The 50,429-nt window shown below is 70.5% G+C and carries 53 protein-coding genes (1 of these 53 cut by a window edge); 15 read left to right on the top strand and 38 right to left on the bottom strand.

What is annotated here, in order from left to right; genetic code table 11:
- Window positions 1-152: 152 nt before the first annotated feature.
- The 7 genes from H036_RS0115205 to H036_RS0115175 all read right to left on the bottom strand — a co-directional run bounded on the left by H036_RS0115205 (window position 153) and on the right by H036_RS0115175 (window position 7,717).
- A complete protein-coding gene (locus H036_RS0115205) occupies window positions 153-950 on the bottom strand; it encodes a carbon-nitrogen hydrolase family protein (RefSeq protein WP_017935659.1) in 798 nt (265 codons plus the stop codon).
- Entirely contained in the window at window positions 950-1,864 is a 915-nt protein-coding gene (locus tag H036_RS0115200) for a 2-hydroxyacid dehydrogenase (protein WP_017935658.1), read from the bottom strand. The genes H036_RS0115205 and H036_RS0115200 overlap by 1 nt, the downstream gene beginning before the upstream one ends.
- Complete coding sequence (locus H036_RS0115195; RefSeq protein ID WP_017935657.1) at window positions 1,861-3,102, bottom strand: deoxyguanosinetriphosphate triphosphohydrolase; 1,242 nt, start codon at window positions 3,100-3,102, stop codon at window positions 1,861-1,863. The genes H036_RS0115200 and H036_RS0115195 overlap by 4 nt, the downstream gene beginning before the upstream one ends.
- 142 nt (window positions 3,103-3,244) lie before the next feature.
- The gene (locus H036_RS24955) at window positions 3,245-4,132 is read right to left on the bottom strand and encodes a hypothetical protein (protein ID WP_017935656.1); all 888 of its coding nucleotides are present in this window, start codon (window positions 4,130-4,132) and stop codon (window positions 3,245-3,247) included.
- A 194-nt stretch (window positions 4,133-4,326) separates the two neighbouring features.
- Window positions 4,327-5,451, bottom strand: coding sequence for a tRNA dihydrouridine synthase DusB (dusB, locus tag H036_RS0115185; protein ID WP_017935655.1), 1,125 nt, complete (start codon window positions 5,449-5,451; stop codon window positions 4,327-4,329).
- Window positions 5,452-5,508: 57 nt separating this feature from the next.
- On the bottom strand, window positions 5,509-6,291 hold the full coding sequence (locus H036_RS0115180; protein WP_017935654.1) for a hypothetical protein: 783 nt from the start codon (window positions 6,289-6,291) through the stop codon (window positions 5,509-5,511).
- Window positions 6,292-6,322: 31 nt separating this feature from the next.
- On the bottom strand, window positions 6,323-7,717 hold the full coding sequence (locus tag H036_RS0115175) for a glycine--tRNA ligase (RefSeq protein ID WP_017935653.1): 1,395 nt from the start codon (window positions 7,715-7,717) through the stop codon (window positions 6,323-6,325).
- A gap of 138 nt (window positions 7,718-7,855) precedes the next feature.
- On the opposite strand from H036_RS0115175, the gene H036_RS0115170 reads away from it, so the two are divergent.
- On the top strand, window positions 7,856-8,269 hold the full coding sequence (locus tag H036_RS0115170) for a Fur family transcriptional regulator (RefSeq protein ID WP_017935652.1): 414 nt from the start codon (window positions 7,856-7,858) through the stop codon (window positions 8,267-8,269).
- 114 nt (window positions 8,270-8,383) lie between these two features.
- On the opposite strand, the gene H036_RS0115165 is transcribed toward H036_RS0115170, so the two are convergent.
- The 5 genes from H036_RS0115165 to recO are packed head-to-tail and all read right to left on the bottom strand — an operon-like array spanning window position 8,384 to window position 12,483.
- The gene (locus tag H036_RS0115165) at window positions 8,384-9,217 is read right to left on the bottom strand and encodes a metal ABC transporter permease (protein ID WP_036488570.1); all 834 of its coding nucleotides are present in this window, start codon (window positions 9,215-9,217) and stop codon (window positions 8,384-8,386) included.
- Window positions 9,202-10,029 (bottom strand): metal ABC transporter ATP-binding protein, encoded by an 828-nt coding sequence (locus H036_RS23045; protein ID WP_017935650.1) that lies wholly within the window; start codon window positions 10,027-10,029, stop codon window positions 9,202-9,204. The genes H036_RS0115165 and H036_RS23045 overlap by 16 nt, the downstream gene beginning before the upstream one ends.
- Window positions 10,026-10,931, bottom strand: a complete 906-nt coding sequence (locus H036_RS0115155) for a metal ABC transporter solute-binding protein, Zn/Mn family (RefSeq protein ID WP_017935649.1) — start codon at window positions 10,929-10,931, stop codon at window positions 10,026-10,028. Before H036_RS0115155 ends, H036_RS23045 begins: the two co-directional genes overlap by 4 nt.
- A 31-nt stretch (window positions 10,932-10,962) precedes the next feature.
- A complete protein-coding gene (locus tag H036_RS0115150) occupies window positions 10,963-11,745 on the bottom strand; it encodes an isoprenyl transferase (RefSeq protein ID WP_017935648.1) in 783 nt (260 codons plus the stop codon).
- Between the two features lie 6 nt (window positions 11,746-11,751).
- Complete coding sequence (gene recO / locus H036_RS0115145; RefSeq protein WP_017935647.1) at window positions 11,752-12,483, bottom strand: DNA repair protein RecO; 732 nt, start codon at window positions 12,481-12,483, stop codon at window positions 11,752-11,754.
- An 18-nt stretch (window positions 12,484-12,501) separates the two neighbouring features.
- Between recO and H036_RS23040 the strand changes: the two genes are divergently transcribed.
- Both H036_RS23040 and H036_RS0115135 read left to right on the top strand, forming a co-directional pair.
- Window positions 12,502-13,245, top strand: a complete 744-nt coding sequence (locus H036_RS23040; protein WP_017935646.1) for a hypothetical protein — start codon at window positions 12,502-12,504, stop codon at window positions 13,243-13,245.
- 47 nt (window positions 13,246-13,292) lie between these two features.
- A complete protein-coding gene (locus tag H036_RS0115135; RefSeq protein ID WP_017935645.1) occupies window positions 13,293-14,141 on the top strand; it encodes an endonuclease/exonuclease/phosphatase family protein in 849 nt (282 codons plus the stop codon).
- Between the two features lie 79 nt (window positions 14,142-14,220).
- On the opposite strand, the gene leuA is transcribed toward H036_RS0115135, so the two are convergent.
- Window positions 14,221-15,957 carry a 2-isopropylmalate synthase gene (leuA, locus tag H036_RS0115130; RefSeq protein ID WP_017935644.1) on the bottom strand — a complete coding sequence of 579 codons (1,737 nt, stop codon included), beginning with the start codon at window positions 15,955-15,957 and terminating at the stop codon, window positions 14,221-14,223.
- Between the two features lie 155 nt (window positions 15,958-16,112).
- Here leuA and H036_RS0115125 point away from each other — a divergent pair, with 155 nt between their 5' ends.
- The 7 genes from H036_RS0115125 to H036_RS0115095 all read left to right on the top strand — a co-directional run bounded on the left by H036_RS0115125 (window position 16,113) and on the right by H036_RS0115095 (window position 21,829).
- The gene (locus H036_RS0115125) at window positions 16,113-17,288 is read left to right on the top strand and encodes a GNAT family N-acetyltransferase (RefSeq protein ID WP_017935643.1); all 1,176 of its coding nucleotides are present in this window, start codon (window positions 16,113-16,115) and stop codon (window positions 17,286-17,288) included.
- Window positions 17,289-17,362: 74 nt separating this feature from the next.
- Window positions 17,363-17,761: a pyridoxamine 5'-phosphate oxidase family protein gene (locus tag H036_RS0115120; protein ID WP_017935642.1), complete on the top strand. Its 399-nt coding sequence runs from the start codon at window positions 17,363-17,365 to the stop codon at window positions 17,759-17,761.
- Window positions 17,762-17,765: 4 nt separating this feature from the next.
- On the top strand, window positions 17,766-18,251 hold the full coding sequence (locus H036_RS0115115; protein WP_017935641.1) for a flavodoxin family protein: 486 nt from the start codon (window positions 17,766-17,768) through the stop codon (window positions 18,249-18,251).
- Between the two features lie 29 nt (window positions 18,252-18,280).
- Window positions 18,281-19,138 carry an aldo/keto reductase gene (locus tag H036_RS0115110; RefSeq protein ID WP_017935640.1) on the top strand — a complete coding sequence of 286 codons (858 nt, stop codon included), beginning with the start codon at window positions 18,281-18,283 and terminating at the stop codon, window positions 19,136-19,138.
- 129 nt (window positions 19,139-19,267) lie between these two features.
- Window positions 19,268-20,113, top strand: a complete 846-nt coding sequence (locus H036_RS0115105) for a sigma-70 family RNA polymerase sigma factor (RefSeq protein WP_017935639.1) — start codon at window positions 19,268-19,270, stop codon at window positions 20,111-20,113.
- A gap of 67 nt (window positions 20,114-20,180) precedes the next feature.
- Complete coding sequence (locus H036_RS0115100) at window positions 20,181-20,951, top strand: septum formation family protein (protein WP_232421882.1); 771 nt, start codon at window positions 20,181-20,183, stop codon at window positions 20,949-20,951.
- Window positions 20,948-21,829: a septum formation family protein gene (locus H036_RS0115095; protein WP_232421878.1), complete on the top strand. Its 882-nt coding sequence runs from the start codon at window positions 20,948-20,950 to the stop codon at window positions 21,827-21,829. The genes H036_RS0115100 and H036_RS0115095 overlap by 4 nt, the downstream gene beginning before the upstream one ends.
- A gap of 120 nt (window positions 21,830-21,949) precedes the next feature.
- Here the strand turns inward: H036_RS0115095 and era are convergent, their stop codons facing one another.
- The 4 genes from era to H036_RS0115075 form a co-directional block, all read right to left on the bottom strand.
- The gene (gene era / locus H036_RS0115090) at window positions 21,950-22,870 is read right to left on the bottom strand and encodes a GTPase Era (protein ID WP_017935636.1); all 921 of its coding nucleotides are present in this window, start codon (window positions 22,868-22,870) and stop codon (window positions 21,950-21,952) included.
- A gap of 2 nt (window positions 22,871-22,872) precedes the next feature.
- Window positions 22,873-23,682 (bottom strand): siderophore-interacting protein, encoded by an 810-nt coding sequence (locus H036_RS0115085; RefSeq protein WP_017935635.1) that lies wholly within the window; start codon window positions 23,680-23,682, stop codon window positions 22,873-22,875.
- Window positions 23,683-23,816: 134 nt separating this feature from the next.
- On the bottom strand, window positions 23,817-25,118 hold the full coding sequence (locus H036_RS0115080; RefSeq protein ID WP_017935634.1) for a class I SAM-dependent methyltransferase: 1,302 nt from the start codon (window positions 25,116-25,118) through the stop codon (window positions 23,817-23,819).
- A complete protein-coding gene (locus tag H036_RS0115075) occupies window positions 25,115-26,470 on the bottom strand; it encodes an FAD-binding oxidoreductase (protein WP_017935633.1) in 1,356 nt (451 codons plus the stop codon). Before H036_RS0115075 ends, H036_RS0115080 begins: the two co-directional genes overlap by 4 nt.
- Window positions 26,471-26,584: 114 nt before the next feature.
- Here H036_RS0115075 and H036_RS0115070 point away from each other — a divergent pair, with 114 nt between their 5' ends.
- Window positions 26,585-26,836 carry a hypothetical protein gene (locus H036_RS0115070; RefSeq protein WP_017935632.1) on the top strand — a complete coding sequence of 84 codons (252 nt, stop codon included), beginning with the start codon at window positions 26,585-26,587 and terminating at the stop codon, window positions 26,834-26,836.
- Window positions 26,837-26,878: 42 nt separating this feature from the next.
- Here H036_RS0115070 and H036_RS0115065 read toward each other — a convergent pair whose 3' ends face one another.
- The 6 genes from H036_RS0115065 to H036_RS0115040 form a co-directional block, all read right to left on the bottom strand.
- Window positions 26,879-27,175 (bottom strand): transcriptional regulator, encoded by a 297-nt coding sequence (locus H036_RS0115065; protein WP_017935631.1) that lies wholly within the window; start codon window positions 27,173-27,175, stop codon window positions 26,879-26,881.
- Window positions 27,172-27,639 carry a hypothetical protein gene (locus H036_RS0115060; RefSeq protein WP_017935630.1) on the bottom strand — a complete coding sequence of 156 codons (468 nt, stop codon included), beginning with the start codon at window positions 27,637-27,639 and terminating at the stop codon, window positions 27,172-27,174. The genes H036_RS0115065 and H036_RS0115060 overlap by 4 nt, the downstream gene beginning before the upstream one ends.
- A gap of 62 nt (window positions 27,640-27,701) precedes the next feature.
- Window positions 27,702-28,064 (bottom strand): hypothetical protein, encoded by a 363-nt coding sequence (locus H036_RS0115055; protein WP_017935629.1) that lies wholly within the window; start codon window positions 28,062-28,064, stop codon window positions 27,702-27,704.
- Window positions 28,045-29,334: a hemolysin family protein gene (locus tag H036_RS0115050; RefSeq protein ID WP_017935628.1), complete on the bottom strand. Its 1,290-nt coding sequence runs from the start codon at window positions 29,332-29,334 to the stop codon at window positions 28,045-28,047. The genes H036_RS0115055 and H036_RS0115050 overlap by 20 nt, the downstream gene beginning before the upstream one ends.
- A gap of 16 nt (window positions 29,335-29,350) precedes the next feature.
- Window positions 29,351-29,845: an rRNA maturation RNase YbeY gene (gene ybeY / locus H036_RS0115045; RefSeq protein WP_017935627.1), complete on the bottom strand. Its 495-nt coding sequence runs from the start codon at window positions 29,843-29,845 to the stop codon at window positions 29,351-29,353.
- The gene (locus tag H036_RS0115040) at window positions 29,842-30,876 is read right to left on the bottom strand and encodes a PhoH family protein (RefSeq protein WP_017935626.1); all 1,035 of its coding nucleotides are present in this window, start codon (window positions 30,874-30,876) and stop codon (window positions 29,842-29,844) included. The genes ybeY and H036_RS0115040 overlap by 4 nt, the downstream gene beginning before the upstream one ends.
- 158 nt (window positions 30,877-31,034) lie before the next feature.
- Here H036_RS0115040 and H036_RS23035 point away from each other — a divergent pair, with 158 nt between their 5' ends.
- The gene (locus tag H036_RS23035) at window positions 31,035-31,568 is read left to right on the top strand and encodes a Gmad2 immunoglobulin-like domain-containing protein (protein ID WP_017935625.1); all 534 of its coding nucleotides are present in this window, start codon (window positions 31,035-31,037) and stop codon (window positions 31,566-31,568) included.
- 15 nt (window positions 31,569-31,583) lie between these two features.
- Here H036_RS23035 and H036_RS0115030 read toward each other — a convergent pair whose 3' ends face one another.
- The 3 genes from H036_RS0115030 to hrcA are packed head-to-tail and all read right to left on the bottom strand — an operon-like array spanning window position 31,584 to window position 34,553.
- The gene (locus H036_RS0115030; RefSeq protein ID WP_017935624.1) at window positions 31,584-32,324 is read right to left on the bottom strand and encodes a 16S rRNA (uracil(1498)-N(3))-methyltransferase; all 741 of its coding nucleotides are present in this window, start codon (window positions 32,322-32,324) and stop codon (window positions 31,584-31,586) included.
- A 12-nt stretch (window positions 32,325-32,336) separates the two neighbouring features.
- On the bottom strand, window positions 32,337-33,491 hold the full coding sequence (gene dnaJ, locus H036_RS0115025; RefSeq protein WP_017935623.1) for a molecular chaperone DnaJ: 1,155 nt from the start codon (window positions 33,489-33,491) through the stop codon (window positions 32,337-32,339).
- Window positions 33,492-33,527: 36 nt separating this feature from the next.
- Entirely contained in the window at window positions 33,528-34,553 is a 1,026-nt protein-coding gene (hrcA, locus tag H036_RS0115020; protein WP_017935622.1) for a heat-inducible transcriptional repressor HrcA, read from the bottom strand.
- Between the two features lie 145 nt (window positions 34,554-34,698).
- On the opposite strand from hrcA, the gene H036_RS0115015 reads away from it, so the two are divergent.
- A complete protein-coding gene (locus tag H036_RS0115015) occupies window positions 34,699-35,394 on the top strand; it encodes a hypothetical protein (protein WP_017935621.1) in 696 nt (231 codons plus the stop codon).
- A 17-nt stretch (window positions 35,395-35,411) separates the two neighbouring features.
- On the opposite strand, the gene H036_RS0115010 is transcribed toward H036_RS0115015, so the two are convergent.
- The 11 genes from H036_RS0115010 to H036_RS0114960 all read right to left on the bottom strand — a co-directional run bounded on the left by H036_RS0115010 (window position 35,412) and on the right by H036_RS0114960 (window position 48,515).
- Complete coding sequence (locus H036_RS0115010; protein ID WP_017935620.1) at window positions 35,412-36,260, bottom strand: DUF3097 domain-containing protein; 849 nt, start codon at window positions 36,258-36,260, stop codon at window positions 35,412-35,414.
- A gap of 19 nt (window positions 36,261-36,279) precedes the next feature.
- Entirely contained in the window at window positions 36,280-37,560 is a 1,281-nt protein-coding gene (gene hemW, locus H036_RS0115005; RefSeq protein WP_017935619.1) for a radical SAM family heme chaperone HemW, read from the bottom strand.
- Between the two features lie 20 nt (window positions 37,561-37,580).
- Window positions 37,581-37,763 carry a PspC domain-containing protein gene (locus H036_RS0115000; protein WP_017935618.1) on the bottom strand — a complete coding sequence of 61 codons (183 nt, stop codon included), beginning with the start codon at window positions 37,761-37,763 and terminating at the stop codon, window positions 37,581-37,583.
- Between the two features lie 152 nt (window positions 37,764-37,915).
- Window positions 37,916-41,347: an error-prone DNA polymerase gene (locus H036_RS0114995; protein WP_017935617.1), complete on the bottom strand. Its 3,432-nt coding sequence runs from the start codon at window positions 41,345-41,347 to the stop codon at window positions 37,916-37,918.
- A gap of 42 nt (window positions 41,348-41,389) precedes the next feature.
- Complete coding sequence (locus H036_RS0114990) at window positions 41,390-42,907, bottom strand: DNA polymerase Y family protein (protein WP_017935616.1); 1,518 nt, start codon at window positions 42,905-42,907, stop codon at window positions 41,390-41,392.
- Window positions 42,907-43,629, bottom strand: a complete 723-nt coding sequence (locus tag H036_RS23030; RefSeq protein ID WP_017935615.1) for a hypothetical protein — start codon at window positions 43,627-43,629, stop codon at window positions 42,907-42,909. Before H036_RS23030 ends, H036_RS0114990 begins: the two co-directional genes overlap by 1 nt.
- A 75-nt stretch (window positions 43,630-43,704) precedes the next feature.
- Window positions 43,705-44,361, bottom strand: coding sequence for an MOSC domain-containing protein (locus H036_RS0114980; protein WP_017935614.1), 657 nt, complete (start codon window positions 44,359-44,361; stop codon window positions 43,705-43,707).
- A 77-nt stretch (window positions 44,362-44,438) separates the two neighbouring features.
- Window positions 44,439-45,335 carry an aminoglycoside phosphotransferase family protein gene (locus tag H036_RS0114975; RefSeq protein ID WP_017935613.1) on the bottom strand — a complete coding sequence of 299 codons (897 nt, stop codon included), beginning with the start codon at window positions 45,333-45,335 and terminating at the stop codon, window positions 44,439-44,441.
- Window positions 45,336-45,380: 45 nt separating this feature from the next.
- On the bottom strand, window positions 45,381-45,626 hold the full coding sequence (locus tag H036_RS0114970) for a hypothetical protein (RefSeq protein ID WP_017935612.1): 246 nt from the start codon (window positions 45,624-45,626) through the stop codon (window positions 45,381-45,383).
- Between the two features lie 10 nt (window positions 45,627-45,636).
- Window positions 45,637-47,505, bottom strand: coding sequence for a translation elongation factor 4 (gene lepA / locus H036_RS0114965; RefSeq protein ID WP_017935611.1), 1,869 nt, complete (start codon window positions 47,503-47,505; stop codon window positions 45,637-45,639).
- 20 nt (window positions 47,506-47,525) lie between these two features.
- The gene (locus H036_RS0114960; protein WP_017935610.1) at window positions 47,526-48,515 is read right to left on the bottom strand and encodes a hypothetical protein; all 990 of its coding nucleotides are present in this window, start codon (window positions 48,513-48,515) and stop codon (window positions 47,526-47,528) included.
- Between the two features lie 67 nt (window positions 48,516-48,582).
- Here H036_RS0114960 and H036_RS0114955 point away from each other — a divergent pair, with 67 nt between their 5' ends.
- Both H036_RS0114955 and rpsT read left to right on the top strand, forming a co-directional pair.
- Window positions 48,583-49,521 carry a hypothetical protein gene (locus tag H036_RS0114955; protein WP_017935609.1) on the top strand — a complete coding sequence of 313 codons (939 nt, stop codon included), beginning with the start codon at window positions 48,583-48,585 and terminating at the stop codon, window positions 49,519-49,521.
- A gap of 131 nt (window positions 49,522-49,652) precedes the next feature.
- On the top strand, window positions 49,653-49,913 hold the full coding sequence (gene rpsT / locus H036_RS0114950) for a 30S ribosomal protein S20 (RefSeq protein WP_017935608.1): 261 nt from the start codon (window positions 49,653-49,655) through the stop codon (window positions 49,911-49,913).
- Window positions 49,914-50,021: 108 nt separating this feature from the next.
- Here rpsT and holA read toward each other — a convergent pair whose 3' ends face one another.
- A protein-coding gene (holA, locus tag H036_RS0114945; RefSeq protein ID WP_036488652.1) for a DNA polymerase III subunit delta crosses the window boundary here: on the bottom strand, window positions 50,022-50,429 show its final stretch. The gene runs 561 nt beyond the window's last position; only the last 408 of its 969 coding nucleotides appear in the window; its start codon lies off the right edge, out of view — the gene reads right to left on this strand; its stop codon occupies window positions 50,022-50,024.

Genomic DNA, 50,429 nt, shown 5'->3' with positions numbered 1-50,429 from the left:
GAGCGAGCCCCGAGCGCGGAGCGCGCGGCGATGCGAGTGAGCGAGCCCCGAGCGCGGAGCGCGCGGCGATGCGAGTGAGCGGGCGTCGTCCAAGCGAGGTACGAGCTTGGTGACGGGGTCCGCGAGCCCCGAGCCCCGAGCGCGGAGCGCGGTTACGGTCTCGTCGAGGTCAGGTGGGTGCGGTGCCCGAGTGAGACCCGCCGGTCGGCCCACATCCGCTGCGCGGCCCGCACCTCGGCGATCCGGTCCGGATCGACGTCGGCGACGGCGAGCCCCTCGGTGCCGGGCGCGACCCGGTCGAGGACCCGGCCTTCCGGATCGAGGACGGCGGATCCGCCGATGAAGCCGTACGGCGCCCCGAGCAGGCCGGCGAAGACCACGTAGACGCCGTTGTCGAGCGCCCGGGCCGCGTAGTGGAGGTCGCGACGGTGCTCGCCGCCGGGGAAGTAGGCACCGCTGTTGAGGTAGACATCGGCGCCTCTGGCGGCGGCCGCGTGCTCGGGGAAGTTGGCGTCGTAGCAGACCGAGAGCGCCAGCTCCTGCTCCCCGATCGACAGACTCGCGCCGCCGTCTCCCGGCGTGAAGAACGCCCGCTCGGAGGCGTACAGATGCTGCTTGGCGTACGCCGCGACAGCCCGCTCGCCGGGTCGCAGCACCACGCTGCTCAGCGTGCGGTGGGTCCCGTGGTCGAGCGGGGAGTTGAGCACCGCGATGACTCCCGTCGCCTCGACCGCGGCCTGGACCGGAGTCGCCCATGCCAGGTCCGCGGCGGGCACCCTGGCCGGGTCAGCGAAGACTTCCTCGTCGTACCCGGTGGTGAAGGCCTCGGGGAAGACGACCAGGTCGGCGCCGCGCCCCGCCGCTCGCTCGATCCAGCCGACCGCCGCGGTGAGGTTGCGCACCACCTGACCGGGCGTCGCCTCGGCCTGCACCGCCGCGACCCGCAGCATCAGTAGTCTCCGCTCATCACGTTGGCCAGCGGCTCCCCCGCGGCGAAGCGCTCGAGCTGCTGCCGAACCAGCCGGTAGGCACGCGGCCACATCGCGCTGCTGGCACCGCCGACGTGCGGGCTGATCAGCAGGCCGGGCGCGGACCACAACGGGTGGTCGGCCGGCAGCGGCTCGGGGTCGGCGACGTCGAGCGCCGCCCTGATCCGGCCTGCGTGGAGGGCCTCGACCAGCGCGGTCGTGTCGACCACCGCTCCGCGGGCGACGTTGACCAGCAGCGCTCCGGGCCTCATCCGTCCCAGGAAGTCGGCGTCCACCAGGCCGCGGGTCTCCTCGGTCAGCGGCACGATCAGCACGACCACGTCGGCATCGGGCAGCAGGTCGGGCAGCTCGCCGATGGCATGGACGCCGTCGCGCCCGGAGCGGGCGACCCTCACGACCTCGCACTCGAAGGGAAGGAGGCGGGATTCGATCGCGGCCCCGATGGCGCCGTACCCGATGATCAGGACGCGCTTGTCGGCCAGCGACTCGGTGAAGCCGTCCCGCCGCCACTCGGCGCGGTCCTGGCGACGCACGAAGGTCGGGATCTCGCGTAGCGAGGACAGGATCAGGGTCAGCGCCAGCTCGGCGGTCGAGGTGTCGTGGATGCCACGGCCGTTGCACAGCGTGACACCGTCAGGGATGCGGGCACGGATGTTATCGACCCCGGCCGACAGGGTCTGCACCACCTTGAGCGAGGCCATCGACCCGAGCACTTCGGCCACCGCAGGCCCCATGTTGTAGGGCGTGACGTAGAACTCCACCTCCCCCACCGACGCCGGCACCGCCTGGGTCGGATCGACCACCTCGTAGCGCAGACCCGACGGCACCTCGCCCAGCTCACTCGGGTCGAAGGGCAGCCACACCAGCGGATTCATCGGGTCCCCCTCAGTCGGTCGTGCCAGGCCACGGCGCTGGCATCGGTCAGCGAGGCGACCTGGTCCACCACGACCCGCAGTCGAGCATCGTCGTCGGACGCCTGCGCCCAGTCCTCGGCGTACTGCCGGTCCAGGGTCGTGCCCTCCCGGTCGAGCAGCGCGGCGACCAGCTCGGCCAACAGCTCGCGCTGGCGGGCCATCAGCGCGCGCCGGACGTCGGTCTGCATGACGTAGTGCGCCGCGATCCCCTTGAGCACCGCCATCTCGCGCAGGGTCTCCTCGGGCACGACCAGATCGGCCCGGTAGCGGGTGAACGGCCCCTCGGCCGCGTCGAAGGTGGCCTGCTGGACAGCGCCGCAGAAGCGGCCGATCAGGTCGCTGGTGAGGTTCTTCAACGCGGCCAGGCTGCGCCGCGTGCCGTCGTAGCCGCTGACCGGCCACGAGCCCACCGCAGTCAGCTCCTTGACCGTGGCTGCGACATCCGCATCGCTCAGGTCCGGCCGATAGGCCGCCCGTACGGCGACGCCCACGGCCGCCACGTCCAGCCTGGTCAGGTCGACCCGGTCCGCCACGACGCCGTCCTCCACGTCGTGCACCGAGTAGGCGACGTCGTCGGCCAGATCCATGATCTGGGCCTCCACGCAGCGCTGCTGGGCGGGCGCACCCGTGCGCAGCCAATCGAAGACCGACCGGTCATCGTCGTAGACGCCGAACTTGGGCCCGGGCCGCTCGCCCCGCGCCCACGGGTACTTGGTGCAGGCGTCCAGCGTCGCGCGCGTCAGGTTGAGGCCGACCGATTCGCCGGCCGCATCGAACGTCTTGGCCTCGAGCCGGGTCAGGATCCGCAGCGTCTGGGCGTTCCCCTCGAAGCCGCCCGCCCCCTCGGTCAGTACGGCGAGGATCTCCTCGCCGTTGTGTCCGAACGGCGGATGCCCCAGGTCGTGGGCCAAGGCCGCGGTCTCCGCCAGGTCGGCCAGCTCGGGCTGACCTCCGTTGAGCGCCCGCGAGACGTCCCGGGCGACCTGGGCGACCTCGAGGCTGTGGGTGAGCCGGTTGCGGACGAAGTCATCGGACTGTGGCCCCACCACCTGCGTCTTGGCGGCCAGGCGGCGCGACGAGGCGGCGTGCACCACCCGGGCACGGTCCCGCTCGAAGGCGGTGCGCTCGGGGGCGAGCACCCGCTTCGGCGGCTCGGGGACGAGGCGCTCGCGGGCGTGGTCGTCATAGAGAGCATCCATCGCGGATGACTCTAGAGCCCGTGGCCGACAGGCGGATCGTCGCGTGACGAGCGCGGCGCCAAGGCGGAGGAGCGACGGCGGCCTTCAAGCGGAGCGGGCCGTCGAGCGACGACAACGCCGGCGACGCTCCGTCACGCGACGATCAGTTGGTGCCGAGGTGGACGTGGTCCATATGGTTCGCGGTCGCCGAGCCACGATCGGCGAAGGTCCGCCAGCCCTCGGAGGCCCGCACGGGCGTCCAGATCCGGTGGTACCAGAGGATGTCGTAGAGATCGAGCTCGCTGGCGTGGGCCTGGGCCCAGGCGGCGATCCGGTCACCGAGCGCCTTGTCGCCGTAGACCATCGCGTCGATGGCGTTGCCGGTGTCGTGCTCGGAGCGCGCACCCCAGCCGAGGAACGAGGTGACCTCGGGGAACGCGTGGCACAGCGCCCGGTAGACCCGCACGGTCTGCGGCTTCAGGCCCTTCTCCACGCTGCCGTCGGGGCACGGTGCGTCCGAGAGCGCCCCGTCGGCCGGGTCCGGCTTGTCGCCGGAGAGATGTCCCGAGGTGACCCAGCGGGTCTCGCCGTCGACGACCACCTGCTGGCGGCCGCTACGGACGATCCCGGTGTACATCGCGCTGTCGCCCTCGGTGAGCTCGCCGTCGAGCGTGGCGGCGTCGCCGGCGCCGGTCCACAGGTTGAGGTCGACCTCGGCGTACATCCTGGTGCGGGACTGCGAACGGGAGGCGACGGCCGGGCGGGACGGCGTGGCACTCGCCGTGGCACTCGCGCTGGCACTCGCGCTGGCGCTCGCCGAAGGCGTGACCGGCGCCGCCGAGGCGCTGGCCGAAGCGCTCGACGCCACCCGCGAGAGGCTGTCGGAGGCGTCGGTCGCGACGAAGCTCGTGGCACCCTGGGTGGTCACACCCAGGGCGACGGCGCCCCCGGTCACGGCAAGCGCGATGGGTGCGGCGATGAGGGGAAGACGGGTCCGTCGCAGGCGCGACGGGCGGGCATCGGTGTCCCGCTTGTGGCGGCCAGTGGCCACAGCGCTGATCCTTTGCTGTTGCTGACAGAGGCACGCCGTTCCGACCCCGAGGCGGTTCGGCTTCGGTCGAGTAGAACATACGGCGCAAGGGGGCACCGAATCCCCCGGTGGGTTGCGAGACTCGCTACCGTGCGCACCTCGACCGCCGATCGGCGCGCTCGTCGCCGGCCCCGGCAGCCGCGGAAAAGCCCGGCTCAGCCGCCGGAGACGGTGTCCTCGGGGATCGCACAGCCGATCCCGTCGGTGTCGTCGAGCCACCCCTCGGGCATGACGACCTTGTGCCGCGGTGCGCCCTGGCGACCGCGCGGAGCGCCCAGCTCGGACGCCGGGAAGGGCTCGTTCGGGTCCAGCCTGTCGAGGAGCTCGTCCAGGTCCGCCAGCGTCTTGACCAGGCCGAGGTCGCGGCGGGTGTCGCCACCAGCGCCGAAGCCCTTGAGGTACCACGCGACGTGCTTGCGGATCTCCTTGCACCCGCGCTCCTCGCCCATGTGCTCGCAGAGCAGCTCGGCGTGCCGGCGCATCATCGCGGCCACCTCACCGAGGTTCGGCAGGGTCTCCACCGTCTCGCCGGCGAACGCCGAGGCGAGGTCGCGGAACAGCCAGGGGCGACCGAGGCAGCCGCGGCCGATGACGACGCCGTCCACGCCGGTCTGGTCCATCATCCGGAGCGCGTCAGCGGCCTCCCAGATGTCGCCGTTGCCGAGCACCGGGATCTCGGGGACCGCCGTCTTGAGCTCGGCGATGGCGTCCCAGTCCGCGACACCGGAGTAGGCCTGCGAGACCGTCCGCCCGTGCAGCGCGATCGCGGCGACACCGCTCTCGGCGGCGATCCGGCCGGCATCGAGGAAGGTGAGGCGCTCCTCGTCGATGCCCTTTCGGGTCTTCATCGTCACAGGTACGCCGAAGGGCTCGGCGGCCTTGACCGCGTGACGCAGGATCTCGCCCAGGAGGTTGCGCTTCCACGGCAGCACACCCCCGCCGCCCTTGCGGGTGACCTTGGGCACCGGGCAGCCGAAGTTGAGGTCGACGTGCGCCACGCCGTACTCGGCGCAGAGGATCTCGGTGGCCTTGCCGACGTAGACCGGGTCGGTGCCGTAGAGCTGGACGCTGCGCACCGTCTCCAGCTCATCGAAGACGAGCATGTCCTTGGTGTGCTGGTCGCCCTCCACCAGGCCGCGGGAGGTGATCATCTCGCAGACGTAGAGACCGGCGCCCTGCTCGGCGCACAGCCGCCGGAACGCCGCGTTGGTGACACCGGCCATCGGCGCGAGCACGACGGGGGTCGCGATCTCGAGGTTGCCGAGGCGCAGGGATGTCATGGAGCCATTGTCGGGGCGGGCCTGCGCCGTACCCAAACTCTCGGGATCTCCGATCGCTCAGTGCAGCGGCGAGCCCGACATGTGCACGTCCGGGCTGCCGCCCGCTGTCGGCGACGAGGTTGGCAGCCCGCTGGGGGCTCCGCTCGAGGGCGTGCCCGACGAGGCGCCCGCCTTGCCGAGTGGCGTCACCTCGCCCGACCAGGTGATCGGATCGAACGCCTCCGTCGGCCGGAAGCTGACCCCGTCGAGGCTGCCGGCATGCGGCACCAGGTAGACGAGGCAGACCTTCGCGCTGGCGCCGGCCGGGAACGGCGTCGGCAGGACGCTCGGGCCGCACGGCTTGAAGTCGGTTGCGAACGTGGACGCCTCCACCAGGGCACCCGTGGCCGCCGAGCCGTAGAGCGGGACGGGCTGGCCGGCCAGATCGCTCTGACCGGCGTTGCGGACGGTCGCGGTGACGAAGTAGGGCGCGTTCGCCTTGGTCGCGTCGTCCAGCTCCCAGCCCTTGAAGGACTTCGCGAACGTGGTGCTGTGCATGGCGGTGACGGTCAGGTCGAGCACGCCGACCAGCTGCTGGCTCGGCTGCCAGGCCACCGTCGCGCTCTGCCCGACCTGCAACGCCTTGCCCGGCGAGGTCAGGCTGACCCCGCTGGGCACTCCGGTCGGGTAGGAGCCGGCGGTGGTGGCGGTGCCGCTCGCCGAGGCCGCGCCGGACCCGGTCGCGCCGTCACCGTTGTCGTTCGAGGAGCCGCCGCAGGCGGTCAGCGTCGCACCGGCCAGGAGGAGTGCTCCCACGGCGAGGCCGAGGGAGCGACGGGGCGAGCGTCCGTGACGAGCCATGGCGGACATCATGCACCCCCGGCCCAGCGCCTCAGTCCAGGAACTTCTCGGCGAAGTAGGCGCCGATCCGGTCCAGCGAAACCCGCTCCTGGGCCATCGTGTCGCGCTCGCGCACGGTGACGGCGTGGTCCTCGAGGGTGTCGAAGTCGACGGTCACGCAGAACGGCGTGCCGATCTCGTCCTGACGGCGGTAGCGGCGGCCGATGGCTCCGGAGTCGTCGAAGTCGACGGTCCAGTTGCGGCGCAGCTCCGCCGCCAGGTCCTTCGCCTTCGGCGACAGGTCGGCGTTGCGGCTCAGCGGCAGCACCGCGACCTTGACCGGCGCGAGCCGCTTGTCCAGGCGCAGCACGACGCGCTTGTCCACGCCGCCCTTGGTGTTGGGCGCCTCGTCCTCGGTGTAGGCGTCGACGAGGAAGGTCATCAGGCTGCGCGAAAGGCCCGCCGCCGGCTCGATGACGTACGGCGTGTAGCGCTCGTTGCTGGCTTGGTCGAAGTAGGACAGGTCGACACCGGAGTGCTTCGAGTGCGTCGAGAGGTCGAAGTCGGTGCGGTTGGCGACGCCCTCGAGCTCGCCCCACTCCGAGCCGGCGAAGTTGAACCTGTACTCGATGTCGACGGTGCGCTTGGAGTAGTGGGACAGCTTCTCCTTGGCGTGCTCGTAGTGGCGCAGGTTCTCCGGACGGATGCCGAGGTCGTAGTACCAGGCGGTCCGGGTGTCGATCCAGTACTGGTGCCACTCCTCGTCCTCACCCGGCTTGACGAAGAACTCCATCTCCATCTGCTCGAACTCGCGGGTGCGGAAGATGAAGTTGCCCGGCGTGATCTCGTTGCGGAAGGACTTGCCGATCTGCGCGATGCCGAACGGAGGCTTCATCCGCTGCGAGGTCACCACGTTGGCGAAGTTGAGGAAGATGCCCTGGGCGGTCTCCGGCCGCAGGTAGTGCAGGCCGGACTCGTCCTCGACCACGCCGAGGTAGGTCTTGAGCAGGCCGGAGAACTGGCGCGGCTCGGTCCAGGCGCCACGGGTGCCGCAGTTGGGGCAGGCGATGTCGGCCGGGTTGACGGTGTCGGGGTCAGCGATCCCCTTCTTCTCCGCGTACGCCTCCTGCAGGTGATCGAAGCGGAACCGCTTGTGACAGCTCTGGCACTCGGTCAGCGGGTCGCTGAAGGTCGCGACGTGACCCGAGGCCTCCCACGTCTGCCGCGGCAGGATCACGCTGGAGTCGAGACCGACGACGTCCTCCCGCATCTGCACCATGGACTTCCACCACTGGCGCTTGATGTTCTCCTTGAGCTCCACGCCGAGCGGGCCGTAGTCCCACGCGCTGCGGGTGCCTCCGTAGATCTCACCGCACGGGTAGACGAAGCCCCGACGCTTGGCGAGGGAGACGACGTGGTCGACGGTGGATGCGGGCGGCTTTGCCACGGGAGGTCCTATCGATAGCGGTGCGTGCGCCACCGGCTGTGACGCGTCCCTACCCTATCCAGCCGCCGCCGCGGCCGCGCACCGCATTGTCGTTCGCATCGCCGGTACGCGATAACGATTACCAGTTACGCTGGTGGCATGGCCCGACCTCAGCGTGTGACCAAGCAGGGCGGAGCGGTTCGCGACGCGCTGCGCACCCTGGACGGCTTCCACAGCGCCCAGGACGTCTACGCGACCCTGCGCACCGGCGGCGACTCCGTCGGCCTGGCCACCGTCTACCGCCACCTGCAGAGCCTGGTCGAGACCGGCGAGGCAGACGTCATCCGTACGGCGAGCGGCGAGACCACCTACCGGCTGTGCGGCGAGTCGGCCGCCGAGGGCCCGGACCACCACCATCACCACCTGGTCTGCCGCCGCTGCGGCAAGGCTGTCGACGTCGAGGGCAAGGCCGTCGAGGCGTGGGCCGCGCAGGTGGCGAAGGATGCCGGGTACGTCGACGTCGACCACACCGTGGAGATCTTCGGCACCTGCGCGGAGTGCGCCGCCAAGTAGCCGACCTTGCAGAAATGGGCGCCGAGTCGGTACATGCGGCGTGCCCGCTCGGCCCCGTGCGCGACGGATGCGCCACATCTGCAAACACAGGCGCCATTTCTGCAGACTCGGCGGCTAGACCCTCCGCACCACGGCGGCCACGCGAGCCACGACGTAGAGGCCGAAGCTGATGAAGGTGATGAACACGCTCGCCTTCACCCCGGAGTCGACGAAGGCCAGCGAGAGCAGGAACCCACCGTCCGCGGCCAGCAGCGCGAAGAGCACCGAGAGGCCGGTCACCAATAACGGCGCCGCCGTCCAGCATCGTGCTGCCGCCGCCGGCGTGATCGCCAGGCTAAGCACCAGCAGGGTGCCGACGACCTGCGCCACCTCGGTGACGGTGACGGTGAGCATGAGCACGAAGAGGAGCCCCAGGATGCGGACCGGGACGCCGCGGGCCTCGGCGACCTCGGGGTCCACCGAGGAGAAGAACAGCGGCCGGTAGACCACCAGCACGAGCAGGCTCACCACGGCGGCAACCACGCCGAGCACGGCCAGGTCGCGACCCGTGACGGCGACGATCGAGCCGAAGAGGATGTTCGTCGCCTGGCTGGCGTACCCGTGGTAGAAGCTCAGCAGGAACACGCCGAGGCCCAGGCCGAAGGCGAGGATGACGCCGATCGCGGTGTTGCCGTCACCGCGTCTGCTGCCGAGCAGGGCGATGGCGATCGCGACGAGCACGGAGCCGAGCAGCGCACCGGTGAGCGCGTCGTCGAAGAGCAGGAGGCCCGCGACCGCCGTCGGGAACGCCAGCTCCGCGCTGCCGTGCACGGCGAAGGCCATGTCCCGGGCAGCGACGAACGGAGCGATCAGGCCGCTGACCAGCGCCACGAGGGTCGCCGCGATCAGGGCGTGCTGGGCGAACGGATAGTGCAGGTAGGTCCAGATGTCGTTCACTGCGCGTGCCACTCCCCCGCGTCGCTGTCATGGAAGTGGTCGTGGTCGTGGTGTGGCTCGGTCTCCGCGCCGAGGACCACGATCCGGTCACGCACGCGCAGTACGTCGACCCGGGTGCCGTAGAGGCTGGAGAGCCGGGCGCTGGTGAGCACCTCGTCGGGCTTGCCGACGGCGACGCGGCCGTCGACGAGGTAGATGACGCGGTTGACGTAGGGCAGCACCGGGTTGATCTCGTGGGTCACCATCAGCACCGCCGTACCGGCCTCGCGACGGCGCCTGTCGAGCAGCTCGACCACGCCGCGCTGGTGATTGAGGTCGAGGGAGAGCAGGGGCTCGTCGCACAGCAGCACCGACGGGTCGCCGACGAGCGCCTGGGCGATCCGCAGCCGCTGCTGCTCGCCGCCCGAGAGCCGACCGATGGGCCGGTCGGCGTAGGCCTTCGCCCCGACCGCCGTGATGGCCGCCTCCACCCGCGCCGCCCGGCCCGCTGCCCCTAGCGGACCGAAGCGGTGACCGTCGACACCGAGCGTGACGAGGTCACGACCGCGGGCACCGAGGTCGGTGTCGAAGCCCTTCTGCTGCGGCACGTAGCCCACCTCCGCACTACCGCGACGCGGCGCCTTGCCGGCGACCAGGGCATGCCCCTCACTCAGCGGGAGCAGACCGAGCAGCACCTTGAGCAGCGTCGACTTGCCGGCGCCGTTGGGCCCGAGGATGGCGACGAACTCCCCCGCCTCGATGTCGAGCGTCAGGTCCCGCCACAGGAGGCGGTCGCCACGGCGCAGGGCCGCGTGATCGAGCTGGATCGCCGGTCGTTGACTCATCGACTCGCCTTCTGGAGCGCCTCGAGCAGGGCCTTGGCCTGGGCGAGCTGCCAGTCCTGCAGGTGGTGGTAGGACGGCGGCATCGTCTCGGTCACCCCGACGATCGGTACGCCGGAATCGGTGGCCAGCCGCTTGATCTCGGTCGTCTGCGCATCGGTCACCTGCGCGTTGTAGAGCAGCACCTTGACCGTACCGTTCTTGATCGCGTCGTTGAACGCCACCGTGTCGTGCGGGCTGGGGTCGCTCCCGTCCTCGACCGACTGCGCGAAGCTGGCGGGGATCCCGAGGGTCAGGCCGGCTGCCTGGACGAGGTAGCCGGGGACGCGCTCGGTGTAGGCGATCGGGGTGCCGGCGTACTGGCTCCTGATCTGGCCGATGACGCCCAGCAGGGGCGCGAGGCTCTGCGTGAACGTCTTCGCGTTGGCCTCGAACTCGGCCTTGTTGGCCGGGTCGAGCTCGCCCAGCTCGGTCGCGACGGCCTCGGCGACCTCGGGCAGCCACGGCGCGTCGTACCACAGGTGCGGGTTGGCGTCGGCGCCCGTGACGCCGAGAACGTCGGCCACCGTCAGCACCTTCGGGTGCGCGCCGGATGCTGAGACCAGCTTGGTCAGGAAGTCGTCGTAGCCGAGGCCGTTGCGCACCACCAGCCGCGCGGTGGCGATCGCGATGGCGTTGCGGTCCGAGGACTCGTACTCGTGCGGGTCGTCGTCGGGGTTGCTGATGATCGAGGTGACCTTGACGTGCGAGCCACCGACCTGGCTGACCACGTCGCCCCAGAAGTTCTCGCCGGCAACGACCTCGACGACGTCCTTGCTGCTCGTCGGCCCCGAGCCGCACGCCGTGAGACCGGCGAGGGAGATCAGGGCGACGGAGAGGACGGCGACGAGGCGAAGCGGCTGCACACTCCAATAATGAGAATGATTCTCACTTCTGTCAAACAGGAGGCGCGTCGTTGGGCAGGGCCCCGCCGTACCGTCGATCGCGGCGGGCGTAGGTCTCGCAGGCCGCCCAGAGATGGCGCCTGTCCACGTCGGGCCAGAGCACATCGGTGAAGACGAGCTCGCTGTAGGCCGCCTGCCAGAGCATGAAGTTGGAGAGCCGCTGCTCACCGCTGGTGCGCCAGATCAGGTCAGCCTCGGCCAGCTCGGGTACGTAGAGATAGCGGGCGAAGACCTTCTCATCGACCTTGTCCGCCTTGAGGCGACCGGCCGCGACGTCGGCGGCGATGCGTCGGGTGGCATCGATCAACTCAGAGCGCCCGCCGTAGTTGACGCACATCGTCAGCGTGCACACGTCGTTATTCTTGGTCATCTCCTCGGCGACCTGCAGCTCCTTGATCACCGACCGCCACAACCGCGGTGCGCGGCCCGCCCATCGCACCCGCACGCCCAGCTCGTTCATCTCGTCGCGCCGTCGCCGGATCACGTCGCGGTTGAAGCCCATCAGGAACCTCACCTCGTCGGGGCTGCGCGACCAGTTCTCGGTGGAGAACGCATAGGCGCTGATCGCCTTCACGCCGAGCTCGATCGCGCCCTCGACCACGTCGAAGAGACTCGACTCACCCGCTTCGTGACCGCGGGTGCGCGGCAGCCCGCGCTCCTTGGCCCAGCGGCCGTTGCCGTCCATGATCACCGCGACGTGCCGCGGGACCAGGTCCCGCGGGATCGGGGGCGGGGTGGCGCCGGAGGGATGCGGGGTCGGCTGGCGGTGACTCACAGCGACCTAGCGTTCCACATACTCCAGCGAACGCAGGCCCCGCTCCAGGTGCCAGGCCAGATAGGCGGCCACCAGGCCGCTGGCCTCGCGCCGGTGCCGCTCGTCGCTGGCGGCCACGACCTCCCAGTCACCGGACAGCAGCGCGCCGAGCAGGCTGAGCGTCTCCGCAGCGGGTGAGGCCGAGCCGGGCACTCGGCAGGTGGTGCACACGGCGCCACCCATCGACGGGCTGAACCAGCGGTGCGGACCCTCCACGCCGCAGCGGGCACAGTGCTCGAAGGAGGGTGCGTAGCCGGCGACGGCGAGCGAGCGCAGCAGGTAGGAGTCCAGCACCTGGCCGGGGAGCCTGCCGTCGCCTGCCGCCAGGGCGCGCAGCGCCCCGACCAGCAGCAGGTACTGCTGCACCGACGGCTCCCGCTCCTCGGTGGCCAGGCGCTCCGCGGTCTCCAGCATCACCGTGCCGGCGGTGTAGCGGTCGTAGTCGAGCCCGATGCCGGCATGGAAGAGATCGACCGTCTCGGCCTGGGTGATCGTGTCGAGGTTGCGGCCCTCGGCGATCTGCAGGTCGACATGGGTGAACGGCTCCAGTCGCGAGCCGAACTTCGACGTCGTACGCCGAACGCCCTTGGCGACCGCACGCACGCGACCGTGCTGACGGGTCAGCAGGGTGATGATGCGGTCGGCCTCACCCAGCTTGTGGGTGCGCAACACGATCGCATCGTCGCGGTAGAGGGGCACGTCTCCTATTGTGCGGCCATGACAGCCGCACGGCCGAGTGCCACCCCGGTCTCCGCCAACGCACCGGAGTACCGCCGCCCTGCGAGCCCGATCGACTGGGCGCTGGTGATCGTCTCGTGGATCTCGCTCGCCACCGGCATCCTGCTGCTGGCGTGGCGTCCCTCCTGGCTCCGCTACACCGACGCGATCATCTGCGCACTGTTCCTCCTGGCCATCTCCTGGCGGTGGCTGCGCTTCCGGATCGGCTGGCGCTACCTGCGCAGGCACTGGTGGGAGGCGATCGCCCTGGTGCCGCTGCTGGTCGGCGCGCCGCTGTGGTTCGGCATCCTGATCGCCCTGGCCAGGTTCGCCCGCGCCGCCGACCGCACCGACAACGTCTTCGGCGACCGGATCACGGTGCAGACGATCAACCACTTCTCCGGGCCGATCATCGACACCATCAAGCGACCGATCACCGTGGCGGTCCTCGACGAGGTCATCGACGTCCTTCAGGAGGGCACCTACGCGGCCAACGTCAAGGCGGCCCTCGACGAGAACAGGGACGAGCTCGAGGCCATGGTGCTCGACCTCGTCCGCAACGACCCGACCACCGGCAAGCTGCGCTATGTCCCGTTCCACGACGAGATCGTGCAGATGATCGCCAACACCGTGCTCCGCATCGTCGACGGCGCCTTGGACGACCCGCGCACGACCGAGCTGATCCGCGACGTGATCCGCAACTCTGCCACCCAGCTGCGGCAAGCGGTTCGCTCGAAAGACTGAGAGCCGCCACCCTCAGGTCACCCGGTCCGTGTTCGATCTAGAGCACCATGGACCTCCGGCGTACGACGATCCGCACCGCCGTGCTCACGGCGTTCCTCGCCGTCATCCCGCTCACCGCGGCCGCCGAGCCCGCACCCGTCGACGACAGCGTGCCGCCTCCTCCGCCCGCCGTCGCGCCGGCACAGCCCGCAACCATCCAGCGCCAGGTGCGGGAGTTCTTCTGGATGAACGCGCTGCGCTCCAACCACGACCGGCGGGCGCGTGCCACCGCCGACTCCCGGATGCGGACGAACATCGCGCACCTGCGCCGCGCCCACGTCGACCTCGGCGTGCTCGCCGAGACGGCACCCGACCAGCGCCGCGACTTCCGCCACCTCGGTGGCAGTACCTGGGCGCTGGTTGACGGCGGCAACACCATCGACAACGTGGTCTTCTACCGGCGTACGGCGTTCCGCCTCCTCGACCAGGAGTCACTCACCATCCGCTACGTGCACGGCCAGCGCATCCGCCTGCCCATCCCGGTCCTGGCCGATCGGACCACCGGTGCCATCGTCGCCGTCATCCCGGTGCACAACCCTCGACTCACGGTCGGGCCCTGGCGCCGGATCTCGCTGGGTCTCGAGGTCGCCCGGGTCAAGCGGCTGCGCCGCGAGCACCCGGACTGGCAGGTCGTCGTCGCCGGCGACTTCAACGCCGAGTGGACCCCGGCCTGTGCCTTCACCCATGCCGGGATGACCAGCCTGGTGGCGACGCAGCAGCAGTGCCACCGCATCCTGCCGATCGACCAGATGTATGCCACCCCCGGGCTGCGGCCGCACGGCTACCGGGTCGTGCACACCACCGCGACCGACCACCACCGCGAGTATCACGCCAAGCTGGTCCTCGCCGATTCGTGACTTTCGCAGCAATGAGTCCGGGATCGTGCAGGCATTCCTACCTGCACGATCCCGGACTGAAGCCTGCGAAATCCCCGACTCAGCCGGCGCGGTTGACGGCGCTGATAACAGCCTTGAGCGAGGCGGTGACGATGTTGGCGTCGATGCCGACGCCCCAGTAGATGGCGCCGTCGATCGAGCATTCCACGTAGGCGGCCGCGACCGCGTCGCCGCCCGAGGAGAGCGCGTGCTCGGCATAGTCGAGGACGCGGATGTCCCAGTCGTCCCGGACGCTGTTGAGCGCGTCCACGAACGCCGCGATCGGGCCGTTGCCCGAGCCCTCGAGCGTGCGCAGCTGGTCCTCGACGTAGACGTTGACCGTCAGCGCGTCCTTCTCTCCGGCCGCGGAGGAGGTGTGCACCGAGTTGAGCTTGAGCGGGGCGTCCTTCTCGAGGTACTCGGCGCGGAAGATGTCCCAGATCTTGTCCGAGCTGACCTCGCCGCCCTCGGCGTCGGTGTGCTGCTGGATGACCCGGCTGAACTCGATCTGCGCGCGACGCGGCAGCTCCAGCTTGTGCTCGGCCTTCAGCACGTAGGCCACGCCGCCCTTGCCGGACTGGCTGTTGACCCGGATGACCGCCTCGTAGGTGCGGCCCACGTCCTTCGGGTCGATCGGCAGGTACGGCGCCTCCCACGGGATCTCGCCCACCGGCTTGCCCTGCTCCCCGGCGATCCGGTCGAGGTCCTCCAGGCCCTTCTTGATGGCGTCCTGGTGGGAGCCGGAGAACGCCGTGTAGACCAGGTCGCCCGCGTAGGGGTGGCGCGGGTGGACCGGCAGGTTGGTGGCGTACTCGACCGAGCGACGGATCTCGTCGATGTCGGAGAAGTCGATCTGCGGGTCGATGCCCTGGCTGAACAGGTTCATCCCGAGGGTGACCAGGTCCACGTTGCCGGTGCGCTCGCCGTGCCCGAACAGACAGCCCTCGACCCGGTCGGCGCCGGCCATCAGGCCCAGCTCGGTCGCGGCGACAGCGGTGCCGCGGTCGTTGTGGGGGTGGAGCGAGATCGCCGAGACGTCGCGACGGGTGAGACCGCGGGAGAAGTACTCGATCTGGTCGGCGTAGGTGTTGGGCGTCGACATCTCGACGGTCGCCGGCAGGTTGAGGATGATCTCGCGGCCGGGCTCCGGCTGCCACACGTCCGAGACCCGCTCGCAGACCTCGAGCGCGTAGTCGGTGTCGGTCTGGGTGAAGATCTCCGGGCTGTACTGATAGCCGAAGTCCCCGGTGCCGACGATGTCGCCGACGTACTTCTCGGCGTACTTCATCACGAGCTCGGTGCCGCGCGTGGCGATCCCGATGCACTCGGCGGCGCTGACGCCGAAGACGACCCGGCGGAAGAGCTCGGCGGTCGCGTTGTAGAGGTGGATGCTCGCGCGCGGCGCACCCGCCAGCGACTCGGCGGTGCGCTCGATCAGGTCCTCGCGGGCCTGGGTCAGCACCGAGATCTGGACGTCATCGGGGATGCGGTCCTCCTCGATGAGCTTGCGCACGAAGTCGAAGTCGGTCTGGCTGGCGCTCGGGAAGCCGACCTCGATCTCCTTGTAGCCCATCTTGACCAGCAGCTCGAACATGGTCAGCTTGCGGGCCGGCGTCATCGGGTCGATCAGCGCCTGGTTGCCGTCGCGCAGATCGGTGGAGAGCCAACGCGGGGCGTGGGTGATCTTCTTGGTCGGCCAGGTCCGGTCAGGTACGTCGACGGGCACGAACGCGGTGTAGCGGCCGAACGGCATCGGCGACGACTTCTGGAAGTTGTGGGCGTTGCTCAGGTTGGTCATGGTCTCTCGCTCAGCTGGAATCGGGTGCCGGCGCACGCACGAACCTCCGCGGCGAGGGGTCCGGCTCTCAGACCTCGCCGCGGCAGCTAAGAAGAAGCAGCGCGCTCATCATGACGAAACCTACGTTACCCCACAGATCGTGGTCACATCGGCCGATGCCCCGCATCGTGAACTTCTTCGCGCGTGCGTCGAGCCGGCTCCGTGCCCGCAGCAACGCCCCCGTCGCCCTGATCGACCACGTCCCCGAGGAGGAGGCCGACGCCGGCGCTGAGGCTGGAGGGTTCACCGAGGGTGCTGGAGGGACGAGCGCCGTGGACGGCGCCGCCGAGCCGATCGAGGAGCCTGCCGAGGACCCCTACGAGATCGTCGAGGTCGATCTCGCCGCGCTCACCCCCGACCTGGCGAACCGGCTGGCGATGCTGGACCGGGCCGAGCTGATCGCAGCCGGCCGCGACGTCGCCGCGGTCTCCGGACCGGCCCTGCTCACCAAGCTCCGCACGCTCAGCAGCGGGCTGTGGGTCGCCGGGCCGCGTGGTCGTGCCCTCGCTCGCCCCGTCGGCTGGGTCACCCTCACCGGCGGTTCGGGCGAGGAACCGACACCCGAGTCGGGCGCAGATGCCCCCGCCGACGCCGAGGACCCCGAGTACGCCGAGGACGCGGCGGCCGCCGGGGACGGCGTGGACGGGGCGACCCTCGAGCCTGGCGACGTCGTCGCCGTGGTGCACGGATCGGTGGCGACCGAGCAGCGGGCCACCGGCCTCGGTCGCGAACTGCTCTCCCTGGCCATCGCCAGGGCGGCGGAGCGCGGACACCGTGTCGTCGCGGCGACGGTCTGGGAGGCGTCCGAGGCCGAGGAGTTCTTGTGGCGACGCGGGTTCGGTGAGCGCGCCGCCCCCAGCACCGTACGTCGCATCGAGCTGGGCGCGACCGCCCAGCGACGACGTCGCATCACCGAGGACGCGCTCTCCTACGGCGCCTCCTACCAACTGCTGCGCGAGAGCGAGGACGTCGAGGGGACGACCGTCTTCCGGATCCGCGCGCGCCATCTGATCAACGGCGCGCCAGCGGGTACCGCCCAGCTCTCCGTCGCCGATGCCGCGCCGGAGCACGCCGTGAACGGCGACGTACTCGTCGAGCCGGCGCACCGAGGCAACCGGCTCGGCCTGCTGATGCTCAGCGACCTGCTGAGCTGGATCGAGGTCGACCGTCCGCGCGTACGGGTCGCCCAGTCCTCGGTCCCGGTCAGCGCCACCCACGTGGTCGGCATCCTCGATCGGCTGGGCAGCCGGATCGCGGGCGTACAGGTGGAGCTGCGTCGCCGGCTGCACTGACCCGACGCCGGGGCTGACCGAGCGCCCGACCCAGGACCCTGGGATCGCGGTGCCCGCTCTGCCACACTGGCCGCATGGGACGACACCTCGCGGACCTGACCGAAGACGAGTGCTGGGGACGGCTGCAGAGCCGCGACCTGGCTCGGATCGCCTGGAACACCAGCACCGGGCCCGAGCTCCTGCCGGTCAACTACGTGACCTACGACGGCGCCCTGTGGATGCGCACGACCGCGCACTCCTCGATCGCCGAGCAGACCGACGAGAGCCAGGTCGCTATCGAGATCGACGATCTCGACCCCGGCACGCACGTGGGCTGGAGCGTCGTCGTCCACGGCCGCGCCACGGCGTTCTACCACGACGAGGACGTCCCCGCCGAGGTGAAGGCGCTGCGTTCCTGGGCCGCCGGCGTACGGCCCCTGTGGCTGCAGATCAAGGCCGACGTCATCACCGGCAAGAGTCTGTCGGAGGACTGAGCGGGTGGCGCGCCTGCTCGTCGTGCATCACTCCCCCACACCGACGACGCAGGCGCTCGCCGAAGCTGTCGTCGCCGGCGCCCGCGACGACGCCATCTCCGGCGTCGAGGTGGTGGTCCGCCCCGCCCTGGAGGCGAGCGCGGAGGACGTCCTGACTGCGGACGGCTACCTGCTCGGCACGTCGGCCAACTTCGGATACATGTCCGGCGCCCTCAAGCACTTCTTCGACACCATCTTCCTCCAGGCTGGCGGCGCGCTCAGCGACGACGGCAGCGCCCGAGAGGCCAGCGGCGGGCGCAAGCCCTACGGCCTGTGGGTACATGGTCGCTACGACACCACCGGGGCGGTCCGGTCCGTGCAGAGCATCGTCCAGGCGCTGGCATGGAAACAGGCCGCGCCGGTGTTGGAGATCCTCGGAGACCTCGACGACACCCACCGCGAGGCCGCCTACGAGCTCGGTGGCACCCTGTCCGCCCTGCTCTGCGACTGACCACGACCACCCTTCGAAGGAGCAGCGTGATGACCACCACTCCCATCGCCGCAAGCGGCACATTCACCATCGGCGACCTCACCGTCCACCGGCTCGGATTCGGCTCGATGCAGCTCACCGGTCCAGGTGTCTGGGGCGACCCCAAGGATCCCGACGAGGCGGTGCGGGTGCTGCGGCGGGCCGTCGAGCTCGGGGTGAACTTCATCGACACCGCTGACTCCTACGGCCCGGTGGTCGCCGAGCAGTTGATCAAGAAGGCGCTCGCGCCGTACGCCGACGACATCGTGATCGCGACCAAGGCCGGCCTCACCCGGCAGGGCCCCAACATCTGGACGCCCGTCGGCCGCCCCGCCTACCTGCGCCAGCAGGCCGAGCTCTCGCTGCGCAACCTCGGTCTCGAGCAGATCGGCCTCTTCCAGCTGCACCGGATCGACCCCGAGGTCCCGCTCGAGGACCAGGTCGGCGAGCTGGCCAAGCTGCAGGAGGAGGGCAAGATCCGCCACATCGGCCTCTCCGAGGTCTCCGTCGAGGAGGTCGAGACCGCCTCGAAGGTCGCCACCATCGCGACGGTGCAGAACCTCTACAACCTTGCCAACCGCTCGGCGGAGAGTCTGCTCGACCACGCGGAGGAGAACGGGATCGGCTTCATCCCGTGGTTCCCGCTGGCCACCGGCGAGCTGTCCAAGGAAGGCAGCCCGCTCACCGAGATCGCCGCGGACAAGGGCGCCACGCCGTCCCAGCTCGCGCTGGCCTGGCTGCTGCGCCGCTCGCCGGTGATGCTGCCGATCCCCGGCACGTCCAGCGTCGCCCACCTCGAGGACAACCTGGCCGCCGCCGAGGTGAAGCTCACCGACGAGGAGTTCGCCGCGCTCGAGGCAGCGGTCTGATCCGGTAGCCCGTGCGACCCCGCCCGCCACGACACCCCGCCTCCGTGCGGGGGTCGTGTGCCGGGTGGGGTATCGGCTAGGTTCGAAGGGAACTGCACGACCACCGCCTACTCGGGATGGAGGCTGGACATGGCAGCACCGTTGACAGATGGCCGCAGATCGGACGAGGAAGCACCCCTACGGCTCGACGGCGACCGCGGCATCACGCGCGCCGAGCGGGCGAGCAGCACCGACGCACTGCTCCAGGGCGTGCAGACCGCCGTGACCGATGACGAGCGCCAGCGGCTGCTCGACCAGATCATCCTGATCAACCGCGGCGTGGCCGAGGCGGTCGCCTCGCGCTATCGCCGCCGCGGCGTCCCGATGGAGGACCTGCAGCAGGCCGCCTACGAAGGCCTGGTCAAGGCGGTCTACCGGTTCGACCCGACGATGGGCAAGGACCTGCTGACCTACGCGGTGCCCACCATTCGCGGTGAGCTGCAGCGCCACTTCCGCGACCACAGCTGGACGGTGCGCCCGCCGCGCCGCGTCCAGGAGCTGCAGTGGCGGGTCAACCGCTGCATCGAGGACCTCACCCAGGAGCTGGGCCACGAGCCGAGCGACGGTCAGATCCGGGACACGATGCACATCTCCCCGGCCGAGTACGACGAGGCCATCGTCGCCTTCGGCTGTTTCACCCCGACGTCGCTCGACCAGCCGGTCTCCCATGACGGGGCCGCTACTGTGGGCGACCTGCTCCCCGACGAGGCCGCCGACGTACGCGACCTCGATGCCGCCGAGGCGCGCACCGCGCTCGCTCCTGTGATCAAGGAGTTGCCCGAGCGCGACAAGCGGATCATCTACCTGCGCTTCTTCGAGGACCAGACCCAGGAGGAGATCGGCGCGGAGCTCGGCGTGACCCAGATGCAGGTCTCCCGGCTCCTCAGTCGCATCCTGCGCGACCTGCGCAGCGCACTCGGCGCCGCAGCCGCCTGAGCGGTCCTCGACCTCGCCCTTTTCCGGGCTCTTCGCCCGACCATTAGCCTTGGGCCCCGTGATCCGCATGCTCGCCCTCGCCGTGGCTGTCCTGATGACCGCCACCGCGTGCGGGGGCGGTCGGGCGCAGGGTGCCGCGGTCTCCACCACCCCGCCGGCGACCGGCGTGTGCCGGATGCTGAGCGACGCCCAGGTCGCCGGGAAGAGCAACGGCAACGCTCCGATCGCCTGCAGCGAGACCCACGATGCCGAGACGTTCGCGGTGGGTGCGCTGCCGAGCCGGTTCGCGAAGTCCGGCTACGACGATCCCGCTCTCGACTCCTGGGCCTACGCCACCTGCGCGAAGGCCTTCCCGACCTACCTCGGCACCGACGAGAGCACCGCGATGCGCTCGCTGCTGACCTGGGTCTGGTTCCGCCCGACCCAGGACGCGTGGGCAGCCGGCGCCCGCTGGTACCGCTGCGACGTGCTCGGCGGATCCGCCAGCCAGCACTCCTACGTCGACCTGCCGACCAGCACCAAGGGCCTGCTCCAGGGCCGCGGCGACGACCACTGGATGGCCTGCGCGAAGGGCAGGTCGGTCGACACCGGGACCAAGGTGCCGTGCTCGATGTCGCACGACTGGCGCGCTGCCACCACGATCAAGCTCGGCGAAGCCGACGCCAAGTACCCCGGCGACACCGCCGCGAAGGCCAAGACCAAGTCCTACTGCGCGGAGTCGATCGACGCCTGGCTCGGCTACCCCGCCAGCTACGACTTCGGCTACACCTGGTTCGGCGAGCAGGAGTGGCAGGCCGGCAACCGGCGCTCGGTGTGCTGGGCGAGGACGACGACGTGACCCGCGACCGCAGGGCCGAGGTGCCCGGCGTCGTCGTTGGCGTCCACCGCCGCCTCCACCGCCTCCACCGGATGCTGGTGCTCGTCGTGATCGCCGGCCTGGCGACGGCTCTGGCGGCCTGCGGCGGCAACGACGCACCGAAGGCGCCCGTCTCCTCGGCACCGCCGCCGGTCGCCTCGGCCGCCCCTCGGCCCGCCGCCTCCGGCTGCGACAACCTCACCTACCAGCAGGCCGTCGCACCGACGCTGCCCGACGGCGACACCTCGGTGCCGTGCAGCGGCCCCCACACCGCCCAGACGTACGCCGTCGGCATGCTCGCAACAGCAGTCGACGGTCACCTCGCGGCGGTGGACTCCACACGGGTGCAGGCGCAGGTCGCCAAGAAGTGCCCGGCGGCGCTTCCGGCGTACCTGGGCGGGGATCAGGAGAAGCTGCGGTTGAGCATGCTGCGCGGGGTGTGGTTCACCCCGACCGTCGCGCAGGCGGCGACCGGCGCGGACTGGTACCGCTGTGACGTCATCGCACTCGACGGCGACCAGCAGCTGGCGACGATGACGGGCTCGCTGAACGGCGTGCTCGGCTCTGACCACGCGGGCGACTGGGCGATGTGCGGCACCGCGCAGCCCGGCACCAGCGGCTTCACCCGCGTGCCATGCCGGGCCAAGCACTCCTGGAAGGCGCTGAAGACCGTCGACCTGCCCGCCGGCAAGTATCCCGGCGAGGCAGCGGTCAAGGAGGCCGGCCAGAAGCCGTGCCAGGCGGCCGGCCAGAACGTTGCCTCGGACGCGCTCAACTACCGCTGGGGCTACGAGTGGCCGACGGCCGAGCAGTGGGCTACCGGCCAGACCTACGGCATCTGCTGGGCGCCTGAGGGCTAGGCGGAGCGTCCGCTGCGTTGCACGCCTACACCTCAGGCAAGCAACGGTTGAGAGGTCACTTTCCGCGGGTCGAGTGTCCACGTCCGTGGACACTCGACCCGCGGAAAGTGACTCCTCGGGCTAGAAGCCGAGCTTGCGCAGCTGTCGCGGGTCCCGCTGCCAGTCCTTGGCGATCTTCACGTGCAGGTCGAGGTAGACCGGGACGCCGAGCAGCTCGGAGATCTGCAGGCGCGCCCGCTTGCCGACGTCCTTGAGCCGACTGCCCTTGTGCCCGATCACGATGCCCTTCTGGGAGTCGCGCTCGACGTAGAGGTTGGCGTGGACGTCCAGCAGAGGCTTGTCCTCGGGCCGACCCTCGCGCATCCCCATCTCCTCGACCACCACGGCGATCGAGTGCGGCAGCTCGTCACGTACGCCGTCGAGCGCCGCCTCGCGGATCAGCTCTGCGACCAGGATCTCGTCCGGGCTGTCCGTGAGCTCGCCCTCGGGGTAGAGCGGCGGGCCCTCCGGCAGCCGAGCCAGCAGCAGGTCGGCCAGCAGGGCGACCTGGTCTCCGCTGACGCTGGAGACCGGCACGATCTCGGCCCACTCGATCCCGAGCTCGTGGCCCACCGCGGCGATGTCGAGCAGGTGCTCGGCGATCCGGTCAGGGCTGGCCAGGTCGGTCTTGGTCACGACGGCGACCCTGGTGATGCCCTTCTTCAGCTTGGCCAGGTTGGCGGCGATGTGCTTGTCACCGGGACCGACCTTCTCGTTGGCCGGGAAGCACATCGCGACGACGTCGACCTCGGTCCAGGTGGCCTCGACCAGGTCGTTGAGCCGCTCGCCGAGGAGGGTCCGCGGCCGGTGCAGACCGGGGGTGTCGACCAGGATGAGCTGACCGTCCTCGCGGTGCACGATGCCGCGCACCACCGTCCGGGTGGTCTGCGGCTTGTCGGAGGTGATCGCCACCTTGCGCCCCACCAACGCGTTGGTCAGCGTCGACTTGCCGGCGTTGGGACGGCCCACGAAGGATGCGAACCCACTGCGATACGTGCTCACTACTACTGCTCCCCAGCCTGGTCGCTTGCTGCCTGGTCGAAGTCCGCCCAGATCTCCGCGTCGGACTTGCCCGCCGCCTTGCCGGCCCGGTAGATCGGGCCCGGGTCCACCGCGCGTGGCTGCCGGACGGCACCGCCGCGCCAATATCCCATCACGTCGTACGCCGTCGAGGGCAGCCGCACCTCGCGCATCAGGTGCTTGCGGATGGCGCGCATCTGCGAGGACTCGCCGGCCATCCAGAAATAGCCGTCGCCCTCGGGCCAGTCGATGCCCTCGACCACCTGGGCCAGCGATGAGGCGCCGTCGCCTGGCGGGGTCGACCAACGCACGTCGGTCCCCTCGGGCAGGTAGCCCTCCACCGGGTCGGGAGCCTCCACCCACAGCCGCGTGGGCAGGGCGCTGGTCTCGGCGATCCGCGCCATCGCGGGCAGCGCCGTCAGGTCGCCGACCAGCAGCAGCCAGCCGGCATCCTGCGGCAGCGCGAAGGAGCCCTTGGGCTCGCTGACCGTCACGGTCTGGCCAACGATGCTGTCGCCGGCCAGTCGCGCCCACTCGGTGACCAGGCCGACCTCGTGCACGACGATGTCGAGCGTCAGCTCCCCCGCGCCACCGGCTGCCGGGTCCCAGGAGCGCACCGTGTAGTAGCGGCTCTGGAACTGTCCGGGCACCACCAGCCCGACCCACTCGTCGGGGATCCCGGTCGAGGCGAAGCCTGCCGGCCCGTCCCCACCGAGGACGACCCGCACGAAGTGATCGCTCAGCTGCTCACGGCGCAGAACCTGCGCATCGTACGTTCGGGCCCGCGTGCTCATCGGGTCAAGCCTAGGGCCTGGCGGCGCTGCGGCTTCATCCGTCAGCACCGCTGGGGCTGCGAGGCCTCATCGAACCCGACGAGTTGTGAGTGTCAGCGCGGCGCCGGGGCCTCGCTGACGCTCACACCATCGGCTCAGACACCGAAGTCGTGGCGCATCGGGTAGGTCGTGCGGCCATCCACCGTCTTGGTCAGGAGGGTGTGGTGCAGCTGGATCTCGTTGTGCTCGAAGCCGACCCGCGAGCCAGCCATGTAGAGGCCCCACACCTTGGCGGTTCCGAGGTCGGTCTCGGCGACGCAGGCGTCCCAGTTATCCACGAGGTTCTTGTTCCAGCCCGCGAGCGTCCGCGCGTAGTGGCGACGGAAGTTCTCGTGGTGCTGCAGCTCGAACCCCGCGTCCTCGGCGGCCGCGACGATCGTGCCGGAGCCGGCGAGCTCGCCGTCGGGGAAGACATAGCGGTCGATGAACGCGCCGGCACCGCCGTTGTTGGTGTTGTCGTTGCGCGTGATCGTGTGGTTGAGCAGGCGGCCGTCATCCTTGAGCAGTCCATGCAGGAAGCCGAAGTAGGACGGGTAGTTCTTCACGCCGATGTGCTCGGTCATCCCGATCGAGCTGATCGCGTCGAAGTCCCGCTCGACCACGTCGCGGTAGTCGGAGAAACGCACCTCGGCGAGGTCGTCGAGCCCGTCGCGCTTGATCGCTTCGCCGGCCCAGTCAGCCTGCTCGCGCGAGAGCGTGACGCCGAGCGCCTTGACGCCGTAGTGCTTCGCGGCGTGCCGGACCATCGAACCCCAGCCGCAGCCCACGTCGAGCAGCCGGTCGCCCGCCTTGAGGCCGAGCTTGCGGCAGATCAGGTCGAACTTCTCGGCCTGTGCGTCCTCGAGGGTGGCGTCGTCGGAGGGGTAGACGGCGCAGGTGTAGGCCATCGAGGGCCCCAGGACGTACTCGTAGAAGGTGTTCGAGACGTCGTAGTGGTGGTGGATCGCGTCGGCGTCCCGCTCGGGCGTGTGACGCTTGAGCGCCCTGAGACCGGCGGAACGGACACCCTCCACGGCGTTGCGCCAGGCCGGCAGGTGCTCGTGGGGAGGCGGCTTCGGCGGCACGAAGTTGGCGATGCCGAGGGTGTTCACGATCGTCGCGAGCTCGGCGACGCTCGGACGCGCGAAGTCGGTGCCGCCGACGATGAGCTTCAGGAGCGGGTAGGGGTCGCCCTGATGCGTACCCTCGATCTCGAGGTCACCGCTGACGTAGGCGCGAGCCAGACCGAGGTCGCCCGAGGCCGTCAGGATGTAGGAGAGTCCCCGCTTGTTGAGGATGCGCATGCCGTAGCTCGACGTCGTGTCCCCTGCGACCGAGCCGTCGTACGCCGAGAGCTTGATCGGAAGGCCGCCATCGAAGAAGCCATTGATGATCTCCGCGATTCCGCGCTTGCTCATCGCCGCCTCACCACCTTGTCGTAGAGATTCGTCATTCGATTGCCCGGGTCGAAGATCGCCTTCACCCGGGCGAGGTTCACGCCGTCGTAGAGCTCGTTGAACGTCGCTTCGTCGTAGAAGGCCTCGGAGTAGAGGCTCTTGTGGCCGTCGAGGTCGTGCACCTTGGCCTCGATGGCACGGTTCTTGGGGGCATCGACCGCCTCGGGGCCGACGTGCACCGTGCCCCAGAAGCCGGCGTTGACGTAGACCTTGCCCGGACGCAGCGGGTAGGACGGCCACGCCCGACCGGCGACCAGCGGGCACAGCCACACCGGCCGCATCCCGATCTCGGCGTCGAACCACTCCAGGAACGCACCGATGTTCTCCACCGGCACCTCAATGTCCTGGACAACCCGCTCACGCAGCGGGCGGCCGGCACGCCGGTCCAGCCGGTCGGCGATGTCGAAGCGGCGGTCGAGGCCGAGCAGCTTCATGTAGACATCGCTGCGACGGAAGCGCTCGGGCCAGAACCGGCGGATCCGCGGGTTCTGCGCACCGAAGGCACCCGAGCACCAGAACCAGTCGGTGTCCCAGCGCCACAGGTAGTCGTACGTCGTCAGCATGTCGGTGGTGCGCTGCTGGATCGACTTGAAGAAGACGGCCTGTCCCGAGTGGTAGTCACTGGTCGGACCGGCCTGGTCGGTGAACCTGGCCAGCGTCAGGTAATACTCCCCCGGCGCGAAGGCGACGCCGTCCAGGCCGTGCACCTGCTGGCCGTCGTACTCCTGGGACTCGGCGATCGCGCTGATCGTCTTGGCCATCACCTCGGCGTCGTCGAAGCGGACGTGGCGCAGCGCGACATAGCCCGGCACCTTCTCCAGCTTGATCTTGAGCCGGGTGGCGTAGCCGAGCGAGCCGTATGAGTTGGGGAAGGTGTCGAACAGATCCTCGCCGGGCTTGGTCGTGACGACCTCGCCGGCACCGGTGAAGACGTCCATCTCGAGCACCGACTCGTGCGGCAGGCCGTTGCGGAAGCTGGTCGACTCGATGCCCAGGCCGGTGACGGCGCCGCCGAGGGTGATCGTGCGCAGCTGCGGCACCACGTAGGGAATGAGGCCGTGCGGCAGGGTCGCGTCGACGAGGTCCTCGTAGGTGCACATGCCCTGCACGTCGGCGGTCCGCGCCTCGGGGTCGACCGCGATGACGCCGGTCAGACCGCTCACGTCGAGCCCCGGGGCATCGCTCGCCGAGCGTGCCCGGAACAGGTTCGTGGTGCGCTTCGCCAGCCGCACCGGCGCGCCCAGGGGGATGGCGGCGTAGGAGGCCTTGAGTCGCTCGACGGCCGCCTCGTGCTGGCCCCAGGGAGTGCTCACGGACGTAAACTTACTCCTGCGTTCGCCTCTGGCCGACGGGGGTCGGATCTAGGACATGTCCCAGATAAACTTCCGCGAACCCCACCCATCGCACCGATCCTTCGAAGGACCCCTATGTCCACTGCCGCCGAGCGCGACGCCATCGCCAACCTCGCCGAGAAGGCAGCCCCCTACTTCGAGGCCAACCAGATCAAGTGGCGTAGCAAGCCCGTCACCCAGGCCCGCCTCGCCCTCGGGCTCGCCCAGCTCCTCCAGCACATGCGCGAGAAGAAGGTCGACATGGCCACCATGACCGGGCTGACTGCCTACCGCGACGAGGATGGGATCCACCTCACCATCGAGCTGGGTACGCTGCCGCTCGACTGAGGCGGACCCGGCTACGGCCTCGACCCCTGGGGTTCGAAACCGTCAACCACCCACCTCCGGTCCCACGATCGCTCGCAGCGCGGCGACATGCCCCTCGAACGCCTTGCGCCCGACATCGGTCAGCCTCGCCCTGAGCCGGTGCCGCTTGCCGTCGAGGCGACGTTCGGTGGCGACGTAACCCGCCTCCTCCAGGGTGGCGAGCTGCTTGGACAGTGCCGAGTCGGAGAGGCCGAGCCGTTCGCGCAAGAACGCGAACTCCGCCCAGTCGGTCGCCGCGAGGGTGGCGACCAGGGTCAACCGGGTGCTCGGATGGATGAGCTCGTCGAAGCGACCGGTCATGCGTGCGCCCAGCGCCGCAGGACGCGGAGGATCTCCGGGCCCCCGAAGCCCACGATGACGCCGACCAGCACGCCGGCCCAGATCGCCGGGTGGCCGGTGCCGTCGGCGTCCAGCGCCAGCGCGGCCGCCACGGTGAGAGCAACGAGCATCAGCAACATGCCGATCACCACCACCTGGGTACGACCACCCGCCACGGCGGCACTGACCTGCACGCCGCTGGTGGGGCGCCGACCGTCGAGGTAGCGCGTGGCGAAGACGGAGTGGCCTGCACCGACCAGGAACGTCACCACCACACCGATCCCCCGCGGGCCCACCTCGTTCAGCACGCCGAGAACCACCCAGGCCGCCGCCATCGCCCACCAGTAGACCCGCGGCAGGCCCACCTCGCCCGCGATCTGCCGTTGCGCCCGCGCTACTGCGGCAAGGGCCTCCTGCGCCTCGGCCGGCGTCAGCTGCTCACCCATCGCACACCTCACTTTCCTATCGGGAAAGAGAATTCTCTTTCCCGGCAGGAAAGTCAAGGATGTCAGGAGACGGAGGCACGCCCGATCGTCCCGCGCACATCCCCGACCAGCACCGGCACGCCCTCGCCCGCGAAGTCGCGGACCGCTGCCAGGTCCGAGTCACCGGCCGCGCCGGCATCGGTCAGCAGCACCACCGCCTCGAGTCCTCGGGAGCCGGACGCGACAGCCATCGCCACACAGACACCGACGGCGGAGACCTGCAGCGACGGCAGCGCCACGGTGGCCGCGGCGTACGTGCGACCGTCGGTGTCGCGGACCGCGGCACCCTCGGCGGCGCCGGTCCGGGCACGGGTGGCGCGCGCCAGCGTCACCAGCTTGCGGTCCTCGGTGCTGAGCTCCGTCGGCTCAGACGTCGACTCGGTCATGGGGATCCTCCTCCACGGGGGTGATCCGCACGGTGCCGAGCTTGTTGCGGCGACCGGCGGTCTGTTCGGCGGTGAACCGCAGGCCATGGGCCTCGACCTGCGATCCGGGGATGGGCACCACGCCCAGGTGCTTGGCGAGCAGGCCGCCGACGGAGTCGACGTCCTCCTCCTCGACGTCGAAGCCGAAGAGCTCTTCCAGGTCGTCGACCAGGAACCGTGCCGGCACGCTCCACGAGCCGTCGTCGAGACGGACGGGCTCGTGCACGTCGACGTCGTACTCGTCGGTGATCTCGCCGACGATCTCCTCCAGGATGTCCTCGATCGTGATGACACCGGCGGTGCCGCCGTACTCGTCGACGACGACCGCCACGTGCTGGCGGCGCTGCTGCATCTCGGCGAGGAGGTCGTCGACCGGCTTGGACTCCGGCACCCACATCACCGGCCGCATCAGCTCGTCGACGCGCTCGGTGAACTCCGCCTCAGGGGCGTCGAAGTCGCGCTTGACGATGTCCTTGAGGTAGGCCATCCCGACGATGTGGTCCAGGCTCTCGTCGATGACCGGCATCCGGGAGAAGCCGCTGCGCAGGAAGAGCGAGAGGGTCTGGCGGATGTTCTTGTGACGCTCGACGAAGAGAACGTCTCCGCGCGGCACCATCACCTCGCGCGCCACCGTGTCGCCCAGCTCCAGCACCGAGTGGATCATGCTGCGCTCGTCGCCCTCGATGACGTTCGACGCCTCGGCGAGGTCGACCAGCTCGCGCAGCTCGGTCTCGGTGGAGAACGGCCCCTCGCGGAACCCCCGACCCGGCGTCAGCGCGTTGCCGACCAGGATCAGCAGCTGCGGGATCGGGCCGAGCACGGTGGTCACCGCGAAGACCGGCGCGGCGGCGAGCAGCGCGACCCGTTCGTTGTGCTGGCGCCCGATGGTGCGCGGGGCGACCCCGATCGCGACGAAGGAGATCACCAGCATCACCGCGATCGCCGTCGCGTACGTCGCCGGCCCGGCGTCGCCGTACCAGTCCCGCACCAGCAGTGCCACGATCACGATCGCGGAGATCTCGCACAGCAGCCGCAGCAGCAGCACCGTGTTGAGGTAGCGGGGCGGGTCGGCGACCAGCGCCAGCAGCCGCCTGGCGCCCGCACGCCGCTCGTCGACCAGCTCCTCGGCGCGCGCATGCGAGAACGACGCCAACGCGGCGTCGGCCGCCGAGAACAGACCTGCCAGCACGACCAGCACGATGGCCGCGACGACCAGCCAGACCTCGCCCATGGAGTCGGTAGCGGCGTCAGTGACCGGGGTTGCCGACGGCGAAGTCCGCCGACGGCGCGTGGGCCTGCGAGCCGAACTCGCGCAGCAGCTGAGCCTGGAGGGTGAACATCTCGCGATGCTCGTCCGGCTCGGCGTGGTCGTAGCCCAGCAGGTGCAAGATGCCGTGCGTGGTGAGTAGCTCGAGTTCGGCACCCAGACCGTGACCGGATGCTTCGCCCTGTCGCTCGGCGATGCTCGGAGCGATCATCAGGTCGCCCAGCACGCCCTCCTCGGGCTCCTCGTCGACCAGGCCGGGCCGCAGCTCGTCCATCGGGAAGGCGAGCACGTCCGTCGGCCCTTCCTTCTCCATCCACTGCTCGTTGAGCTCTGCGATGGTGGCCTCGTCGACCGCCTTGATGCACAGCTCCGCCTGCGGATGCACGCGCATGCTGTCCATCACGAAGCGGGCCAGCTTCTGCAGGTGGTCCAGGTCCAGGTCGTAGCCGGACTCGTTGAGGACCTCGATGGTCACTTCTCACCCTTCTTGGCAGCCGCGGCCGCGGGCCGCTCGTTGCGAGCATCGTAGTCGTCGTAGGCGGCCACGATCTTGCCGACGAGGCGGTGACGCACGACATCGTGACTGGTCAGCCGGTTGAAGCTGAGGTCTTCGACCTCGGAGAGGATCTCCTCGACCACCCGCAGGCCCGAGCGCTGCCCCGTGGGCAGGTCGACCTGGGAGACGTCGCCGGTGACCACGATCCGCGAGCCGAAGCCCAGCCGGGTCAGGAACATCTTCATCTGCTCGGGCGTGGTGTTCTGCGCCTCGTCGAGAATGATGAACGCGTCGTTGAGCGTGCGGCCGCGCATGTAGGCCAGCGGCGCGATCTCGATCGTCCCGGCCGCCATCAGCTTCGGGATCAGGTCGGGATCGAGCATGTCGTGCAGCGCGTCGTAGAGCGGCCGCATGTAGGGGTCGATCTTCTCGGTGAGCGTGCCGGGCAGGAAGCCGAGCTTCTCCCCCGACTCCACGGCCGGCCGGGTCAGGATGATCCGGTTGACCTGCTTGGCCTGCAGCGACTGCACCGCCTTGGCCATCGCCAGGTAGGTCTTGCCGGTGCCGGCGGGGCCGATGCCGAAGGTGACGGTGTGCTTGTCGATGGCGTCGACGTAGCGCTTCTGGTTCAGCGTCTTGGGACGGATCGACCGACCCCTGTTGCTGAGGATGTTCAGCGAGAGTACGTCGGCAGGCTTCTCGGTCGTCTCGGCCCGCAGCATCGCGATGACGCGCTCGACGGTCTCGCCGCTGACGCCTTGGCCGGTGCGGATGATCTGCACGACCTCCTCCAGGACGCGCTCGATCAGCGCGATCTCGTGGGGCTCGCCGTGCAGGGTGATGCGGTTGCCGCGGACGTGGACATCGGCGTCGAAGTGGCTCTCGATGATCCCCAGATGCTCGTCGGCCGGGCCGAGCACGCTGACCATGTCGACACTGTTGGGCACCACGACGGTGTGCTTGGTGGTGGGGCGGCGCTCGTCCGCCTGGATGTGTTGCTGATCAGTCATGGATGCCCTACGCGGGCCCTCTCCTTCGGTTCGCGCACGATCGGGTCGCGCGCGATCGGCGCTGTTCATGCTACGCAGTTCAACCACGCGACACACCTGCAATGTTCCCAGCCGCGTTCCGCGCTCCCACATCAGGGAACATCGCTACCCTCATATCCATGACAGTGCTGCCGTTCCGTCGCCGTACCGCCGCCGCGCTCGCTGTGGGCGCCCTCCTGCTCACCGGAGTGGCCGCCTGCGGCTCGGGCTCCGACGCGACGGCGGACGACCCCGACACCTCGGCCGTCTCGGGTGCCGCGACCGACACCGCCACCGGCCCGGCCAGCGACTCGGCCGCTCCGAGCGCCGCAGCCACCGCCTCGGCCGCCAGCGACGGCGCCGCACCCGCCTCGGTCAGCATCGAATCCCCCGCCAACGGCACCAAGGTCGGCGAGACGCTGAGCGTGCGGGGCACCGCGAACTCGCCCGAGGCGAACGTGCCCTGGGAGGTCGACTCCCCCATCGACGGCGTGGTCGTCTCCGGCAGTGCGACCGCCGACGGCTGGCTGGACAAGGCCTACCCGTGGAAGGCCGAGATCAACGTCTCGGCGCTGCAGCCGGGCACCTACACCTTCACCGCGCGGGTGGACGACGACTCGAACAAGGAAGGGTCGAAGCCGCCGGAGGCGACGATCACGTTCACCAAGAACTGAGCCTCGACGGGCGGGTCAGCGCCAGCGCGGAGTCCGCGCCAACAGGGCGCTGACGGCGGCCAGACCGGCCGTGGACGTGCGCAGCACCTCGGCGCCGAGGCGCACCGTGACGGCACCCGCCGTCTCGAACGCCTCGATCTCGGCCGGGTCGAGGCCGCCCTCGGGGCCGACCACGAGCAGCAGACCGCCCGTTTCGTGGACGTCGATGTCGCCGAGGCGTGCACCGCCATCCTCGTGCAGCACCACCGCCGTGGCGGCGGCGCCGATCAGGTCGACGACCTCCGCGGTGGTGGCCAGCGGACCGACCTCGGGGAACCATGAGCGCCGGGCCTGCTTGGCCGCCTCGCGCGCGGTGGCGCGCCACTTCGCCAGCGACTTCTCTGCCCGCTCGCCCTTCCACACCGCGACCGAGCGTGAGGCCGCCCAGGGCACGATCCGGGCGGCGCCGACCTCGGTGAGCACCTCGACGGCCAGCTCGCCGCGCTCGCCCTTCGGCAGCGCCTGCACCACCGTGACGGCGGGGGCGGGCGGCTCGCTGTGGGCGACCTCGTCGACACCGACCACGAAGACACGCTTGCCGGTGGAGGCCACCGCGCCGGTCACCGCGACCCCGCGGCCGTCGGTGAGGACCACCCGCTCGCCGACCCGCAGGCGGCGTACGGCGACGGCGTGGTGGGCCTCGTCGCCGTCCACGGTCACCTCATCGCCCACGGCGATGCCGGACAGCTCGGGAACGAGGTGGACCGGAAGGCTCATCGAGGGACCCGCTCAGCGGCCGTTGAAGGCGTCGCGGAAACGGCCGAAGACGCCCTTCCCCGACGCACGCAGGTGACCTTCCGGCTGCTCCTCGTCACGGGCCACGGCGAGCTGTCGGAGCAGCTCCTCCTGGGCGCTGTCGAGCCGCGTCGGAGTCTCCACGTGGATGGTGACCACGAGGCTGCCGCGGCCGCCGCGGAGGCCCGGGACACCGCGCTCGCGCAGCACCTGCTCGGTCCCGGACTGGGTGCCGGGCTTGATCTCCAGCTCGAAGGTCGAGTCCTCCGGGTCGGCATCGGGCAGGTCTGCCTCGAGCGTGGGCAACGACATGGTCGTGCCGAGCGCCGCGGCCGTCATCGGGATGGTCACGGTGCAGTGCAGGTCGTTGCCGTGCCGGGTGAAGGTCTCGTGCCGCGCGACGTTGATCTCGACGTAGAGATCGCCGGCGGGGCCGCCGCCGGGGCCGACCTCGCCCTGCTCGGCGAGCTGGACGCGGGTGCCGGTGTCCACGCCCGCGGGGATCTTGACGGTGAGGGTCCGCCGCGAGCGCACCCTGCCGTCGCCACCGCAGTCGCGGCACGGGTCGGCGATGATCGTGCCGAAGCCGCGGCAGGCCGCGCACGGGCGCAGGGTGCGGATCTCGCCGAGGAACGAGCGCTGCACGTGCGCCACCTCGCCCGCACCGCGGCAGGTCTCGCAGATCTTCGGCTGGGTGCCGGCCGCCGCGCCGGCACCGTGGCAGGTGTCGCAGACGACCGCCGTGTCGACCTTCAGCTCATGGGTGACGCCGAACGCAGCCTCGGCAAGCTCGATGTCGAGGCGGATCAGCGCATCCTGCCCGCGGCGTACGCGTGGGCGGGGGCCACGACCATTGGCCGCACCGCCCTGCCCGGCGCCGCCGAAGAAGGCGTCCATGATGTCGGTGAAGGAGAAGCCCTGTCCCGCACCGAAACCGCCGGCGAACGGGTCACCGCCGCGGTCGAAGGCGGCCCGCTTCTGCGGGTCGGAGAGGATCTCGTAGGCGTGCGAGACCTCCTTGAACTTCTCCTGTGCCACCGGGTCGGGGTTGACGTCCGGGTGGTACTGCCGCGCAAGCTTGCGGTAGGCCTTCTTGATGGCGGCGTCGTCCGCGTCGCGGTCGACGCCGAGGAGCTCGTAGGGATCCACGTGTTCTCTTCCCGATTTTCCAGATGCTGACGAGGCTCAGGCCTCGTCGAGGATGCGACTGAGGTAGCGGGCGACGGCACGCACGGCCGCCATCGTCCCGGGGTAGTCCATGCGCGTGGGGCCGACGATGCCCAGCGAGGCGAGCGCATCGTCGCTGGGGCCGTAGCCGGTGGTGACCACGCTGGTGCGCGAAAGCTCTTCGTACGGCCCTTCGGCGCCGATCCGGACGGTGACCAGCCCGCCGGCGGTGGCCTCGCCCATCAGCTTGAGCAGCACGACGTGCTCCTCGAGCGCCTCCAGCAGCGGCCGGACGGCGGTGTCGAAGCTGTCGCCGAAGCGCGCCAGGTTGCGGGTGCCGCCGACCGCGACACGCTGGTCGGAGCGATGGTCGCTCATCGCCTCGAGGAGGGTGTTGACCACCGCAGCGGTGGTGCTTGCGTCGGGCAGGTCGCTGGCCCGCTCGGCGGCCTCACGCAGCCTGATCGCGGCGTCCGCGATGACCTCACCGCCCGCCGCAGCGTTGACCGAACCTCGCAGCCGGACCAGCATCTCGTCGTCGATCGCGACCGACAGCTCGACCACACGTTGCTCGACCCGCCCGGTCGAGAGGATCAGGACGACGAGGAGCCGGGTCGGGGCAAGGGCGACCAGCTCGACGTGCCGCACGGTGCTGCGGCTGAGGGTGGGGTACTGGACCACCGCAACGTGTCGGGTCAGCTGGCTGAGCAGCCGCACCGAGCGCTGCACCACGTCGTCGAGATCGACCGCGCCCTCCATGAAGCTGGAGATCGCGCGCTTCTCGGCGGTGCTCATCGGCTTCACCGTCGTCAGCCTGTCGACGAAGAGCCGATAGCCCTTGTCAGTGGGCACCCGGCCGGCGCTGGTGTGGGGCTGGGCGATGTAGCCCTCCTCCTCCAGCGCGGCCATGTCGTTGCGCACCGTGGCGGGGCTGACGCCCAGCCCGTGCCGCTCGACCAGCGCCTTGGAGCCGACCGGCTCCTCGGTGGCGACGTAGTCCTCGACGATCGCCCGGAGCACGGCGAGGCGTCGTTCGTTCTGCATCGCCTGCCCCTTCCTCGCGTTGGCACTCCGCTTTCGTGAGTGCCAATGCTAGCGCGTCGCCGAAGCAGACCCGGGCAGCGACGACGCCCTTGTGCAGGTGTTAGGCCTGTGGTTAGGTAAGCCTTACCTCATTGAAGGAGTAGCCATGGCAGCCACCCGATCGGTCAGCGTCGCCGAGACCGCTCGCAGCATCCTGTCCTGCCCGGCGGGCATCGACCTGGTCGTCGAGCAGGTCGAGGACCCGACCGTCGACGACCCACGCCTCGGGATGAGCGAGGCGGAGGGCGTGCCCACGTTCTCGTGCCGGGACGGCGGCACCCTCTCCCGGGCTGCGGCCCAGGGGCGCGGCTGCGTGCTCACGCTGGCGAGCGGGCTCGGCCCCGCCGGGTCACGGGAGCGTTCGGCCAGCGTCGCCCTGGCCGGACGGCTGCGGCGTACGGGCGCCGAGCGGTGCAACTGCTGCGGCGAGGTGCGCGACGTGGTCGTGGTGGACGTCGAGGCGATCCGGCTCACCTTCGAGAGCCAGCGGATCACGGTGCCGATCTCGGCCTTCGCCGCCGACGACCTGGCGCTCAACCGCGGCTTCCTGCAGCGCTGGTGCGAGCACGCGACCAGTTCACACCAGGAGCAGCTGCGTCAGGCCGTGGCCACCCGACTCGACCGGCGCGGGGCCGACATCGTCGCGGCCTCACTCGCCTCGTTGAGCCCGGCCGGCGTCGAGGTCGACTGGATCGAGGCCGACGGTGGTCACCGGATGGCGCTCACCTTCGCCCGCCCGGCCCGCTCGGCGGCCGAGCTGGGTGTGCTGCTGAGGGAGCAGCTCCACCCGCAGCTCTGCTGACGCGCCGCCTCGTGGCCTCAGCCGACGGTCACGAAGTCGATCAGCTCCTCCACCCGGCCCAGCAGCGCCGGCTCGAGGTCGTCGTACGTCCTGACCTTGGAGAGGATGTGCTTCCAGGCCCGCGCGATGTCGGCCTGGTCGCGGTGCGGCCAGCCCAGGTGCTGGCAGATGCCCTTTTTCCACTCGATGCTGCGCGGGATCTGCGGCCATGCCTTGAGGCCGAGGCGGTCGGGCTTGACCGCCTGCCAGATGTCGATGAACGGGTGGCCGAGGATCTTGACGTTCTTGCCGTTCGGTCCGCGCACGATCGCATCGGCGATGCGGGACTCCTTGGAGCCGCGGACCAGGTGGTCGACCAGGACTCCGACGCGCCGCTCCGGCCCTGGCTTGAAGTCCTTGAGGTGGTCGGCGAGGTCGTCGACGCCGCCCAGGTACTCGACCACGACACCCTCGATGCGCAGGTCGTCGCCCCAGACCTTCTCCACCAGCTCTGCGTCGTGCCGGCCCTCGACGAAGATGCGGCTCTGCCGCGCCACCCGTGCCTTCGCGCCCTCGACGGCGATGGAGCCGGACGCGGTGCGCTTGGGCCCGCACGCAGCCGCCGCTCGGGGCACCGGCGCGGTGAGGATGACCGGTTTGCCGTCGAGGAGGAAGCCGGGTCCGAGCTCGAAGACGCGGCGCTTCATCCGGCGGTCCTCGAGGGTGACCGTGTTCAGCTGTCGGTCGACGGCGACGATCTCGCCGACGAAGTCGCTCTGAGCGTCCTCGACCACGGCGCCGAGCTCGGCGGGCGCAGGTACGGCGCGGCCGTTCTTCGGCGCGCGCCAATCGGTGGAGAGGACATCGGCGGCATAGCGGTCGACCATGCCGAGATCATCCCAATCTTCACACCAGCAACTCGCGCACCACGCCGTCGGCGAGCAGTCTGCCGGGGTCGGTGAGGACGAGGCGGCCCGCGCCCTTGCCGTCGACGTCGCCCTTCTCGTCGACGTCGCCCTCGGCGCGATCCTGCTCGACGGTGACGAGTCCGCGCTCGACCTGCTCGGGAACCGCCGCCCGACCGGCATCGTCGAGCACGTCGATTGGCAGCCCCTCGCGCAGCCTCAGCTCGAGCAGCACCCGCTCGACGCGGCGGTCCTCGGCCGCCAGCACCTCACGGCCGTGCGCCGGGCTGAGGCCGGCGTGGATGCGATCGGCGTACGCGGCGGGATGCTTGACGTTCCACCAACGCACCCCGCCGACGTGGCTGTGCGCGCCCGGGCCGACGCCCCACCAGTCGCCGCCGCGCCAGTAGAGCAGGTTGTGCCGACAGCGGTGCGCCTCCGTGGTGGCCCAGTTCGAGACCTCGTACCAGCCCAGGCCGTGCGCGCGCAGCCGCTCGTCGGCCACAACGTACTTGTCGGCGAAGTCGTCCTCGTCCGGCATCGGCAGCTCCCCGCGCCGGACCCTGCGGGCGAGCGCGGTGCCGTCCTCGACGATCAGGCTGTAGGCCGAGACATGGTCGGGCTCGCAGGCCAGCGCGTCCTCGAGCGAGCGCTCCCAGTCGGCCATGGTCTCGCCGGGCGTGCCGTAGATCAGGTCCAGACTGACGCCACCGGAGTCGGCCGAGGTGAAGCCGGCGGCACGGGCCCACTCCACCACCGCCGGAACCCGCTTGGGGTCATGCGTCCGATCCAGTACGGCGAGCACGTGCGACACCGAGCTCTGCATCCCGAAGCTGAGCCGATTGAAGCCGCCGGCCCGCAGCTCGTCGAGGTCCTCGAGCGTGACGCTGTCCGGATTGGCCTCGGTGGTGACCTCGACGTCGTCGGCCAGCCCGAACTCGTCGCGGATGGCCGCCACGATCCGGGTCAGGTCGGCGGCGGGCAGCAGGGTCGGCGTCCCGCCACCGAAGAAGATGGTGTCGACCCTGCGGTCGGCATCGCCCAGCACCGTGCGGGCCTGACGGATCTCCGCGATGGCCTGGTCGGCGTACGTCTGCCGGGAGACGCCCGGGCCGAGCTCGGTGGCGGTGTAGGTGTTGAAGTCGCAGTAGCCGCAGCGCACCCGGCAGAAGGGCACGTGCACGTAGAAGCCGAAGCCGTTGTCCCCCAGCGTGGCCAAGGCCGCCTCGGGGAGGTTGCCGTCGGCTGGTGCTGGGTCGCCGGGCGGCAGTGCGGAGGGCATGGGGACATTGTCGCCCCGGATCAGTCCTCGACCGGCATCAGGATCCAGAGCAGGATGTAGATCAGGAACTGCGGGCCGGGCAGGAGGCAGGAGATCACGAAGGCGATCCGCACCGCCTTGGGGTCGATACCGAAGCGGCGGCCGAGGCCGGAGCAGACTCCGGCGATCCAGCGGTCGTCTCGAGGGCGGCTGAGTGTTGTCATACCTCCACTGTGCGCCGCCACCCGGTCTCGCCCCATCCGGGAAGACCCTGGTCCCTCCCGGACGCCGAGTCCGGACTTTCGCAGGCTTGAGTCCGGGATTCAGCAGACGGCGAAACTCCCGACTCGAGCCTGCGGAAGTCACGATTCGCGGATTAGCGGAAGTCACGGGAGCGGTGCCGCTGCGCCAACGCCTGGGCTGCCTCGGGGTAGACCTGCTCCAGCGAGCCCAGCCGGATGGCGACCAGGTTGATCACGCCGTCCGTCCGCTCCAGCCGCCCCTCGATCAGCATCGCCGAGACAGAGGTGGCCAGCTTGCGGTGCCTCTTCCAGACGTCGGCCCCGCAGACGACGTTGAGCATGCCGGTCTCGTCCTCGAGGTTGAGGAACGTCACCCCGCCGGCCGTGCCGGGACGCTGCTTGTGGGTGACCAGGCCGGCCACGGTCAGGATCCGGCCGGTCCGGTGCTCGGACAGGTCGGTGATCGCCGGGATGCCGTACTCGCGCAGCCGGGCCCGCACATGCTCGAACGGGTGCCCCTCCGGCGAGACGCCGGTCGCCCACAGGTCGGCGAGGGTCAGCTCCACCTCGACCATGGGCGCCAGGTCCGGGGCAGGTACGGCGAGGGCCACACCCTCGAGTTGGTCGGCCCGCTCGGTCCAACCCGAGGCCCACAACGCCTGCCGCCGATCTTGGCCGAACGCGTCCTCGAAGACGCCGGCGGTCGCCAGCGCCTCCAACTGCTGACGCTCCAGCCGCGCGCGGCGGGAGAGGTCGAGCTGGTCCCGGAAGGGCTGTCCGACCCGGGCGGCCACGATCCGCTCCGCCACCTCCTTGCCGATGCCGCGCACCGAGTCGAGTCCGAGCCGGACGGCGTACGCGGTGTCGCGGCGGTGCTCCGGCGTCGGGTCAGGGGTGCCGGGAACCCAGGGGGTGGGCTCCTGAGGACCGTCGTGGAGGCAGGCCTCCCGGCCCGATGTTCGGCGCCGCGCCCGCCGAGCTTGTCGAGGCGCCTCGACAGGCTCGGCGGCCGGGTCGGCGGACGTTGCGGCGTGCTCCAGATCGGCGACGGCCCCCGAGTGCAGCAGCGACGGTCGCAACACCTCCACGCCGTGCCGGCGGGCGTCCTGGGTCAGCGACTGCGCCGAGTAGAACCCCATCGGCTGGGCCCGCAGCAGCCCGGCGAGGAATGCCGCCGGGTAGTGCAGCTTGAGCCACGAGGAGGCGTAGACGAGCTTGGCGAAGGAGAGCGCGTGCGACTCCGCGAAACCGAAGTTCGCGAAGGAGAGGATCTGGATGTAGATCGCATCCGCCTCCGCACCGGCCAGGCCGCGCTCGGCCATCCCGGCGAAGAGCTTCTTCTTGAGCGACTCGATCCGCTCGATGCCGCGCTTTGAGCCCATCGCCCGCCGCAGCAGGTCGGCATCGTCGGCATCGAAGTCGCCCAGCACCTGACCCATCTCCATCAGCTGCTCCTGGAACAGCGGCACCCCGCGAGTCCGCTTCAGCACCGGCTCCAGGTCCCGGTGGGCATAGACGACCGGGTCCTTGCCGGTGGCGCGGCGTACGTAGGGGTGCACCGCTCCCCCTTGGATCGGACCGGGCCTGATCAGCGCGATCTCGATCGCCAGGTCGTAGAAGCAGCGCGGCTGCAGCCGGGGCAGGGTGCCGATCTGGGCGCGCGACTCCACCTGGAAGACACCGATCGAGTCGGCCCGGCAGAGCATGTCGTAGACGGCCGGCTCCTCGTGGGGGATGGTGGCCAGGGTCCAGTGCTCGCCGCAGTGTTCGCCCACCATCCTCATCATGTGGTCCAGCGCGGCCAGCATGCCCAGCCCGAGCAGGTCGAACTTGACCAGCCCCATGTACTCGCAGCCGTCCTTGTCCCACTGCAGCACGGTGCGCTTCTCCATCCGTGCCCGCTCGATCGGCACCACCTCACCGATCGGCCGCTCGGTGAGGATCATCCCGCCGGAGTGGATGCCGAGGTGACGCGGTGAGCCCATCAGCCCCTCGGCGAGCCGGCGTACGTCGCCGGGGAGCTCGGCCTCCTCGTCGATCTGTGTCCAGCTCGTGATCCGCTTGGACCAGGCGTCCTGCTGACCGGGTGAGTAGCCCAGTGCCTTGGCGGCATCGCGGACCGCCATCTTGGGGCGGTAGCTGATGATGTTGGCGACCTGGGCGGCGTTGCGCCGGCCGTAGGTGTCATAGACCCACTGGATCACCTCCTCGCGCCGGTCGGAGTCGAAGTCGACGTCGATGTCGGGCTCCTCCTCGCGGTGCTGGGAGATGAACCGCTCGAACGGCAGGTTGTAGAAGACCGGGTCGATCGCGGTGATCCCCAACGCGTAGCAGACCGCGCTGGCGGCCGCGCTCCCCCGGCCCTGGCACAGGATCTGCTTGCTGCGAGCGAAGGCGACGATGTCGTGCACGATCACGAAGTAGCCGGCGAAGTCCTTGTTCTCGATGGTGGCCAGCTCCTTCTCCACCCGCGCTCGCGCCTTGACGATGAACGCCGGATCGTCGGCGTGCTTGCGCTCGTAGCGCTCGGCGAAGCCCTCCTCGGTGAGCTCGCGCAAGTACTCGATCGCCGTCCTCCCCGCCGGGATGCGGCGCTTGGGCAGCTCCGGCTTGGCCCTCTGCAGGTCGAACGCGCACGCGTCGGCGACCTCCACGGTGTGCGCCACCGCGCCGGGATAGCGGCGCCACAGCCGGGCCATCTCCTCACCGCTGCGCAGGTACGCCGGCGCAGCCGGCAGCCAACCGTCCATCTCTGCCAGGCTGCGCCGGGCCCGGACCGCCGCCATCGCCGCCGCAAGTCGGGTCTGCGATGGTGTGGCGGCATGGACGTTGCCGGTCGCGACGACCGGCAGGCCCAGCTCGGCAGCGATCGCTGCCTGCGCGTCATTGACCATGGTGTCGGTCGGGCCACCGGAGCCGGAGAGTTCGACGAGCACGTTGTCGCGGCCGAACCGCTCGACCAACCCGACCACACCCGCGCGGCCCCGGAACCCCTTGCGGCAGCCGGTCAGCACCATCCAGTGGCCCTCGGCCTGCTCGGCCAGCTCATCGAGGTCGTAGACCGGCCGGCCCTTCTCATCGCCGCGCAGCTGCGCCTCGGTGATCGCGCCGGCGAGCCGGTGATAGCCCGCCACGCCGCGTGCCAGCACCAGCAGGTGGCTGCCCTCAGGGTCGGCGACGCCGAGCTGCGGAGCGGTCAGGCCGAGGGAGAGCTCGGCGCCGTACACGGTCTGGACCAGGCCGCCGTTGACCTTCGCCGTCTCCGCGAACAGCGGGGCGCCGTAGAGGCCGTCGTGATCGGTCAGCGCCAGCCCGTGCAACCCCAGCCGGATCGCCTCGACGACCAGGGCGTCAGGACCGCTGGCACCGTCGAGGAAGCTGAAGTTGGAATGGGCGTGGAGCTCGGCGTAGGGCGTCACCGGACCTTCGGGCGGCTGCACCTCGACCCGCTCGGCGCGACGCTTGTGCCGCGAGATCGGCGCATCGCCGTGCGGGTCCTGCCCGGCCTTGCCGGAGAGCCGTCGCTCCAGCTCCCGCCAGGGCATCGCGGGGTTGCTCCAGCCCATCAGCGCACCCGCTGGCTCGGCACGGTGGGCAGCCGGACCGACTCAGTCATATGCCGCCTCCGTCACCCAGCCACTGCCGTCGAAGGTGACCAGCCAGGCTCGCCCATCGACGCCGACCATCTGGAACCGCACCAGCACCCGACCGCCCTCCCACCACTGCTCGTCGACCGGCCAAGGGCCTGCCCAGGCGGCGACCGGCTGCCAGGTCTCGGCACCGCCGGGCTTGAACCGGGCCGGGTCGCCACTCAGCGCACCACGCGGCAGCACCGCGAGTGGGCGGCCAGCCGCGTCGAGCACGTCGGCTGCCCACGGAGCGGGGAAGACGCGGGCCGGGGCCGGCGGCGGGATCGATCCGGGCCACGGCAGTCCCCGCGGACGCAGCGCCGTGGCTCGCTCGCCCCACGGCACCAGCGCCTGTCGGTCGGCCGGGCTGCGGCCGCCCTGGAGCACCGGCGCGACCACCGCCTCCTGGCCGAGGAGGCCCTGCACCCGGGCGATGCCGCGCTCGACCCGGGCATCGGTGCCTCCCCACAGGCCGTCGGCGTGGTCGCCCTCGGGGACGACCGTCTCGGGGACCATCCGCACCCGGGTGATGGCCGAGCGGATGTCGCCCACCCGCAACGAGCCGACCAGCTGCCAGTGCAACCGGTCGATCAGGTCGGTGGCGGTGAACCAGCGCGGGTGCAGCCAGCGTCGCTCCGAGGCGACGGCGCCGTCCGCCTCGACGACAAGGAGCACCTCGGTGCAGACCAGCTGCCGGGCGGCGAGCTGGGCGACGAACCGCTCAGCCGTCTGCCGGGCGCTGAAGCAGACCGCCTCGGCGGAGTCGAGGGCGGGCTCGAAGTCGACCTCGCAGACCAGCTCGGGCGGCGGGGTGCGCGTCGACAGCGGCCGCGCGCCGCCACCGTGCAGGACACGATGAACCCACGCCACCCGAGCGCCGAAGCGCGCCTCGACGTCGACAGCCGGCAGCCGGGCCAGATCGCCCAGCCCCGGCAGCCCGAGCCGCTTGAGCAGACTGACCGCCTCGGGCTCGTCGAGGACGTCGACCGGCAGGGTGCGCAGGAACGCCCCCGACTCCCCCGGCGGCACCACGAAGCTCTCCTGTACGCCGGCACAGCGGGCCGCCTGCTCGGAGGTGAAGAGCTCGTCGGCGACGCCGATGCGCACGTCGCGCACGCCGAGCCCGACCAGGCACTCGGCGATCACCGCACCAGCCTCGGGCTCGCCGCCGTAGAACCGGCCCGGGGACTTCAGTGCGGCCAGGCCCGGACGCAGCGGGGCGACTCCAGGGCGCAGCTCCTCCAGCGCCGCCAGCACCCGCTCGAAGCTCCGGACATCGCGCTCCGGGACCTCATCGAGGATCACCAGCTCGGGACAGCGGGCCTGCGCGTCACGGCGCCGCATGCCTCGCCGTACGCCGAAGTCGCGGGCGGCGCCGTTGCAGGCACGCACGATGTTGGCGGCGAAGACGGCCGCGGGCAGGTGTCCGGGCAGGTCCCGGTCGGCCAGCGCCGCGACGACCGGCCAGTCGGCGCACCACACCGTCATGGTGCGCATCAGCCCACCTCACGGGTCTCGACGCGCTCGCGACTCGACCAGCGGGAAGGCACTGCCTCCCCCTCCGACCAACGGGAGGACGCCGGGGCGAGGGAGCCGTCTGGCTCGGGGAACCACAGCGCCGTGCGTCGCGGCGGAGCGGAGCCTCGGCGCACTTCCAGCACGACACGGCGCGAGCGCAGATGCCCCTCCCCACGACCGGCACCCGTCCATCGCGGCTCGGCGAGGCTCACCGATGCCTCGGCGCGGGGCCACGGACCGATCGAGACCAGGACCGCGCTGCGCTTGCGCAGCCGGGCCGAGAGCTTGGCCGCGACCGCCTCGGGCACCCGCGCCGGCGGCCTGACCAGCACCAGCGAGGCCACGTCGACCAGGGCCGCTGTCGCCTCCAGCCACGCCTCTCCCGGCTCCGGGACCAGGATGGTGCGCTCGAGCACCACGCCCAGCTCGGCCGCGGCCTCGGCGCCGAAGTCGCTCAGCCCCACTGCCGCACACCAGGCGCCACCACGCGAGGGACCGGCCATCAGCGCCAGGGCGAGGCTGGCGCTGTCGACCTGGTAGCTGCCGCCCACCCGCAGCCGGATCACCTGGGAGAGCCCGGGCAGGGCATCGAGCTCGGGACGCGCGAGCCCGTCCTCCATCCGGCGCATGCGCTCGCGCAGCCGGTCGATCTCGGTCCGAGGATCGGCCTGGGGCTCGGTGGGGTGGAGAGCGGCTGTCACTCCCCTATGTTCGAACATTTGTTCGAACAGATCAAGTGGCGGCCCCCTGCCGAACGAATGTTCTGCCCCCGCGCGTCAGCTGCGCGCCGCGACGTACTCCTCGACCTTGGCGCGCCCCTCCGCGGCGAGCACCGCGAGCACCTCGGGCGCCCCGAACAGCGGCCGCAGCGAGTGATCGAGATTGAGCGCCCGGAAGAGCAGGGAGACGGTCAGGCCGTGGCCGGGCCGGTGCAGCACCTCGAGCTCGTCCCCGGCCCCCACGACGCCCTCCTGGAGCACGCGCAGGTAGGGCCCGGGGCGTGCCTCGGCGGCGAACCTCTTCACCCAGCCTCGGTTGTCGTGACCGGTCAGGCCCATCCAGTTCTTGAAGTCGTTGCAGGGGGTGCGCACGTGGCACACCTCCACCACCGCCGTCCCGATCCGCCAGCGCTCCCCCACCTCGGCCTCGTTGACGTCGATCCCGGAGGTGGTGAGGTTCTCGGAGAAGTGGCCGTTGCGCAGCTCGACGCCCAACCGCGCGCCCCATGCGTCAAGATCCTCACGGGCGAAGACGTAGACCGCCTGGTCGGGGCCGCCGTGGTACTTCGTGTCGGAGACGACGTCACCGACCAGACCGTTGCGGTGCACCCTGACCACACCCTCGACGGCCCTCTTGTCCATGGACGTGTAGCCCAGACCGGCCCAGGATGCGTCCTTGGGGCGACCGACGTTGACGGAGAGCACGCGTGCCATAGCCAGCATCCTCCCATCCGGACGCCATCGATTCACCTCCGTTCCCGAGGCGCCGTCCGCCGAGCCCGTCGAGGCGCCTACTGGACGGCCTTCGCCAGCGTGATCCAGCGGGTGATCGCCTCCCGGTCCGGTACGGTGGCGGCCACCTCGTCCTTCAGGTTCACCAGCATCCGCACGATCACCCAGTCCCGGGCGCGGTCCTCGTCCAGCTCGGCAGCGTCGACGAGCGCGAAGAACCTGTCCCGCACGCCGTCGCGGACCCGGCCGTCCAGCTCCTCCCAGCGGTTCCACAGCATCGGTGCCGGCTCGTAGTGCGGATCGCCGGAGAGCGGCTTGGGATCGATCGCCAGCCACTCCTCGTCGCGCTCCACGCCGGCCAGCACATTGGCGTAGTGCAGATCGGTGTGGATCAGCCGCCCGTCGCTCGCCTCGTCGGCGGCGAAGTCACGCGCCAGCGCGCGGGCGTGCTCGATCATCCGGCGCGGGATCGGCGCCGCTCCGTCGATGGCGGCGAACTGGTCCACCCACCGCGCCGCCTGATCGGAGAGCCGGTGCAGCTGCGGCGGCGCCGGCACGTGCAGACGCCGGTAGAGGCCGCCGACGATCTCGCATGCCTGCACGTCCCAGTGCTCGCCGAGATCCTCCGGGTGGAGCCGCTCCAGCAGCAACGCGCAGCGATGCGGGTCAGCCCGCAGCAGCAGTACGGCGCCGCGCCCGTGCCAGTGCTGCAGCGCCAACGCCTCGTGCTCGGCCTCCGGGTGCGGCCAGCCGACCTTGAGCGCGGCCGGACGACCAGCAGCGGTCCGTACGGGGAGCACCAACGCGGTGTGGCCGTGGGCCGGCTCGCCGTCAAGCGTCAGCGACCACTCCTCCAGCAGCTCGCCGACCAGCCGCGGGAGCCGGTCGAGCCAGGCGGCCCAGTTCGGCCCGCGGCCGGCGTACGCCAGCAGGGTCTCGGGAAGCGTGATCGACACACCCCTATCCCAGCAGAGTGCCCCGAAGCCGCTGCGCGGCAGCGGTCAGAACGCGGCGATCAGGGCGACCAGCACGACGGCGAGTGGGACCAGGACCGCCGCTCGCGCCCGGCCCGAGCGCAGCTCGCCGAGCGAGCCTGCCGACACGACACCGCCGCCGACCGTCACCAGGGCGCTGAGGATGCCCCAGCCGACATGACCCGACACCAGCAGGATGAGTGACGCGACAGCGCAGGCACCCAGCGCAGTCGAACGCCGTACGACGGTGGAGACATCTGCGCTACGTGACATGAACCTGACTCTACTTCTTGGACTTGTCTGTCGGCTGGCTGGTCGCCAGCGCGGCGACGAAGGCCTCCTGCGGCACCTCGACGCGGCCGACCATCTTCATCCGCTTCTTGCCCTCCTTCTGCTTCTCCAGCAGCTTGCGCTTACGGCTGATGTCACCGCCGTAGCACTTGGCAAGAACGTCCTTGCGGATGGCTCGGATGGTCTCGCGGGCGATCACGCGGGCGCCGATGGCGGCCTGGATCGGCACCTCGAACTGCTGGCGCGGGATCAGCTCGCGCAGCTTGCCGGCGAGCATCACGCCATAGCCGTACGCCGCGTCGCGGTGCACGATCGCGGAGAACGCGTCGACCGGCTCACCCTGGAGCAGGATGTCGACCTTGACCAGGTCGGCGGCCTGGTCGCCGGCGAACTCGTAGTTGAGCGAGGCGTACCCCTTGGTCTTCGACTTGAGCTGGTCGAAGAAGTCGAATGCGATCTCGCCCATCGGCAAGGTGTAGCGCATCTCGACCCGGTCCTCGGAGAGGTAGTCCATCCCGAGCAGGGTGCCGCGCTTGTTCTGGCACAGCTCCATGATCGTGCCGATGTAGTCGGACGGGCTCAGGATGGTCGCCTTCACGACCGGCTCACGGACCTCGGTGACCTTGCCGTCCGGATACTCCGACGGGTTCGTCACCTCGATCTCGGTGCCGTCCTCCATCGTGACGTGGTAGACGACGTTGGGGGCGGTCGAGATGAGATCGAGGTTGAACTCGCGCTCGAGCCGCTCACGGGTGATCTCCATGTGCAGCAGGCCGAGGAAGCCGATCCGGAAGCCGAAGCCGAGCGCCCCCGAGGTCTCCGGCTCGAAGGTCAGCGCGGCGTCGTTGAGCTGGAGCTTCTCCAGTGCGTCGCGCAGCGTCGGGTAGTCGTCGCCGTCGATCGGATACAGGCCGGCGAAGACCATCGGGTTGGGGTGCGAGTAGCCGCCCAGCGCCTCGACCGCGCCGTTGTGCTGGCTGGTCACGGTGTCGCCGACCCGGGACTGACGGACGTCCTTGACCCCGGTGATGAGGTAGCCGGTCTCGCCGACGCCGAGGTCGGCCGCCTTGAGCGGCTCGGGGCTGATCACGCCGAGCTCGAGCATCTCGTGGGTGGCGCCGCTCGACATCATCTTGATCCGGTCGCGATGGGTGAGCTTGCCGTCGAAGACCCGGACGTAGGTGACGACGCCGCGGTAGGTGTCGTAGACCGAGTCGAAGATCAGCGCCCGCGCCGGCGCATCCGGGTCACCCACCGGGGCCGGGACCTGCTTGACGATCTCGTTGAGCAAGGCTTCCACGCCCAGGCCGGTCTTGGCACTGGTCAGCAGCACGTCGGACACGTCGCAACCCACCAGGTTGGCCAGTTCCTCGGCGTACTTCTCCACGTTGGCGCTGGGCAGGTCGATCTTGTTCAGCACCGGGATGATCTGGAGGTCGGCGCCCATCGCCAGGTAGAGGTTGGCCAGCGTCTGCGCCTCGATGCCCTGGGCCGCGTCGACCAGCAGGATCGCCGCCTCACAGGCCTGCAGCGAACGAGAGACCTCGTAGGTGAAGTCGACGTGACCGGGCGTGTCGATCATGTTGAGCACGTAGGTGCCCGCGTCGATGTCGAGATCGGCAGCGGCCTCGGGCGTGACGGTCCACGGCATGCGGACGGCCTGGGACTTGATGGTGATGCCGCGCTCGCGCTCGATGTCCATCCGGTCGAGGTACTGCGCCTTCGCCTCACGCTCGCCGACGACACCCGTCAACTGGAGCATCCGGTCGGCCAGGGTCGACTTCCCGTGGTCGATGTGGGCGATGATGCAGAAGTTGCGGATGATCGCGGGATCAGTGGATCCGGGCACAGGTGCGGTCATGGTGGCGCCATTGTCCCCTGTCAGTACTGATGGAACCAAAGGGACAGGTACGCCGACTGCTCCGGACAGGTGATGTCCCGGTCCCGACCCTGCTCGACCCACTGCCCCAGCACCGCCGCACCGCCTTGGAACATCCAGTCGCCCTGGCACCGACGCAAGGCCTCGGCACGGCCCCTGCTGCCCGCCGGCCGCCACTCCGGCAACCCCAGCCGCAGGTCGCCCACCACGCGGTGCCACAGCGAGCCGATCGAGTAGACGCCGACGTCGTACCCCTGATCTTTGTAGCCGCGCGCGGCGCCCTGGATCACCGCAGCGTTGGCGGCGGTGTCGTTGGACCACTCGAAGCCGTTGACGGGCTCGACGTCGAGCCACACGAACGGAGTCTGAAGGCCGCTGCTGCGCATCGTGGCGACGTTGAACAGCGCCTCCTGGTAGCCCAGGTTGGCCAGCCGCCCGCTCGCCGAGTCCTTGTCGTACGGCCCGCTGCCACCGTAGCGAGCCAGCACGTCGCCGTAGGGCCCGCTGATCACGGAGTACGCCGAGACCAGCAGGTGGCGCTGCCTGGCCCAGGCGAGCTGATCGACGAGGCACGGGTTGGCCACGAATCCCGGACCGTTGGTCAGTCCGAGCACCACGAACTGCGCTGAGTCCAGCGGCATCGGGGCGCCCTCGGAGCGCTTCTGCGCGATGCCCATCCCCTTCGGGCACTGCGGCCAGCTGGCATCGCCGCCCACGACCGGGCCGCGGGCCTTGAACGTGGGCAGCGGCGGGATCGAGAGGGACGGGACAGAGATCGACGGGGCGGATATCGACGGGGCGGAGATCGAGGGGGCAGCCGTCGTTGCCGGACCGGCAGGTGCTGGCAGGCCCGAGGAGGCGGTGGCAGGGGCGCTGGCGATACCGCCGGCGCCCGCGGGCGGGTCGGCCGCGGGCGTCGCCGTACCGCCGCATGCCGCCAGCCCGAGGGTGAGGCCACACGCGGCGAGCAGAGCACCGAACCGTCCACGCACCCGCCGATCCTGACACGACGGCACGGCCGCGCTGGCTCGCGCTCACCCCATGCCCGAGGATGTGCGGGTGAGCGCGATCCCTGTCGACTTCCCTGTGGGCCGCACGGCGCGGCGTCTCGGCTGGGTGCACCTGCCGCCGCCGATCCGATCCGCTGTCGAGCGACGACTCGGCTCTGCCGTGGTGGATGCCGCCTCCTGCGACGCCGGCTACACCCCTGGACTGGCCTCGGTGGTGACCTGCGCCGACGGCTCGCGACACTTCCTCAAGGCAGCCTCGACCAAGGCCCAGAAGGTCGCCGCCGACGCCTACCGCATCGAGGCACGCCGGTTGCGGACCCTGCCGCCGACGGTGCCCGCTCCCCGGCTGCAGTGGACACACGAGTCCGACGACTGGATCGTCCTGGGCATCGAGTACGTCGAGGGCCGGGCACCGGTGCGCCCTTGGACGCCGACGGACCTCGCGGCGTGCTCGGACATGCTGGTCGCGGCCGCGACCGAGCTGACTCCGGCACCGGGCCTCGGCGTACCGACCTATGCCGAGGAGCTCGGCTCCTGGGCAGACCTGTGGGCAACCCGGCTCGCCGACCTGCCGCACGCCGCCGAGTGCGCCGCCCTGACGGCGCGGATCGGCGAGGTGAGCGCCGGCGAGACGCTGGTGCACTGCGACCTGCGCGACGACAACCTGCTGCTCGGTGCCGCGGGCGAGGTGTGGCTGTGCGACTGGAACTGGCCGGTGCGCGGCGCCGCCTGGCTCGACTCCCTCATCCTGCTGGTCGGCCCCCGCGGTGACGGCCTCGACGTGTCCGCGCACATCGCCGGTCACCCGCTGCTGGCAGCCGTTCCGGCTGAGGACGTGGACGTCGTGCTGGCCCATCTGCTGGGATACTTCACCGCAGCCGCGGACCTCCCCCGGGTGAGCAACTCGCCGTACCTGCGCATGGTCGCGGGCTGGCAGCGCGACGTACTGTTCCGGTGGTTGGCCGAGCGTCGGCGTTGGGCGATTTGAGGCTGCTCGGCGGGCGCTGGTAGCCTCGGTGACCGCGTGTTCGCGCAGGCCTCTCCCCTCTCACGCCCACGAGAGGCCGGATCGAGAGCCACGCATCAACGCACATCCAAGTCTGGAGAACACGAAGCACCATGGCGAACATCAAGTCGCAGATCAAGCGCAACAAGCAGGCGCTGAAGGCTCAGGCCCGCAACAAGGCCGTCAAGAGCGAGCTGAAGACCGCGATCCGCAAGTTCCGTGAGGCCGCTCGGGCCGGGGACAAGGAGACCGCGACCAAGCTCGGTCAGGACGCCAACCGCCTTCTGGACAAGGCCGTCTCGAAGGGCGTCATCCACAAGAACCAGGCCGCCAACCGCAAGTCGGCCGTCGCGAAGCAAGCCGCCTCGCTCTGAGGTAGCCACACCGGCTTTCGACTCAGGCCCCGCGCATCAGCGCGGGGCCTGAGTCGTTCGTAGCCACGGATGCCGACGCCGCGGCGGGGGCCGCACCGTCGGGTCAGGTCAGCGGCGCAGTCCGGTGATGGTCAGGACCAACCGCTCCAACGTGTAGGCAGGGTCGCTGGCCGCACCCTTGAGATCGGCATCGGCCCGCGCGACCGCGCGGATCGCAGCCGCGAGGGCGGGCTCGTCCCAACCCCGGGCGACCCCCGGCAGCTTCTTGAGCTGGTAGGGGTTGATGTCCCTGCGGTTGCCGCCGACGTAGTTGGCCAGCGTGCGCAGCTGACCGGCGACGCTGCTGAGCAGGTAGACCGGGCTGGTGCCGGACTCGATCGCCCAGCGCACGCCCTCCATTGCCTGCAGCCGCTGGCCGGCGAGCATCGCGTCGGCGATCTCGAAGTTCTTCACCTCGGCGCGACCGCCGAAGTATTGAGCCACCTCGGCCTCGCCGATGCGAGCGCCTGGGAAGTC

The sequence above is a fragment of the Nocardioides sp. Iso805N genome, assembly GCF_000364605.1.
GTDB lineage: Bacteria > Actinomycetota > Actinomycetes > Propionibacteriales > Nocardioidaceae > Nocardioides.
This window is presented reverse-complemented; position numbering and strand designations above follow the sequence as displayed.

Excerpts from the sequence above, each read along its gene's own strand:
- H036_RS0115205 (WP_017935659.1), bottom strand. The coding sequence starts at position 950 with ATGCTGCGGGTCGCGGCGGTGCAGGCCGAGGCGACGCCCGGTCAGGTG.
- H036_RS0115200 (WP_017935658.1), bottom strand. The coding sequence starts at position 1,864 with ATGAATCCGCTGGTGTGGCTGCCCTTCGACCCGAGTGAGCTGGGCGAG.
- H036_RS0115195 (WP_017935657.1), bottom strand. The coding sequence starts at position 3,102 with ATGGATGCTCTCTATGACGACCACGCCCGCGAGCGCCTCGTCCCCGAG.
- dusB (WP_017935655.1), bottom strand. The coding sequence starts at position 5,451 with ATGACATCCCTGCGCCTCGGCAACCTCGAGATCGCGACCCCCGTCGTG.
- H036_RS0115180 (WP_017935654.1), bottom strand. The coding sequence starts at position 6,291 with ATGGCTCGTCACGGACGCTCGCCCCGTCGCTCCCTCGGCCTCGCCGTG.
- H036_RS0115170 (WP_017935652.1), top strand. The coding sequence starts at position 7,856 with ATGGCCCGACCTCAGCGTGTGACCAAGCAGGGCGGAGCGGTTCGCGAC.
- H036_RS23045 (WP_017935650.1), bottom strand. The coding sequence starts at position 10,029 with ATGAGTCAACGACCGGCGATCCAGCTCGATCACGCGGCCCTGCGCCGT.
- H036_RS23040 (WP_017935646.1), top strand. The coding sequence starts at position 12,502 with ATGACAGCCGCACGGCCGAGTGCCACCCCGGTCTCCGCCAACGCACCG.
- H036_RS0115135 (WP_017935645.1), top strand. The coding sequence starts at position 13,293 with ATGGACCTCCGGCGTACGACGATCCGCACCGCCGTGCTCACGGCGTTC.
- leuA (WP_017935644.1), bottom strand. The coding sequence starts at position 15,957 with ATGACCAACCTGAGCAACGCCCACAACTTCCAGAAGTCGTCGCCGATG.
- H036_RS0115125 (WP_017935643.1), top strand. The coding sequence starts at position 16,113 with ATGCCCCGCATCGTGAACTTCTTCGCGCGTGCGTCGAGCCGGCTCCGT.
- H036_RS0115120 (WP_017935642.1), top strand. The coding sequence starts at position 17,363 with ATGGGACGACACCTCGCGGACCTGACCGAAGACGAGTGCTGGGGACGG.
- H036_RS0115110 (WP_017935640.1), top strand. The coding sequence starts at position 18,281 with ATGACCACCACTCCCATCGCCGCAAGCGGCACATTCACCATCGGCGAC.
- H036_RS0115105 (WP_017935639.1), top strand. The coding sequence starts at position 19,268 with ATGGCAGCACCGTTGACAGATGGCCGCAGATCGGACGAGGAAGCACCC.
- H036_RS0115100 (WP_232421882.1), top strand. The coding sequence starts at position 20,181 with ATGCTCGCCCTCGCCGTGGCTGTCCTGATGACCGCCACCGCGTGCGGG.
- H036_RS0115085 (WP_017935635.1), bottom strand. The coding sequence starts at position 23,682 with ATGAGCACGCGGGCCCGAACGTACGATGCGCAGGTTCTGCGCCGTGAG.
- H036_RS0115080 (WP_017935634.1), bottom strand. The coding sequence starts at position 25,118 with ATGAGCAAGCGCGGAATCGCGGAGATCATCAATGGCTTCTTCGATGGC.
- H036_RS0115070 (WP_017935632.1), top strand. The coding sequence starts at position 26,585 with ATGTCCACTGCCGCCGAGCGCGACGCCATCGCCAACCTCGCCGAGAAG.
- H036_RS0115065 (WP_017935631.1), bottom strand. The coding sequence starts at position 27,175 with ATGACCGGTCGCTTCGACGAGCTCATCCATCCGAGCACCCGGTTGACC.
- H036_RS0115060 (WP_017935630.1), bottom strand. The coding sequence starts at position 27,639 with ATGGGTGAGCAGCTGACGCCGGCCGAGGCGCAGGAGGCCCTTGCCGCA.
- H036_RS0115055 (WP_017935629.1), bottom strand. The coding sequence starts at position 28,064 with ATGACCGAGTCGACGTCTGAGCCGACGGAGCTCAGCACCGAGGACCGC.
- H036_RS0115050 (WP_017935628.1), bottom strand. The coding sequence starts at position 29,334 with ATGGGCGAGGTCTGGCTGGTCGTCGCGGCCATCGTGCTGGTCGTGCTG.
- H036_RS0115040 (WP_017935626.1), bottom strand. The coding sequence starts at position 30,876 with ATGACTGATCAGCAACACATCCAGGCGGACGAGCGCCGCCCCACCACC.
- H036_RS23035 (WP_017935625.1), top strand. The coding sequence starts at position 31,035 with ATGACAGTGCTGCCGTTCCGTCGCCGTACCGCCGCCGCGCTCGCTGTG.
- H036_RS0115030 (WP_017935624.1), bottom strand. The coding sequence starts at position 32,324 with ATGAGCCTTCCGGTCCACCTCGTTCCCGAGCTGTCCGGCATCGCCGTG.
- hrcA (WP_017935622.1), bottom strand. The coding sequence starts at position 34,553 with ATGCAGAACGAACGACGCCTCGCCGTGCTCCGGGCGATCGTCGAGGAC.
- H036_RS0115015 (WP_017935621.1), top strand. The coding sequence starts at position 34,699 with ATGGCAGCCACCCGATCGGTCAGCGTCGCCGAGACCGCTCGCAGCATC.
- H036_RS0115010 (WP_017935620.1), bottom strand. The coding sequence starts at position 36,260 with ATGGTCGACCGCTATGCCGCCGATGTCCTCTCCACCGATTGGCGCGCG.
- hemW (WP_017935619.1), bottom strand. The coding sequence starts at position 37,560 with ATGCCCTCCGCACTGCCGCCCGGCGACCCAGCACCAGCCGACGGCAAC.
- H036_RS0115000 (WP_017935618.1), bottom strand. The coding sequence starts at position 37,763 with ATGACAACACTCAGCCGCCCTCGAGACGACCGCTGGATCGCCGGAGTC.
- H036_RS0114995 (WP_017935617.1), bottom strand. The coding sequence starts at position 41,347 with ATGGGCTGGAGCAACCCCGCGATGCCCTGGCGGGAGCTGGAGCGACGG.
- H036_RS0114990 (WP_017935616.1), bottom strand. The coding sequence starts at position 42,907 with ATGCGCACCATGACGGTGTGGTGCGCCGACTGGCCGGTCGTCGCGGCG.
- H036_RS0114980 (WP_017935614.1), bottom strand. The coding sequence starts at position 44,361 with ATGGCACGCGTGCTCTCCGTCAACGTCGGTCGCCCCAAGGACGCATCC.
- H036_RS0114970 (WP_017935612.1), bottom strand. The coding sequence starts at position 45,626 with ATGTCACGTAGCGCAGATGTCTCCACCGTCGTACGGCGTTCGACTGCG.
- lepA (WP_017935611.1), bottom strand. The coding sequence starts at position 47,505 with ATGACCGCACCTGTGCCCGGATCCACTGATCCCGCGATCATCCGCAAC.
- rpsT (WP_017935608.1), top strand. The coding sequence starts at position 49,653 with ATGGCGAACATCAAGTCGCAGATCAAGCGCAACAAGCAGGCGCTGAAG.